53 protein-coding genes and 1 pseudogene (1 of these 54 running past the window's edge) are annotated in these 55,866 nt (G+C 70.2%); 20 read left to right on the forward strand and 34 right to left on the reverse strand.

Features of this window, described 5'->3' with window-relative positions; all coding sequences use genetic code 11:
• The 5 genes from ACFWJW_RS08520 to ACFWJW_RS08540 form a co-directional block, all read left to right on the forward strand.
• A protein-coding gene (locus ACFWJW_RS08520) for a SpoIIE family protein phosphatase (protein WP_387236738.1) crosses the window boundary here: on the forward strand, positions 1-1,194 show its end. Its footprint begins 1,647 nt before the window's first position; 1,194 of the gene's 2,841 nt are visible here — the last part of the coding sequence; the start codon falls outside the window, past its left edge; its stop codon occupies positions 1,192-1,194.
• A gap of 214 nt (positions 1,195-1,408) precedes the next feature.
• The gene (locus tag ACFWJW_RS08525) at positions 1,409-2,551 is read left to right on the forward strand and encodes an ABC transporter substrate-binding protein (protein WP_387236740.1); all 1,143 of its coding nucleotides are present in this window, start codon (positions 1,409-1,411) and stop codon (positions 2,549-2,551) included.
• Between the two features lie 93 nt (positions 2,552-2,644).
• A complete protein-coding gene (locus tag ACFWJW_RS08530; protein ID WP_387236742.1) occupies positions 2,645-3,820 on the forward strand; it encodes a macrolide family glycosyltransferase in 1,176 nt (391 codons plus the stop codon).
• A 187-nt stretch (positions 3,821-4,007) separates the two neighbouring features.
• Positions 4,008-4,754, forward strand: a complete 747-nt coding sequence (locus ACFWJW_RS08535) for an SOS response-associated peptidase (protein ID WP_387236744.1) — start codon at positions 4,008-4,010, stop codon at positions 4,752-4,754.
• A gap of 111 nt (positions 4,755-4,865) precedes the next feature.
• Entirely contained in the window at positions 4,866-7,541 is a 2,676-nt protein-coding gene (locus ACFWJW_RS08540; protein WP_387236745.1) for an SCO7613 C-terminal domain-containing membrane protein, read from the forward strand.
• A 41-nt stretch (positions 7,542-7,582) separates the two neighbouring features.
• On the opposite strand, the gene ACFWJW_RS08545 is transcribed toward ACFWJW_RS08540, so the two are convergent.
• The 3 genes from ACFWJW_RS08545 to ACFWJW_RS08555 form a co-directional block, all read right to left on the reverse strand.
• Positions 7,583-7,849 carry a DUF4190 domain-containing protein gene (locus ACFWJW_RS08545; RefSeq protein ID WP_387236747.1) on the reverse strand — a complete coding sequence of 89 codons (267 nt, stop codon included), beginning with the start codon at positions 7,847-7,849 and terminating at the stop codon, positions 7,583-7,585.
• The gene (locus tag ACFWJW_RS08550) at positions 7,846-8,019 is read right to left on the reverse strand and encodes a hypothetical protein (protein WP_387236749.1); all 174 of its coding nucleotides are present in this window, start codon (positions 8,017-8,019) and stop codon (positions 7,846-7,848) included. Before ACFWJW_RS08550 ends, ACFWJW_RS08545 begins: the two co-directional genes overlap by 4 nt.
• Before the next feature lie 131 nt (positions 8,020-8,150).
• Positions 8,151-9,356, reverse strand: a complete 1,206-nt coding sequence (locus ACFWJW_RS08555; RefSeq protein ID WP_387236751.1) for a PP2C family protein-serine/threonine phosphatase — start codon at positions 9,354-9,356, stop codon at positions 8,151-8,153.
• 623 nt (positions 9,357-9,979) lie between these two features.
• Here ACFWJW_RS08555 and ACFWJW_RS08560 point away from each other — a divergent pair.
• On the forward strand, positions 9,980-10,327 hold the full coding sequence (locus tag ACFWJW_RS08560; RefSeq protein ID WP_387236753.1) for an STAS domain-containing protein: 348 nt from the start codon (positions 9,980-9,982) through the stop codon (positions 10,325-10,327).
• 16 nt (positions 10,328-10,343) lie between these two features.
• Here ACFWJW_RS08560 and ACFWJW_RS08565 read toward each other — a convergent pair whose 3' ends face one another.
• From ACFWJW_RS08565 to ACFWJW_RS08595, 7 genes are all read right to left on the reverse strand, one after another.
• A complete protein-coding gene (locus tag ACFWJW_RS08565; protein WP_387236755.1) occupies positions 10,344-10,754 on the reverse strand; it encodes an ATP-binding protein in 411 nt (136 codons plus the stop codon).
• A 111-nt stretch (positions 10,755-10,865) separates the two neighbouring features.
• Positions 10,866-12,179: a PP2C family protein-serine/threonine phosphatase gene (locus ACFWJW_RS08570; protein WP_387236757.1), complete on the reverse strand. Its 1,314-nt coding sequence runs from the start codon at positions 12,177-12,179 to the stop codon at positions 10,866-10,868.
• Positions 12,176-13,189, reverse strand: coding sequence for a SpoIIE family protein phosphatase (locus tag ACFWJW_RS08575; protein WP_387236759.1), 1,014 nt, complete (start codon positions 13,187-13,189; stop codon positions 12,176-12,178). Before ACFWJW_RS08575 ends, ACFWJW_RS08570 begins: the two co-directional genes overlap by 4 nt.
• On the reverse strand, positions 13,186-13,638 hold the full coding sequence (locus ACFWJW_RS08580) for an ATP-binding protein (RefSeq protein WP_387236761.1): 453 nt from the start codon (positions 13,636-13,638) through the stop codon (positions 13,186-13,188). Before ACFWJW_RS08580 ends, ACFWJW_RS08575 begins: the two co-directional genes overlap by 4 nt.
• A 4-nt stretch (positions 13,639-13,642) precedes the next feature.
• Positions 13,643-14,059, reverse strand: a complete 417-nt coding sequence (locus ACFWJW_RS08585) for an STAS domain-containing protein (protein WP_387236763.1) — start codon at positions 14,057-14,059, stop codon at positions 13,643-13,645.
• On the reverse strand, positions 14,056-14,934 hold the full coding sequence (locus ACFWJW_RS08590; RefSeq protein WP_387236765.1) for an STAS domain-containing protein: 879 nt from the start codon (positions 14,932-14,934) through the stop codon (positions 14,056-14,058). The genes ACFWJW_RS08585 and ACFWJW_RS08590 overlap by 4 nt, the downstream gene beginning before the upstream one ends.
• Before the next feature lie 451 nt (positions 14,935-15,385).
• Positions 15,386-16,567, reverse strand: coding sequence for a PP2C family protein-serine/threonine phosphatase (locus tag ACFWJW_RS08595; protein ID WP_387236767.1), 1,182 nt, complete (start codon positions 16,565-16,567; stop codon positions 15,386-15,388).
• A gap of 80 nt (positions 16,568-16,647) precedes the next feature.
• On the opposite strand from ACFWJW_RS08595, the gene ACFWJW_RS08600 reads away from it, so the two are divergent.
• A complete protein-coding gene (locus ACFWJW_RS08600; protein ID WP_387236769.1) occupies positions 16,648-17,157 on the forward strand; it encodes a MarR family winged helix-turn-helix transcriptional regulator in 510 nt (169 codons plus the stop codon).
• A 253-nt stretch (positions 17,158-17,410) separates the two neighbouring features.
• Here ACFWJW_RS08600 and ACFWJW_RS08605 read toward each other — a convergent pair whose 3' ends face one another.
• Positions 17,411-17,851 carry a MarR family winged helix-turn-helix transcriptional regulator gene (locus ACFWJW_RS08605; RefSeq protein WP_387236771.1) on the reverse strand — a complete coding sequence of 147 codons (441 nt, stop codon included), beginning with the start codon at positions 17,849-17,851 and terminating at the stop codon, positions 17,411-17,413.
• 71 nt (positions 17,852-17,922) lie between these two features.
• Here ACFWJW_RS08605 and ACFWJW_RS08610 point away from each other — a divergent pair, with 71 nt between their 5' ends.
• Positions 17,923-18,297, forward strand: a complete 375-nt coding sequence (locus ACFWJW_RS08610; RefSeq protein WP_387236773.1) for a cupin domain-containing protein — start codon at positions 17,923-17,925, stop codon at positions 18,295-18,297.
• A 46-nt stretch (positions 18,298-18,343) separates the two neighbouring features.
• Here the strand turns inward: ACFWJW_RS08610 and ACFWJW_RS08615 are convergent, their stop codons facing one another.
• Positions 18,344-19,297 carry a hypothetical protein gene (locus ACFWJW_RS08615; RefSeq protein ID WP_387236775.1) on the reverse strand — a complete coding sequence of 318 codons (954 nt, stop codon included), beginning with the start codon at positions 19,295-19,297 and terminating at the stop codon, positions 18,344-18,346.
• 467 nt (positions 19,298-19,764) lie between these two features.
• Positions 19,765-20,523 carry a PIG-L family deacetylase gene (locus ACFWJW_RS08620; protein ID WP_387236777.1) on the reverse strand — a complete coding sequence of 253 codons (759 nt, stop codon included), beginning with the start codon at positions 20,521-20,523 and terminating at the stop codon, positions 19,765-19,767.
• 295 nt (positions 20,524-20,818) lie between these two features.
• Between ACFWJW_RS08620 and ACFWJW_RS08625 the strand changes: the two genes are divergently transcribed.
• Positions 20,819-21,670: a YqjF family protein gene (locus ACFWJW_RS08625; RefSeq protein WP_387236779.1), complete on the forward strand. Its 852-nt coding sequence runs from the start codon at positions 20,819-20,821 to the stop codon at positions 21,668-21,670.
• On the forward strand, positions 21,654-21,860 hold the full coding sequence (locus ACFWJW_RS08630) for a hypothetical protein (RefSeq protein WP_387236781.1): 207 nt from the start codon (positions 21,654-21,656) through the stop codon (positions 21,858-21,860). Before ACFWJW_RS08625 ends, ACFWJW_RS08630 begins: the two co-directional genes overlap by 17 nt.
• A gap of 33 nt (positions 21,861-21,893) precedes the next feature.
• Here ACFWJW_RS08630 and ACFWJW_RS08635 read toward each other — a convergent pair whose 3' ends face one another.
• Positions 21,894-23,744 carry a beta-galactosidase family protein gene (locus ACFWJW_RS08635; protein ID WP_387236783.1) on the reverse strand — a complete coding sequence of 617 codons (1,851 nt, stop codon included), beginning with the start codon at positions 23,742-23,744 and terminating at the stop codon, positions 21,894-21,896.
• Between the two features lie 254 nt (positions 23,745-23,998).
• On the opposite strand from ACFWJW_RS08635, the gene ACFWJW_RS08640 reads away from it, so the two are divergent.
• The gene (locus ACFWJW_RS08640; protein WP_387236785.1) at positions 23,999-25,441 is read left to right on the forward strand and encodes a hypothetical protein; all 1,443 of its coding nucleotides are present in this window, start codon (positions 23,999-24,001) and stop codon (positions 25,439-25,441) included.
• Between the two features lie 31 nt (positions 25,442-25,472).
• Here ACFWJW_RS08640 and ACFWJW_RS08645 read toward each other — a convergent pair whose 3' ends face one another.
• From ACFWJW_RS08645 to ACFWJW_RS08690, 10 genes are all read right to left on the reverse strand, one after another.
• Positions 25,473-27,563 carry a serine/threonine-protein kinase gene (locus tag ACFWJW_RS08645; RefSeq protein ID WP_387236787.1) on the reverse strand — a complete coding sequence of 697 codons (2,091 nt, stop codon included), beginning with the start codon at positions 27,561-27,563 and terminating at the stop codon, positions 25,473-25,475.
• 57 nt (positions 27,564-27,620) lie between these two features.
• Positions 27,621-29,804: a protein kinase gene (locus ACFWJW_RS08650; protein ID WP_387236789.1), complete on the reverse strand. Its 2,184-nt coding sequence runs from the start codon at positions 29,802-29,804 to the stop codon at positions 27,621-27,623.
• Between the two features lie 4 nt (positions 29,805-29,808).
• Positions 29,809-30,681 (reverse strand): serine/threonine protein kinase, encoded by an 873-nt coding sequence (locus ACFWJW_RS08655; protein WP_387236791.1) that lies wholly within the window; start codon positions 30,679-30,681, stop codon positions 29,809-29,811.
• A gap of 259 nt (positions 30,682-30,940) precedes the next feature.
• Positions 30,941-31,759 carry an ABC transporter permease gene (locus ACFWJW_RS08660; protein WP_387236793.1) on the reverse strand — a complete coding sequence of 273 codons (819 nt, stop codon included), beginning with the start codon at positions 31,757-31,759 and terminating at the stop codon, positions 30,941-30,943.
• Positions 31,756-32,775, reverse strand: coding sequence for an ATP-binding cassette domain-containing protein (locus ACFWJW_RS08665; RefSeq protein ID WP_387236794.1), 1,020 nt, complete (start codon positions 32,773-32,775; stop codon positions 31,756-31,758). Before ACFWJW_RS08665 ends, ACFWJW_RS08660 begins: the two co-directional genes overlap by 4 nt.
• 314 nt (positions 32,776-33,089) lie before the next feature.
• Entirely contained in the window at positions 33,090-33,482 is a 393-nt protein-coding gene (locus tag ACFWJW_RS08670) for a hypothetical protein (protein ID WP_387236796.1), read from the reverse strand.
• A gap of 41 nt (positions 33,483-33,523) precedes the next feature.
• The gene (locus ACFWJW_RS08675; RefSeq protein ID WP_387236798.1) at positions 33,524-33,907 is read right to left on the reverse strand and encodes a hypothetical protein; all 384 of its coding nucleotides are present in this window, start codon (positions 33,905-33,907) and stop codon (positions 33,524-33,526) included.
• 28 nt (positions 33,908-33,935) lie between these two features.
• Positions 33,936-34,628, reverse strand: a complete 693-nt coding sequence (locus ACFWJW_RS08680) for a hypothetical protein (protein ID WP_387236800.1) — start codon at positions 34,626-34,628, stop codon at positions 33,936-33,938.
• 92 nt (positions 34,629-34,720) lie between these two features.
• On the reverse strand, positions 34,721-35,095 hold the full coding sequence (locus tag ACFWJW_RS08685; protein ID WP_387236802.1) for a hypothetical protein: 375 nt from the start codon (positions 35,093-35,095) through the stop codon (positions 34,721-34,723).
• Between the two features lie 262 nt (positions 35,096-35,357).
• Positions 35,358-36,248 (reverse strand): LysR family transcriptional regulator, encoded by an 891-nt coding sequence (locus tag ACFWJW_RS08690; protein ID WP_387236804.1) that lies wholly within the window; start codon positions 36,246-36,248, stop codon positions 35,358-35,360.
• A gap of 1,095 nt (positions 36,249-37,343) precedes the next feature.
• Between ACFWJW_RS08690 and ACFWJW_RS08695 the strand changes: the two genes are divergently transcribed.
• From ACFWJW_RS08695 to ACFWJW_RS08710, 4 genes are all read left to right on the forward strand, one after another.
• On the forward strand, positions 37,344-39,251 hold the full coding sequence (locus tag ACFWJW_RS08695) for an ABC transporter ATP-binding protein (RefSeq protein WP_387236806.1): 1,908 nt from the start codon (positions 37,344-37,346) through the stop codon (positions 39,249-39,251).
• Positions 39,252-39,382: 131 nt separating this feature from the next.
• Entirely contained in the window at positions 39,383-39,751 is a 369-nt protein-coding gene (locus ACFWJW_RS08700; RefSeq protein WP_387236808.1) for a MazG-like family protein, read from the forward strand.
• 181 nt (positions 39,752-39,932) lie between these two features.
• Positions 39,933-40,430, forward strand: coding sequence for a DUF2975 domain-containing protein (locus tag ACFWJW_RS08705; RefSeq protein WP_387236810.1), 498 nt, complete (start codon positions 39,933-39,935; stop codon positions 40,428-40,430).
• Positions 40,430-40,654 (forward strand): helix-turn-helix domain-containing protein, encoded by a 225-nt coding sequence (locus ACFWJW_RS08710; protein ID WP_387236812.1) that lies wholly within the window; start codon positions 40,430-40,432, stop codon positions 40,652-40,654. Before ACFWJW_RS08705 ends, ACFWJW_RS08710 begins: the two co-directional genes overlap by 1 nt.
• 120 nt (positions 40,655-40,774) lie before the next feature.
• Here ACFWJW_RS08710 and ACFWJW_RS08715 read toward each other — a convergent pair whose 3' ends face one another.
• Positions 40,775-41,260 (reverse strand): DUF1877 family protein, encoded by a 486-nt coding sequence (locus ACFWJW_RS08715; protein ID WP_387236814.1) that lies wholly within the window; start codon positions 41,258-41,260, stop codon positions 40,775-40,777.
• A gap of 296 nt (positions 41,261-41,556) precedes the next feature.
• Here ACFWJW_RS08715 and ACFWJW_RS08720 point away from each other — a divergent pair, with 296 nt between their 5' ends.
• The 4 genes from ACFWJW_RS08720 to ACFWJW_RS08735 all read left to right on the forward strand — a co-directional run bounded on the left by ACFWJW_RS08720 (position 41,557) and on the right by ACFWJW_RS08735 (position 47,288).
• Complete coding sequence (locus ACFWJW_RS08720) at positions 41,557-42,909, forward strand: erythromycin esterase family protein (RefSeq protein ID WP_387236816.1); 1,353 nt, start codon at positions 41,557-41,559, stop codon at positions 42,907-42,909.
• Between the two features lie 342 nt (positions 42,910-43,251).
• The gene (locus ACFWJW_RS08725; RefSeq protein WP_387236818.1) at positions 43,252-44,598 is read left to right on the forward strand and encodes a diacylglycerol/lipid kinase family protein; all 1,347 of its coding nucleotides are present in this window, start codon (positions 43,252-43,254) and stop codon (positions 44,596-44,598) included.
• 202 nt (positions 44,599-44,800) lie between these two features.
• Entirely contained in the window at positions 44,801-46,006 is a 1,206-nt protein-coding gene (locus ACFWJW_RS08730) for a hypothetical protein (protein WP_387236820.1), read from the forward strand.
• Between the two features lie 274 nt (positions 46,007-46,280).
• A complete protein-coding gene (locus tag ACFWJW_RS08735; RefSeq protein WP_387236822.1) occupies positions 46,281-47,288 on the forward strand; it encodes a serine hydrolase in 1,008 nt (335 codons plus the stop codon).
• Between the two features lie 25 nt (positions 47,289-47,313).
• On the opposite strand, the gene ACFWJW_RS08740 is transcribed toward ACFWJW_RS08735, so the two are convergent.
• The 7 genes and pseudogenes from ACFWJW_RS08740 to ACFWJW_RS08770 all read right to left on the reverse strand — a co-directional run bounded on the left by ACFWJW_RS08740 (position 47,314) and on the right by ACFWJW_RS08770 (position 52,430).
• Positions 47,314-47,550 carry a hypothetical protein gene (locus ACFWJW_RS08740; protein WP_387236824.1) on the reverse strand — a complete coding sequence of 79 codons (237 nt, stop codon included), beginning with the start codon at positions 47,548-47,550 and terminating at the stop codon, positions 47,314-47,316.
• Between the two features lie 86 nt (positions 47,551-47,636).
• Positions 47,637-48,254 (reverse strand): hypothetical protein, encoded by a 618-nt coding sequence (locus ACFWJW_RS08745; protein WP_387236826.1) that lies wholly within the window; start codon positions 48,252-48,254, stop codon positions 47,637-47,639.
• A gap of 129 nt (positions 48,255-48,383) precedes the next feature.
• Positions 48,384-49,262, reverse strand: coding sequence for a hypothetical protein (locus tag ACFWJW_RS08750; protein ID WP_387236828.1), 879 nt, complete (start codon positions 49,260-49,262; stop codon positions 48,384-48,386).
• A gap of 67 nt (positions 49,263-49,329) precedes the next feature.
• On the reverse strand, positions 49,330-49,779 hold the full coding sequence (locus ACFWJW_RS08755; RefSeq protein ID WP_387236829.1) for a hypothetical protein: 450 nt from the start codon (positions 49,777-49,779) through the stop codon (positions 49,330-49,332).
• Positions 49,780-50,097: 318 nt separating this feature from the next.
• On the reverse strand, positions 50,098-50,559 hold the full coding sequence (locus tag ACFWJW_RS08760; RefSeq protein ID WP_387236997.1) for a nucleotidyltransferase domain-containing protein: 462 nt from the start codon (positions 50,557-50,559) through the stop codon (positions 50,098-50,100).
• Positions 50,560-50,734: 175 nt separating this feature from the next.
• Positions 50,735-50,842 (reverse strand): annotated as a pseudogene (locus ACFWJW_RS08765) (nucleotidyltransferase domain-containing protein); the annotation flags it as partial.
• A 73-nt stretch (positions 50,843-50,915) separates the two neighbouring features.
• Complete coding sequence (locus ACFWJW_RS08770; RefSeq protein WP_387236831.1) at positions 50,916-52,430, reverse strand: hypothetical protein; 1,515 nt, start codon at positions 52,428-52,430, stop codon at positions 50,916-50,918.
• A gap of 138 nt (positions 52,431-52,568) precedes the next feature.
• Between ACFWJW_RS08770 and ACFWJW_RS08775 the strand changes: the two genes are divergently transcribed.
• A complete protein-coding gene (locus ACFWJW_RS08775) occupies positions 52,569-53,612 on the forward strand; it encodes an NUDIX domain-containing protein (RefSeq protein WP_387236833.1) in 1,044 nt (347 codons plus the stop codon).
• Positions 53,613-53,736: 124 nt separating this feature from the next.
• Here the strand turns inward: ACFWJW_RS08775 and ACFWJW_RS08780 are convergent, their stop codons facing one another.
• Both ACFWJW_RS08780 and ACFWJW_RS08785 read right to left on the reverse strand, forming a co-directional pair.
• On the reverse strand, positions 53,737-55,140 hold the full coding sequence (locus tag ACFWJW_RS08780) for an MFS transporter (RefSeq protein ID WP_387236835.1): 1,404 nt from the start codon (positions 55,138-55,140) through the stop codon (positions 53,737-53,739).
• Between the two features lie 11 nt (positions 55,141-55,151).
• Positions 55,152-55,571: a MarR family transcriptional regulator gene (locus ACFWJW_RS08785; protein ID WP_387236837.1), complete on the reverse strand. Its 420-nt coding sequence runs from the start codon at positions 55,569-55,571 to the stop codon at positions 55,152-55,154.
• Positions 55,572-55,866: the final 295 nt, after the last annotated feature.

Here is a 55,866-nt window from a genome sequence, read left to right on the forward strand (position 1 = left end):
CGGCGCTTCACCCGCGAGCGCACGATGGCGATGACGCTCCAGCGCAGCCTGATGCCCCGCGGCCTGCCGGACCAGGACGCCCTGGAGGTGGCGCACCGCTATCTTCCGGCCCGGGCGGGAGTGGGCGGGGACTGGTTCGACGTCATCCCGCTGCCCGGCGCACGGGTGGCGCTGGTCGTCGGTGACGTGGTCGGACATGGTCTGCATGCGGCGGCCACCATGGGCCGGCTGCGGATCGCCGTGCACAATTTCTCGGCCCTGGACCTCGCCCCCGACGAACTGCTGGGCCATTTGGACGAGCTGGTGACCCATATCGACGTCCAGGACGAGGACGGCGAGGAAGTGCCGGCGATCACCGGCGCCACCTGTCTCTATGTCATTTATGACTCCGTCTCCGGGCGGGTCAGCGCGGCCACCGCCGGCCATCTGCCGCCGGCCGTGGCCCACCCCGACGGGAGCGTGGAGTTCCTGCACTCACCGGTCTCCCCGCCGCTGGGGCTGGGCACCGGTCTGCCCTTCGAGACGGCTGAACTGTCGCTGCCGGAGGGCTCCCGGCTGGTGCTCTACACGGACGGGCTGGTCGAGAACCGCAGCCGCGACCTGGACGCGGGGCTGGAGGCACTGCGTGCGGCCCTCGCCGGGCCGGACCGTACGCCGGAGGACACCTGCGCCACCGTCATGGAGTCGCTGCTGCCCGCCAGATCCACCGATGACGTCGCGCTGCTGGTGGCCCGGACCAGGCGGCTGGACCCCGCACATGTCGCTGAGTGGGACGTGCCCAGCGACCCCGCGGCGGTGGCCCCGGTCCGTAATGCGTGTGTCCGCCAGTTGGTGGACTGGGGTCTGGAGAGCATCGCCTTCGGTACCGAGCTCATCCTCAGCGAACTCATCACCAACGCCATTCGGCACGGCGCCGAGCCCATCCACGTGCGGCTTCTGCACACCCGCACGCTGATCTGCGAGGTCTCCGACGGCAGCAGCACCTCCCCGCACATCCGCCAGGCGAAGGACACCGACGAAGAGGGCCGCGGGCTCTTCCTGGTGGCGCAGTTCGCCGAACACTGGGGCACCCGCTACTCCCCCAGGGGCAAGACGATCTGGGCCGCTCAGGTGATCGGCCCCGAGACTCTGCCGTCGGCGGAGGAGCCGTCCGAGGACCTCCTCAACCATTGGGAGCAGCGCGGACAGTGGTGAGGCCGTGGCCGCGGCACCCGTCCGGGGACGGGCCTGGGCCCCGTACGGGCGTGGACTCCGTACGGGCGTGGGCCCCGTACGGGCGTGACGCCTGTCGGCCGCCATGACCCGGCCGGGTGACCGTCCTGGCGGAGGGCTGCGCGGGGGCGGAGTACGCTGGTCCGGACCATTGCTGTAGCGGACCGCTCCCCCACCCGGCCCTGCTGGAGGCGTTGTGGCTACACCTCATCGGGTCCGCGCAGGCGCCTTCCTGTGCTGTCTCGGTCTTGCGGCGCTCGGTCTCGGTGCCTGCCAGGAAGAGGGACCCAAGCGGCCGGTCGCGCCCTCCCGGGCCGAGTCCGCTGCCGACGTGGGCGGGCCGGCGGCGCTGGTCAAGGCGGCGAAGCGGGAGGGCAGGCTCAACACGATCGCGCTGCCGCGCCAGTGGGCCGGCTACGGCAGGCTGATCGACGGTTTCGAGAAGAAGTACGGCATCAAGGTCGTCATCGATAACCCGTCCGGCCACAGCCAGCAGGAGATCGAGGCCGTCAAGCGCTACCGGGGCCAGGAGCGCGCCCCGGACGTGCTCGACGTCGGGGATTCCTTCGCCCAGTCCGCGGCGCGGCAGAATCTGCTGGCCCCCTACCGGGTCGCCCAGTTCGACCAGATCCCTCCGGAGCAGAAGGACGCCGAGGCCCGCTGGTACAACAACTACGGCGGCTATGTCTCCATCGGCTGCGACGCCGCCCGCGTCAAGACCTGCCCGGATTCCTTCGCGAATCTGCTCCGGCCGGAGTACAAGGGCCTGGTCTCGATGTACGGCCAACCCACGGACGCGGGCTCGGCCTTCGCCGCCGTGTACGCGGCGGCGCTCGCCAACGGCGGGTCATTCGACAACATCCGGCCGGGCATCGACTTCTTCGCCCGGCTCGACGAAGTCGGCAACTACAACCGAACCGACCCCGACCCGGCGTCCATCGCCAAGGGCAAGACACCGATCAGCATCGAATGGGACTACCTCAACCTGGCGCTCATCGACCAACTCCGCGGTACGGGCGTGGACTGGAAGGTCTCCATTCCCTTCGACGGCAGCTTCTCGCAGTACTACGCACAGGCGATCAACAGGGACGCCCCGCACCCGGCCGCGGCGCGACTGTGGGAGGAGTACCTGTTCAGCCCGGAAGGCCAGAACCTCCGCCTGGTGGACTACGCCCGCCCGGTGCTGCTGGCCGCCATGGCGAAGAACGGCACCCTCGACAAGGCCCTGGCCGCGCGGCTGCCGACGGTCGAGGGCACGCCGCAGTTCCCGGATGAGGCCCAACTGGCCAAGGCTCTGCGTACCGTCCGGAAGAACTGGGCCACGGCCGTCGGCGGCTGATCCGTCAGCGGGGAGGCGGACCTCCGCCCTCCTTTGACCGAAAGAGCACAAAAACCCGGGGAATCAAAATCCCGGCTCGCTACGATCGACGGCATGGCAAAACACCTGTTATTTGTAGCCCTTTTCGGGCACGGACATGTCAATCCCACCCTGCCGCTGGTCGAGGAGCTCGTACGCCGGGGCCACCGAGTGGACTACGCGACCACCGCGGAGCACTCCGAGGCGGTCACCAACGCCGGCGCGCGCTGGGTGGAGCTGAAGCTCCAGTCGCCTGAAATCCTGGTTCCGCCCCGCCGGTTCGGCCTCGAAGAGATCCTCGTCTGGATGCGCGGCATGTTCGCGGAGATGAGTGCGCAGTACCCCGTGCTGCGCGACTACTGCGCCACGGAGTCGCCGGACGCGATCTGTTACGACGCCATGAACTGGCCTGCCAAGGTCGTCGCGGAAAAGCTCGGGCTGCCCGCCGTGCGGTTGGTTCCCAACTTGGCCTCGAACGAGTCGTTCTCGCTGTTCGAGGATGTCTTTGCGGATGCCGACCACGGAAATCCCCTGCTGGGTCTGCTCACCGACTGTGCGGACTTCTCCGCCGAACACGGTGTCACGCTCGCCCCGGAGAGCGTCATGAACGGCACCGAAAATCTGAACCTTGTGTTCATACCCAGGGAATTCCAGCCCGCCGGTGACACCTTCGACGAGCGTTTCCACTTCATCGGCCCCTCCTTGGGCAGCCGGGAGCACGCCGAGCCCTGGTCGCCGGCCGATCCCGAGTCCCCCGTACTGTTCATTTCGCTGGGCACGGTCTTCAACGACCGGCCCGAGTTCTACCGCACCTGCATCGAAGCCTTCCGCGACGGGCCCTACCAAGTGGCCATGACCATCGGCGATCTGGACCGGTCCGCGCTGGGAGACATTCCGCCCACCTTCGACGTCAGGCCGTACTTCCCGCAGCCGGCGGTGCTACGGCATGCCGACGTCTTCGTCTCGCACGCCGGGATGAACTCCACCATGGAGGCCCTGTATTACGGGGTGGGCCTGGTCACCCTTCCGCAGATGACCGAGCAGGCCGCCAATGCCGGGCGCGCGCAGGAACTGGGGCTCGGAGTGCGGCTGGACCCCGCGACGGTCACCGCCGAGTCGTTGCGTGCCGCGGTCACCCGAGTCGCCTCCGACCCGGCTGTGCGCAGCAATCTCGACCGGATGCGCACGGTGGTCAAGAACAGCGGCGGAGCCGCCCGCGGCGCCGAGGTGATCGAGGACTATCTTCGCTGAGGTCCGCCGCATGACGCCGGGGTGCGAGAGCCGCGCTCCGCACCCCGGCGTCCGGGTCTCCCACGGCCTCGGAAGCCTCGCCGGATGCGCCGCCCGGTCACTCCTGCCGCGGTCCGGCAGGGCCGGGGCGGCCCTGCTCAGCGGACCAATGGGGGCTGTCCGGCGGAGCGCCTGGCAAGGTAGAGGTATGTGCGGCCGATTCGTCTCCACCCGCAGCCCGCAAGACCTGGCGGGCGTCTTCGATGTCCCCCGCTGGGATCCCGACCGGGCTCTGGAGCCGAGCTGGAACGTGGCGCCGACGGACGATGTGTGGTCGGTGCTGGAACGGGTCGAGCGGGAGACCGGGGAGATCACGCGACAGCTGCGGCCGCTGCGCTGGGGCCTGGTGCCGTCCTGGGCGAAGAGCCTGAAGACCGGCGCGAAGATGATCAACGCCAGGGTGGAGACCGTCGCGGAGAAGCCGGCCTACCGCCGGGCGTTCGCCAAGCGGCGCTGTCTGCTGCCCGCGGACGGCTTCTACGAGTGGCAGACCGTCGCCGCCACCGAGACCGCCAAGGCCCACAAGCAGCCGTACTTCATCAGCCCCGAAGACAGCCAGGTCATGGCGCTGGCCGGCCTGTACGAGTTCTGGCGTGACCCGGCCGTCGAGGACGACGCCCCGGGGGCATGGTGGGCCACCTGCACGATCATCACCACCGAAGCCACCGACGCCGCCGGCCGCGTCCACCCCCGTATGCCGCTCGCCATCGCCCCCGCCGACTGGAGCGCCTGGCTCGACCCCGCCCACGAAGACCCCGGCGAGCTGCGCGCCCTGCTGACCGCCCCCGCCGCCGGACACCTGGCCGCCCGCGCGGTATCGACCGCGGTCAACGACGTGCGCAACAACGGCCCGCACCTCCTGGCCGAGCCGGCCGACGGCACCGGCAACGCTTGAGCCGGAGCGGTATCCGGGCCGAGCGCGGCGAGTAGTCAGCCTCGGACACCAGGCCGGCACTGAGTACGGGTACTCAGGCCCGTGGCCGACAGGGCTGCGCATACTCACGCCATGCACATGCAATCGCCGGGGTGCCCGGACTGCGGAATACCGCTGGGGGCGCCGCCGCCCGCTCGGTGCACCCGTTGCCGACTGCCCCTGACCGGGCCGGATGCCTTCGCGTTGTGGCAGGTCAGCGGAGAGTTGAGCGCGCTGGACGCACGCCGGCAGTGGCTGGCGCAGCGGCACACCGCGTTGCTGGCCGCGCTGCGGGCACGCCGGGACGCGCCCACGGAGATATGCGTGGCCGCGTCCGCGGGAGCGCCTGGGATCGCTCCCGTGGGCGGGAGCGGCGCGGCGGCGGGCGCCTCGGGGCGGGAGCTCTCCGCGCCGTCCGCCCGGACCGCGCTGCTGATCGTCGGCGGAGTGCTGGTGGTGGTGGCCGCGTTGGTGTTCACCGTGGTGAGCTGGGGCCGGCTGGGTATCGGCGGGCGGGCCGCCGTGCTGCTCGCGCTGACCGCGTGCGCGCTCGCCCTGCCCCGTCCGCTGCGGCGGCGGCAGCTCACGGCCACCGCCGAGGCGTCCGCCGCGGTGGGCCTCGCCCTCGTGCTCCTGGACGGATATGCCGCCCGGCAGGCCGGACTCGGCGGTCTGGACCGCGTCGGGACGGCGTGCTACTGGGCGGTGCTGACCGCGCTGACGGCGGTGGGTGCGGCGCTCTACGGCTGGTGGCAGCGGCTCCGGCTCCCGCTGCCCCTGGGATTCCTGCTGGCACGACTGCCCGGCCTGCTGTGCGCCGCCGCCTTGGGCGGAACGACCGAGGACTACGCGACCGCGGTGATCGCCACGGCCGCGGTGGACTTCGCGGTCCTGTACGCGCTCACCGCACGCGACGCCGCCGGGCAGGCCGGGTTCCGCGAGCGGATGGGTGGCGAACGGGCGGCCACCCTCCTGGTCACGGTGGCCCGGGCGGTCGGCGGCGGATGGGCGTTGCTGGGCGGGGTGCTCGCGGTGGGGTACGCGGTGAGCGCTCCGTCGCCGGCCGAGGTGATGCGGGCCTGGGTACCGCTGGGGCTGCTGATGCTGCTGGGCACGGCGGTGTGCCGCGGCTTCCGCACTCTGCCGTTCGCACTGCGGGCCGGCGGCGAGGGTGCGGCCGTCGTGGCCGTGATCGTGGCCGTCGGCGCGGGCTCGCGGTACGTCACTCCCCCGGGGTGGGCCGTGGCCGGATACGCGGCACCGGCGGCGCTCCTCGCCGCATGGGCCGCGGTGTCCTGCGCGCGGAGCGGCCGGTGGGCGAAGCCTGCGACGGGTGGGCCGTTCGCACCGCCGTCCCGAGCCGCGGCGGCGGTGGGAGAGCTGGCCACCTCCTCAACTGCGCTGCTGCTGACTGGTGTTGTGGTGCTGCCGGAACTCGCGCACGCGGTCGTCCGGCCCGTCGTCCACGGCGTGGCGCTCTGGGGCGGCGGTCACCCGCCGCAGTGGAGCTGGCGGCTCGCGACCGCGCCGCTGGTCGTGCTCTGGTTGTCCGCCGCCGTCCTGGCTGTCATGGCCGGGGTGCGGGCCCGTGCCGTCGATGACGGTGACCGGCGCACGGACCGACTGGCGAACGCGCTGCGCAACGCCCGGGCGCTGACCGCCGTTCCCGCGGTGCTCCTGCTGCCGGTGGCGCTCGGGGTGCCGTACGGGTGGGTGCCGGCGGCCGCCGTCGTCGCGTCCGTCGCCGTCGCCGTGGACCTCGTGCGCCGGCCGGACGCCGCACTCATATCGCGGCTCCTGGTACTGGCCGCCACCGGCGGGCTCGCGCTGCTGTGGTCGTCGGCCGACCGGGCCGCCGTGCTCGCGGTGTGGGGAACCTTCGCCGCGTCGGCCGCCGTCCTCGCCCACGTCCTCTCGGCCACGGCCTCCCCGCCCGCCGTGCGCGCGACGGCGCGGGTCGCGGGTGCCTTCGCCGTCCTCGCCCTGGGGGTCGAGGCGGTCGCGTCCGGGGCCACCGCCGGTCTGCCCGGGCACATCACCGCGTTCGCGGTACTCGCGGTCGCCGGCGCCGCCGCCGGTGCCGCAACGGCCTGGCACCGTGTCCCGGGGCGCGATCAGGTCTCCACGGCCGTCGAAGGCGCCGGGTACGTCCTGGCGGCAATCGCCCTCGCCCTGACGGCACTTCACCCCGACGCGCTGAGTCTCGCTCTCGCCGTGAGCGGGGTCGGGGGCCTGGCCGTCGCGCTGCGGCCGGACCGCCGCCGCGCCGCACTCGCCGGGACCGCCCTGCTCATCGCCTCCTCCTGGGTGCGCCTGGCCCTGGCGGATGTCTCCGCCCCCGAGGCGTACACGCTCCCGGTCACGGCGGCCGCGCTGGTCATCGGCCACCGTCGCCGTACGGGCACGCCGGGCACCGGCTCCTGGGCCGCGTACGGGGCGGGGCTGAGTGCGACCATGCTTCCCGGCGTCGCGGCCATGTGGAGCGATGAGAACTGGGTGCGTCCACTACTACTGGGGGCGGCGGCCCTGCTCGCCACCGTCGTCGGGGTCCGCACGCGTCTCCAGGCACCGCTGGTCGTCGGTGGCGGCGTACTCCTGCTGGTGGGGCTGCACGAACTCGCCCCGACCGTGGTGCAGGTCTTCGGCCTGCTGCCCCGCTGGGTTCCGGTGGCCGCGGCCGGCCTGCTCCTGCTGCTGCTCGGGGCCACCTACGAGAAGCGGATGGACGAGGCCCGGCGGCTGCGTGACACGGTGCGCGGCATGACGTGACGGGCTGCCCGGCCGGGAGGCGGCGCGCTGCCGCCCGGCTCTCAGAGGTGCCAGCTGATCGTCCCGTTCTGGGCGGACAGCACCACCAGCAGCACGAGGTCCACGGTGCCGAACAGCAGGCCCAGGTAGGCGCGCAGGCGCCGGATGGTCCCGCGGTGGAGTGCCGCGGCGCCGAAGAGAAGGGCGCACGGGCCGAAGAAGATGTTGAACACCAGGATGCCCAGCAGGCCGCAGACGAACGCGGCGACCGCCATGCGGTCGGCCTGAGGGTGCGGTCCGGTCTTCAGGGGGATCCGGGCGGAGGTCATCGGCCGGCTCCCTTCGTCGTGCGGGCGGCCTTCCGGCGCTCCTTGGTGAAGAAGAACACCAGCCAGGCCGCGATGGCGATTCCGGCGGCGACGGTGACGGGCACCGGGACATGCGCCGCGGTCCCCAGCAGTGCGCCGAACAGGAACAGGGCTACGACCAAGAAAAGCATGCTCCGCCTTTCCGTATCGGGTACGGCAGGGAGCCGGCACGTCGGGTTGCCGACGCGTTCGAGGCTCCGGTGACGGCACCAACTGCGCCCTTGAAGCGGTGCTTTGCCCCGCGTACCCGGATCGCCGGCTTCTAACAGGGGCCGCCCTTGGCGCTCTCCCGCCCGGGCGGCCGGTCTCCGGGTCTGCCGAACCAGTCGACGCAGAGCACCAGCGAGTCGTCCAGCGGTTCCGCGGTACGGAAGTCGGCCAGGTCACGCAGTACGGCGCGGGGCACGGCGGCGGCCGGGAGCAGTCGGCCGGCGTGGATGGCCCGGGCCAGGGCGCGCTCCGCGTACGCCTCCCCCTGCGGCGACCGCGCCGCGTACACCCCGTCGCTGACGACGACCAGCCGGTCCCCGGACAGCACCTCGAATTCCTGCGCCTTGTAGTGCGTCTCCTCGAACATGCCGAGCGGCATCTGCGGATCGAGTTCTATGCGCTCGATCGCTCTGCCCCGCATCCGCCACAGCTGGGGCGAGCCGGCGTCCACGGCCTGGACCCGGCCCGTCGCGAAGTCGAAGCGCAGCAGCAGGGTGCTGACGTAGGCGGCTCCCCGGTATTGGGCGTAGAGGGCCTGGTCGGCCAGTGCGGCCTGGTCCTCGATGCTGATACCGGCCCGGCGGGCGTTGCGCAGCGCGTTGACGGCGAGGTGGGTGAGCATCGAGGCATTGACGCCGGTGCCCATGCCGTCGGTGACGGTGAGGGTCAGCTCGTCGGCGTCCGAGGCCCAGTCGTAGTTGTCGCCGTGGGTGTCGTGGGCGGGTTCGAGCTGGGCGCCGAGGGCGTACTCGTCGGCCGAACAGGCCCGGGCCGGGAGGAGGTGCCACTGCATCTCGGCGGCCAGGGTGAACCGGCCGATGCGTCGCGCCCGCTGGTAGACGTCGGTGTCCCGCTCGGCCACCAGGAGTTCGTGGCCGAGCAGACCGGCCGCGTGGACCAGGTCGTGGACGGCGTCCGGAACGGACCGCTCGGCGGGCAGCCGTACCGTGAGCAGGCCGGTGCGCTCCCCGCGGACGGTCACCGGGAGATGGTGCTCGACGATGTCTCCGTGCCGGGTCTGCTGGTGGGGCTGCCGGCCGTCGAACGCTCTGCCCTGGGCGCTGTTGGCGACCGGGACCGGCGCGGCCGCCGCCCCCACCGCGCCGAAGGGAGTGAGGACCGTGGCCCCGTGGTCCGCGAGCAGCAACTCCACGGAGAGCGCTCCGTAGCGTTCGGCGAGCACGTCACGAAGCGTGTCCACCAGAGCGTGCGGGGCCGACGCCCGCACCGCTCGTTCTACCTCACGACGCTGAGTCACGGTCTCTCAAACATTCTTCGTCCGTGGACGAGGGCAAAGGAAGGCGGGGCTGACGGGACCGCGCCGCAGGAGGGAACAGAGTGATCGGGTGTGTCCCGTTACCGTGGCCGGCCGGGCCGCCGCGAACGCGGAAGGGTGGTTGTCCCCTGCACCGTTGAACCGGTGGCGGCGCATACGGCGACACGCCCCAGGGGTGCGTAAGGAGTTCCCCCGCCAGGAGGGGGCCTCGTCGTCACGGCCGCGTTCCCTTCCGGTGCGCGGCGGGCGTGGGGTGGTGGCGGGGCTCGGTGCGATTCACGCGGCGGCCTCCTCCCCTCACATATGAGGGTGACCGCCCACGCATCGTCGGCGGCCACGCTCATGTTCTGACAGCGTGCAGCGGATCTCAGGCCGCTTTCGTCCCAAGCCACGCCAGGCGCAGCCGCCTTGTTCTGTGACGAGAACAGATTGTTGCCTTATGGCGAATGTTGTCAAACGGCAACTATCGCTTCTATCCTGGTCCGAGCTGGTTCCTTGGTCGTGTGACACGCCCGGGCCGCTGCATGCGCCAACCGTCAGCCCCTACAGCGAGGTTCACCGTGCCCCAGCCCAGCGGAGGCCGACCGATAGCGGGAGAGACGACCGTGCGGCAGGAGCGTGGCGCTCTTGTCGTCGCCGTCACGGGACCCCTCGATCTCGACAGCGTCGCGCCGCTGGAAGAGATCCTGCGGAAGGCGGCCGAGGACGGCGTCGCCCGGGTCGTCGTCGACCTGTCAGCGGCCACCTTCGCCGACTCCACCACCGTCAATGTCCTGCTCCAGGCGCACAGCGCACTGGGCCCGGCGCTGCGCCTCGCGGCCCCCTCCGCCGCTCTGGAGCGGCTGTTCACCCTCACCGGGCTCGACACCGTACTGCCGCTCCACGCGTCCGTGGCGACGGCCCTCGACGCCGGGCCGGCCGCTCCCCTCGGAGCCGACGGCGGCGACCGCTAGCCCTTCAGCGGTGTGTTCAGCGCGCCAGCGCGGCCTGTACCGTCTTGCCGCCGCCGGAGCCCGGGAGGATCGCGACGTCGAGGGCCAGCGCGTGCACCATGGGCCAGCCGAAGCCGCCGTGGTTGCCGGAGAGGTCGGGGTCGCGCTGCTGCGGATGTGTGGGGCTGGGGTCCTCGACGCACACCTCGATCCGCTCGTGGTCCGCGCGAAGGTGCAGGGCCGTGACGGCGCCGGCGTGCCGGAGCGCGTTGGCGACCAGCTCGGACACCAGGAGCAGCAGGTTCTCGGTGGTCAGTGCGGATGGCTCGGGGCGGAGCCGGGCGGCGAAGCTCCGGGCGAAATCGCGGGCGTCCGCCGCGGAGCCCGGCCGACAGACACACTGCCTCGGCTGTATCGGATGATCCTCAATCACTAGCCGGCGTTGCATGGCGTTCTCCCCCCGCTCGTAGGGTCCCGTTCGCGGCGGCTGTCCGAGACGCGTCTACCCAGACAGTTGGTCGCGAAAAGGGCCTCTTCGGCCCGCGGTGGAGTGCGGTGCTCACGGCTGCCCTGCCAACGGGCGCCTGGCCTGCGGGATTTGTGTCCGGCGGACGGCCAGGGCGAGCGTGTCGTCCGGGTGCAGGATGACGGTGTGCATGTCCTCCGCGACGGCGCCGGGGATCTCCCGCACCGGGCGTCCGGCATGGGCCTGGGCGGTCTTGACGAGGCGCGCCTCGCCCTCGATGGGGTCCCGCCGGCTCTCGGTCAGGCCGTCGGTGTAGAGCATGAGGAGATCGCCCTCGTGCAAAGTGTCCGCCAGCACGGACTCGCTCCCGGGAAGCGGGAACCCGATGCCCCGGCCGCGGACCTCCAGGTAGTCGGCGCTCCCGTCGGCGCGGACGACCAGAGCCGGCGGGTGGCTGCCGTTGGCCAGACGCAGTGCGCCGGTCCCGGGGTGGATCCGGGCCAGCAGGACGGTGGCCATGATGTCGGGGTCGAACGGCGCGAGGATGTCATGGGTACGGGCCACGATGGATTCCAGCGGATGGCCTTCGAGGGCCAGGGTGCGCACGGCGTGCGTGACGTTGAGCGCGCTGCGGGTACTGCGCACGCCGTGGCCCAGCGCGTCCACGACCGTGATGTGCACCGTGCCGTCGGGAAGCAGCAGCCAGTCGTAGAAGTCACCCCCGGTGGGTGCGTCCGTATCGGCCGGCGCGTAGTGCACGGCGAGCTCCATCCCGTCGACGGCGATCGGCGGGGGCCGTAGCGCGTCCTCCAGTTCGCGCAGGATCTGGCCGTGCGCCCGGCGCAACTGCTCGTCCCGCTCCTCCAGTTGGACGTAGAGGGCGAGCACGCCGCTGTTGGTCTCGGCGAGTTCGTCCTTGAGCCGGTGCAGTTCGGTGCTGAGGGTCTCGGCGCGGGAGAGCGCGACAGCGAGATCACTTTCGAGCGCCGCGATCTCCGCCTCGTACGCCTCGGCGGCCGCCACCTCGCGGGTACGGGCCGGCGCGGCTCCCCGGGGCGCGGGCGGCACGGCGGAGGGCGGCGGGCCCTCCCCTTCGGTGAGCGGGAGGTGCCAGGCAACGGTGCCCTCCGGCGTGGTCCGCCCGGGCAGCGGCAGGTCGGCCGGGCTCGGTGACGCCGCGGTCGGTCCGGCGTGCAGCGTGACGGCCAGCAGGGTTTGTCCGCCGGGCGCGGTGCGCTCAACGGCCTCCAGGCGGACGGGGCCGCCGGCGTCGAGGGCGGCCGTGGCCATCCGGGCAACGGAGAGCAGCAGCCGCGCCCCGTTGTGGGACGGAAGCCGGTGCGCCTCGCAGATTCCCCGGACGGCGCGGCGCAGGCTCGGCAGGGTATGGAAGGTGTGGGGGCTCACGGGAGTCTCTGGCTCGGTCGGGCGGCGATCACGGTCGCATCGTCGCGGCTGAGGCGGTGGCTGTGGGCGAGGGACGCGGCGAGGAGGAGCGGCGGCAGCCGGTGCACGAAGGCCGAGGGCGACCGGGCCCATCGCTGGTCGATGCCGTCGGAGTGCAGCACCGCGGTGGCACCGGGCGGTACGGGAAAGGCCCGCACTTGCGGCGTCGCCATGTTCAGACCGGCTATACCGGGCTGGCCGGTCAGGCGGTGGCCCACGTCGAGCGGAGTCAGCGTCAGGACCCGTACGTTGCCGATGCCGCTGTACTCCGCCCGGCCGGGGTGCAGGCGCAACAGCCCCACCGCCGCGCCCCGGGTGCGGCGCAGCGCCCGGTGCAGGGCGGTGAGGAGTTCGGGCAGGGGAAGGTCCGGGGCCCGGTGGAAGGCCCGTATGGCCGTCTGCGCGGCCTCGGCCGCCTGTGGGCCGTGCCCGAGGCCGTCGACCACGAGCGCGGTGCGGGCGGTGCCCTGATCGACCACGGCGCAGGCATCGCCGCTGAGTTGCTCGCGGTCCGCGGGCAGGCAGATGGCTCCCACCTCCTGGTCGGCCGGGTGGGTGGCCTCGGGCTCGGTGAGGCGGGCGCAGACGAGGGTGCCGGCCCCGGGCTGCGTACGGATGGTGAGGCCGGTCGCTATCCGCCTCACGGCGCCCAGCCCGGCCCCGAGGGTGTTGCTGGTGGTGTAGCCGTCGGCGAGGCACTGCTGGAGTGCGCCGATGCCCGGGCCACGGTCCGCGGCGAGGATCTCCATCCCGCCGCCCAGCGGCAGGGGCTGGATGAACAGCGAGCCGCTGCTGGCGTGTTTGGCCAGGTTGCTGGCGAGTTCCGAGGCGATGACGGCGGCCTGGTCGGGCAGGGCGCCCGGCAGGCCGCAGCGCCCGGCCACCGCACGGGCGGTCTCGGCGGCCAGATGGACGGCGCTGTAGTGGTCCACGGCGATATGTGCCGTCGGCGAGGTCTCGGGGGAAGTCACCGCCCCGCCCATCGCGTGGCGATCACGGTCGTGCCCTGTCCGGGCACGGTGTGCAGTTCGAAGTCGTTCATCAGACGTCGGGCGCCCCCCAGGCCGTGACCGAGTCCCGCGCCGGTGGTGAAGCCGTCGGCCAGCGCCGCGTCGGTGTCCACGATGCCGGGGCCCTCGTCCTTGACCGTCAGACGCAACCCCGCGTTTCCCGCCAGCGTCAGCTGATCGATGGTCACGGAGCCCCCTCCGCCGTGGATGTAGGCGTTGCGGGCCAGTTCGCTGGCGGCGGTGACCACCCGGGTCTGGTCGACGATGCTGAATCCGGCACGTAGGGTGGCCGCCCGTACGGCGTGGCGGACGGTCAGCAGGTCTTCTTCGGTGCGCACGTGGTGGACCGTCCGCTCCGTGTGCGCGGCACGGCCGGCGGCGTCGGGCGACGTGGGGGCGAGGGCCACCACGCGGTCAGTGTTCCGGGCGGAACTCACCCAGGCCCCCTCCGGACGGTTTCGGGCTCTGGTGCCAGCCCATCGCAGCCATCGCTTGCTCGGCGTTGAGTGCCGTCTCCACACCGGTGAGCTGGAGTCCCAGCTCGACGAGGGTGATGGCTACCGGCGGCCGCATGCCGGCGACGATCACCCGGGCGCCCAGCAGCCGCGCCATGGTGGTCAGCTCCATCAACGTACGGGCCACGAAGGAATCGACGATCTCCAGCCGGGAGATGTCGATGAGGACACCACTGGCTCCGTCGCTGCTGATCCGGTTGGTGAGCTCCTCGGTGAACGCCACGGCGGTCTTGTCGTCGAGTTCGTTGAGGAGGCCGGTGACCAGCACGTCCCCCAGACGCAGGATCGGGACTCCGCCCGAGGCCGGCGTGCTCATCGCTTGTCCAGCGACGCGTGGTCCGATACGGCGGCGTCGGTGAGCTTCACGGCCTCTCCGAGGGCGTCGGCAAGGGTGGCGCGGGTCAGGATCGTCGACAAGTCGATCCCGAGCTGCGCGATGGTCTGGGCGATGGGCGGCCGGATGCCGCTGATGACGCAGTCCGCGCCCATCAGGCGCACCGCGTTGACGGTGTGCATCAGGTGCTGGGCGACGGCGGTGTCGACGGTGGGCACACCGGTGATGTCGATGATGGCGACCAGCGCCTCGTGCTCCTGAATGGCCTGGAGGAGGTTCTCCATCACCACCTGGGTGCGCGCGGTGTCGAGGGTGCCGATGAGCGGGACGGCCAGGACCTGGCGCCACAGTCTGACGACCGGCGTGGACACCTCCAGCAGCTGCTGGCTCTGCCGGCGGATGATCTCCTCGCGGCCCTCGACGAAGGTCTCGAACGAGAGCGCACCGGCGCTGTCCAGCAGGCGGTTGATCAGCACCGCGCTGGGGAAGAGGTCGTCCCCCTCGCGGGTCCGCCGCTGGACGGCCTCCAGCAGAGCCTCCTTGAGCGACAGCACCGCCAGGGAGGTCGCGGTGGGCGAGACGCCCCTGCGGGCACGGCGCATGGAGATCTCGGACACCGTCCGGTGCATCTCCTCGTGCGAGGTGACCACGCGCTCGACCGGGAGCCCGAGATCCAGGCCCGACAGCAGGGCGCCGACCAGGGCGTCGGCCTCCTCACCGAGCTCGGCCTCGCTCACCTCCCCGTCCAGCGACGGCTGTGCCAGCTGCAACTGCACCCAACGGTCCGAGATCTCATCGGCCTCTTCGCGCAGCACGCTCGTGACACGCTCGCGTGCGGCAGCCTCAGCGGAACCCAACTCTTTGTCCTTTCGGTCCGGCCGACCCGTGGTGACCGTCGGACTGCTCGCCCGACGGGGCGGCCGGGCCGAGCCGCGCTCGTCGATAGTTGCCTTCCGGCAAATGTTATCGAGCGCGATCAAGCCCGGTAACCCACGGGCCCCCTCTTCACCCGCCGAGGCGGGGAATGGCCGGACGGCCGAATCGGTGCGGTGGTTTTGCGGCCGAAGAGCGGATATGAGACCCCTGCCCCTTCCGGCGTCCGGCGGTCCGCCGACCCTGGGAGCGGGCAGCGGGCCGCACTTCGCCGTTGACCCCCCAGCGGCTACCGGCGACAAGAGCCGTAGCAGGTCGGCGGTGACGGACCCGGGCTACGGGCCGGAGGCCGCCGCCCGCCGAGTGCCCCGGCGACGGATCTCACAATGGCGGCGAACTCAAGGACGCCGACCACGGCCGCACAACGATCGGCACTCAGTCGAGCCCCTCACCGAACCAGTCAAAACACAGCACCAAGGCATCATCCAGCGTCTCCGCCGCACGGTATTCGGCCACATCACGCAGCAGCGCACCCGGCACCAGCGCGGCCGGCAGCAGCCGCGTGGCGTGCAGCGACCGCGCGAGCGCCGCCTCGACATACTTTCCGCCGCGCGGCGAGGGCGCCTCGTACACCCCGTCACTCACGAAGACCAGCCGGTCCCCCGGCTCGACCGCGAAGCTCTCGGCCGCGTAGTGCGACTCCTCGAACATGCCCAGGGGCAGCTGCCGGTCCGGCTCGATGCGCTCGACGGTCCTGCCCCGCAGCCGCCACATCTGCGGCGACCCCGCGTCGATGAGCTCCATCCGCCCCGTCGCGAGGTCGACGCGCGTGAGCAGCGTCGAGACGTGGGACGCGCCCTGGTAGTGGTCGTACACCGCCTGGTCGGCCAAGGCCGCCTGGTCGGCGAGGTCGACGCCGGCCCGCCGGGCGTTGCGCAGCGCGCTGACGGCGAGGTGGGTCAGGAGCGCCGCGTCGATGCCCTGCCCCATGCCGTTGGTGACGGCGAGGGTCAGTTCGTCGCCGTCCGAGGCCCAGTCGAAGTTGTCGCCGTGCACGGCGTAGGCGGGCTCCAGCTGGGCGCCGACGGCGTACTGCGCGGCGATGCAGGCCCGGGCAGGCAGCAGCTGCCACTGCATCTCGGCCGCCAGGGTGAGGCGGCTGATACGGCGCACCCGCTGATAGACATCGGTGTCCCGCTCGGCGACCAGGATCTCGTGCCCCAGCTGGTCGACGACCTGCCTGAGCTCATCCAGGACCGCGGGGGTGGAACGGTCACCGGGAAGCCTGACCGTCAGAATGCCGATCCGGTCTCCACGCACCGTCATCGGGAGATGGTGGTCCACGGCGTCACCGTGCGGCACCTGCTGCGCCCGGCGCTCCTGGCTCCCCAGCGCACGCCCTTCCGGACTGCTGGAGATGGGCAGCGGTCCGCCCTCGTCCCCCGAGGAGTCGCACGGGCTGAGGACCGTGCCGCCGTAGTCCGTCAGATACAGGCGCACCGAAGTGGCCCCATAGGCGGTGGCGAGATGGTCACGCACGGTGTCGAGCAGGGCGTGCGGTGCCGACGCGCGCAACGCCCGGCCCACATCGATGTCGTCCGTCATGCCGTCCGTCATGCCTTCACTGCCCCCCTTCGTGCCGCGCCAAGGGCAGGGTCGGTCTGACAACAGGACGCACAGGGTGACAGAGTGTTCGTGTGTCCCGTTTCACCAGTCGGTCCCCTTCCCGCGAGCAGGCGAGCGCGGCGGCTCTCGCCGCCTCCGAGCTGCTCGAGGTTCTGTGGGGACGTGGACAGGAGGCGGCGCGCTCGGCGGAGGTCTCCCCTTCGCAGCTCCGCGCACTCCTCGTACTGGAAAAGCGGGAAGGCACGAACCTGCGCACCCTCGCCGAAGCGCTCGCCTCGCGGCCGCCGGCGGTCAGCAGACTCTGCGACCGCCTGGAGGCGATGGGCCTGGCCGAACGGGGCCCCAGCGCGACCAGCCGGCGCGAGGTCGAGCTGAGGCTGAGCCTGCGCGGCAGAGTGCTGCTGGAGGAGTACCGCGCGGCACGGAGCCGGGACGTCACGGCCACCCTGGAGCAGATGGAACCCGCCGATGTCGCCAAGCTCGCGGCCGGCCTGGAAGCCTTCCACGCGGCGTTCGCCCGGCGCGCGGCCGACGAGGGCGGCCCTTCCGTCCGGGACGACAGCGTCGCGGACAGTGCCTAGCCTCACCTGAACTCCGCCTCTCGAGCCGACATCCCCCACCGGAAACGCGCTGCGCGGACGGAGCAAAAGGATCTTCGCCGCACGAGGGACGCTATCAAACCGGCCTTTCGCCACCGGCCGTTCGGACGAACGGGCTGGGGGCGTGCCTTCGAGAGCAAAGTCGGCAAGTGCCCCTCGCCGGTCGAGCCACATCGCCCCCAAGGGGGGTGAGGGTGCTTTGAGCTCAAGTGCGTGCCGTCGGCGGCCGGTTCGGTTACCAGGACGGACGGATCGGGCCACGGGGGGCGATCCGGTTGAGGCCGCTGACGAGTGCGGCGAAGCGGGCTTCGCCCAGGGCCTCCCGCCAGGGTGCGACGGCGGTCCGGGCGGCCTCATCGGCGGCGCGGGTGGCGGCCCGGCCCTTCTCGGTGAGTTCGAGGAGCTTGGCGCGGGCGTCCCGGGGGTGCGGATGGCGGGCCACGTAGCCCTTGCGGACCAACTCCTCGACGAGTTGGGCGGCGGCCTGCTTGGTCACCCCCAGGTGCTCGGCGAGGTCGGCCGTGGTGGCGCCGCCGGCAGAAATGCGGGCGAAGGCGAAGCCGTGGGCCGGGCGCAGGTCCTCGAACCCCCGGCGGGACACCTGCTCGTGAATCTCCTGCACCAACTGGCCGGAGAGGGCGAGCACGAGGGCGGAGAGGGCCATGGCGTCATCCATGGGTTGACTATAACTGGTCAGGCTGCTTGTCTATATGGACAAGTAGCCTGACTAAATGAAGGCGGTCCAGCATGCCTTTTCTTCGCGGTGACGAGGCCGCCGTGTACGAGATACACGGCACCCGTTTCACGTCCTACGTGCGTACGGACACCGGCAGCCGGGACCTCGCGGCGTGGCGCGGTGAGGTCCCGGCCGGAACCGTGGCTCCGGCACACGAGATCAGCCAGGAGGAAGTGTTCTATGTCCTGACCGGCCGACTGCGGCTCAGCATCGACGGCGATACCGCCGATCTCGGTGCCGGCGACGCGGCGGTGGCCCCCGCGGGGTCCGTCCTGGCGGTGGCCAACCCGGGCGACGAGCCGGCGCAGATGTGGGTCACCACCCGCATCGGCCTCAGCGCCAAGCTGGCCGATGGCAGCACCCTCACGCCACCCTGGGCCACTTGAGCCGGGGGTGGCGTCCGGGCCGGGCTTCCGCCCGCGGGTCAGCGCCCTAGATCACGCGCTTGAACCAGGTGATCGGGCTGGTGGTGTCGCGGGCCTGGACATAGACGCGGGCCGGCACGGCCACCATCCGCTGCTCGGTGTCGTTGTTCTGCCGATAGACGAGGTAGCCGGTGTAGTACGCACCATTTCCCCGGGGTTCCAGCCAGCCCTTCTTCTTGCCGTCGGGCACATTGATCTCGACGTCGGTTTCCAGGGTGTTCTGGAGCTTCTTGGTGGAGGTGGCCGCGTAGCTGTAGGTGAAACTCGCCTCTACCGGAATCTCACTCTTTCCGTCGCCGATCTTGGGCGTGATCTTTCCACCTATTGACCAGCCCTCCGTCTCGCTCTTTTCGTCAGCCACCGAGCTGGAGATCTTGTAGGTCAGTTTCCCGCCGCCGGCCAGGCCGTCTCCGGCCGACCCCTTGACCGGGTATTTCTCGGAGAGCTTGCCCACGAACGCGCACGGTGGCTTCTGCCCCACCCGCGACGCATCGTGGTTCTGCCGATTGCAGAGCTGATCGAGGTTCTCCTGGGTCCACTCGTCCTTGTAGGCGCCCTTGCCGGTGAAGACGGGTGCCGTGTAGTTGGCCGACTCCTTGAGCCCTGAGATGGGCTGGTAAAGCCTCTTGGCGCTCTCGCGGGCAGGTTCCTTGGTATTGGGGTCCTCGGCGAATGTCTGGGCCGCGGCCTGGGCGTCCTTGATGGCCTGATCGGGGTCGTAGTTGACCTGCCCGCCCTTCACATCCGAAAGGTTGACCTGCTTGTCATCGAGCCCGGTGGGCAGCCCCATCACGCTCTCGGAGTCCTTGACCGGCGTCCACTTGGCCATGTCCGCCATGACCTCGTCATCGGATTCATAGAGGCGGTCGGGTACTGCGGGCTTTTCGTCGGCGAAGGCCGGCGCCTGCGAACCGAGTACCGACACTCCGGCGAGAAACGCAGTCGTGACAGCGATTGCCATGCGTCTGCTTCCGCGCCGGCGCCGGGCGGCGGCTGAGGTAGGTATGGACATGAGACTCTCCCTTTCACCTGGAACGGAACACCCCTCGGTCACGCACGTACGCACAGCTGAAGCGCGACGGAGAAGGAAGAAGAAGACGGCGCTGCCTGACGCCTGGAGCTCTTGCCAAGGGCACGGACTTCGAGCGTGTGAAATCCTGGTGCCGTGGCCGGCTTCAGAGCCTTGTAGGTCTCTGTCGATTAAGGAGACGGAAGTCATTCACGCCCGGTTGCGTTGAACCGACCGGTAGCTTCCGGCGAATACGGCACACGCTGTGGCCGCACTACGTACCAACAAGCGCAGCGCCGCCGAGGGGGAGCGGTTTCGTCGCCACGACGCCTTCGGGAATCGCTCCGCGGGCCATTCGCGAAATCAATGCCGATGAGTTCGGGAGCCGCTGCCGCCTTCGTCGCGGACTGGACCGCGCGTCAGACGGTGAGCCCCGTCCGGGGTGCCGCCGGAGTGATGAGGGTGTGGCGGATGTACCACTCGGTAGCGAAGAGCCGCTCCCGTGCATCCGGCGGCAGGCCGGCGATCAGGCCCGGCAGAGCGCCCCGCTCCACCTCGGAGCGATGGGCCAGTACGGCGGCGATCTTCTGCTCGATCCACGGGCTGACGTCGACGGTTGCGGAGACCTGTTCGTCCGGAACGCTGTACACCGCCTTGCGCGTACCGATCACCTCTCGCAGCGCCGGCACGGCCGAGTGCGGGTGCGTGGCCAAGTAGAGCGCATGTGGCTGCCAGGGGGCACCGGCATCCGGATAGAGCTGAGCGAGTCCGGCAGCCTGGGCGGCCAGCATGGTCACCCGGTGGGTGTGTACGTGATCCGGATGGCCGGGCAGCCCGCCATAGGCGTCGTGAGTGACCATGATGTCCGGGCGGAATGCGCGGATGTGCGTCACCACCCGCCCCACCGCCTCGTCGAGCGGCGCCTCGCAGAACCGCACACAGCGCGGGGCCGAGTCCGGTACCCGCGCATCGGCGTAGCCGAGCATCCGCGGCTTGCCCGCACCGAGGATCCGCAGGGCCTCGGCCAACTCCTCAGCGCGATGCGTGCCGTGGGCCCAGGTCGCCGTGACGACCGCGGTACGCGCGCCCTCAGCCGCATGACGGGCGAGCACTCCGCCCGCCGACAACGATTCGTCGTCCGGGTGCGCGAAGACGGCGAGCAAGCTCGGGGCGGGCATGGGAAGACACCTTCCGTGCTGGCCACGACGGATACCGACGGCCCTCCTGGTCCAAGCATCGAGCGTACAGCCGAGCTCGCCACGATTGTCGTGGCGAGTGGCTGCGGCGGGGCCGAGTTGAAGGTGTCAGGTGGCGGTCGGACCGGTCGAACCGGTTGAACCGGTTGAACCGGTCGAACCGGTCGAACCGGTCGAACCGGTCGGGCCAGTCGGACCGGTCGGGCCAGTCGGACCGGTCGGACCTTGGTGCGTAGCCCGGGACCGGCCTCGGGGAACCGTCTGCCACGATGGCGCCGTGCTGCCCGAACTCGCCGCGCCGGAGCCCGTCACCGTCGAGCCGCCCCACGCCCTCGCGCCGGTCCTGCTCACCCAGAGCTGGCTCGATCTGGCGTTCCTCCACTGGGCCGTTGATCCGGCGGAGGTGGCTCCCCTGCTGCCGGCCGGGACGGTTCCGGACACCTTCGACGGAGCCACCTACGTCGGGCTGGTGGCGTTCCGGATGCATCGGGTCGGTTGGTTCAAGCTTCCGGGCATCCCCTATCTCGGCTCCTTCCCGGAGACGAATGTCCGTCTCTACTCGGTGGACGGCAACGGACGGCGCGGGGTGGTCTTCCGGTCCCTGGACGCCTCCCGCCTGATACCGGTGGCCTTCGCGCGAGCCGTGGTCCGGCTGCCGTACCTGTGGTCCCGGATGTCCGTCCGGCACGACGGCGACACCGTCAGCTACACCAGCACCCGGCGCTGGCCCGGTCCACGCGGGGCACATTGCCGGATCACCCTGCGGAAGGGCGCTCCCGTGGCAGCGCCCACCGCACTCGAACACTTTCTGACCGCGCGCTGGGGCCTGCACCGTACGTTTCACGGGCGGCCGTCGTATCTGCACAACGCCCATCCGCGCTGGCCACTGCACCGGGCAGAGTTGCTGCACCTCGACGAGAACCTGATCGCGGCGGCGGGCCTGTCCACGCCGATGGGGCAGCCTCTCAGTGTGCTGTACTCCCCCGGTGTCCCGGTGACGTTCGGCCGCCCGACCCCGGGCGTCCGAGCCCTGCGGTCTGGGCGCGCTTGCCGTGCTGCCTGCGCTGCCTGCGCTGCCTGCGCTGCCTGCGCTGCCTGCGACGGTGATCAGCATGACCAGCACAAGTAGCCCTGCGGCTCAGGCCGCGGAGACAGCGGCAGCCCTCTTCAACTCTCCTGACGGCGGTGTCGGCTCCGAGCCCGTACCCGTCCTGACCTACTCCGCCGGAGCGGATCGTCTCGCCCGCCCTGAGGCGCTGCGTCCGGTGTACGAGGCGATGGCGGAACGTGCCCCGGACCATCAAGTTGCAGGTGGTTAGCGCACCCACACCGGCCGGCCAATGAAGCAGCGCCTAACCGATGTCAGGCTCGCCCCGTACCTCGATCCGGTCCCCCGGCCGCTCCATCTCCAGAACGACGAGCTCGTTCCGCCCCCGCCGCCACAGATGGCTCGGCGCGTACAGGGTGGCCTGCGGTCCGAGGGACCAGTACCGGCCGAGCGCGAACCCGTTGAGCCACACCATGCCCTTGTCCCAGCCCGGAAAGGCGAGGAAGCCGTCCGCAGGGGTGTCGACATGGATGCGGGCCCGGTGGAACGCGGGGCCGGTCGGCGCGTCTCCGGTGCCGAACTTCAGGGCCGAGAGGTCGTCGAGGGGCAGCCGGCGGATCTCCCAGTCGGTCAGTTCGTCCTCGCCGAGGAGGACCTTGCCGCTGATTCCCTTGGGGTCATTCAGTCCCTGACCGAAGTTGATCCGCCCGGTGGGATCGACCAGGAGGTCGAGGGTGCCGGACGCGCCGGCCACGGTGAAGTCGACGGTGTGCTCCGGCTGGTTGCGGTCAAAGGTGCCGATCCGCTTGCCGTCGCCGAACACCAGCGCACGGTCGCCCAGGCCCGTGAGCTTCAGGCTCTTGGTTCCCTGCGGCCCCCGCACCCGAGTGCGGTAGTGGATCAGGCCGTACGACTGCCCGACCGCCTCCATGTGATCGGGAGTTCTCCGCCGTACCGGAGTGCTCAGCGTGTCGAGGGCGTCCATCAGCGGCACGGACGCGCGGACGGCGACCCGCTGGGCCGGCAGGCGGCGTGGTGTGGCCGGCAGGGGTGTGCTCGGCAAGGTGGTGTACTTGGCCAGTACGTCACGCACCTGGTGGAATTTCTCGGTGAGTTCGCCGGATTCGCTGATCGGCGAGTCATAGTCGTAGCTGGTGACGGTGGGCTGGTAGTGGCTGCCGCTCAGGTTGGCGCCCGCGTACCAGCCGAAGTTGGTTCCGCCCACCGCCATATAGAAGTTGATCGACGCTCCCGCCTCAAGGAGCTTCGCCACGTCGGCAGCGGTCTGCGCCGGATCCGTGGTGTGGTGCGGTTCTCCCCAGTGGTCGAACCAGCCGTCCCAGAACTCCGTGCAGAACAGGGGCTTGTCCGGCTGGAATTTACGCAGCTCGGCGAACGGACCCGTCGGATCCCCGGCGAAGTTGACGGTGGAGAGGAGGTCGGGGAGGCTGCCGTTCCTCAGCATGTCCTGGCTGGCCCCGTTGGAGCAGAACAGCAGGCTGTCCACGCCCTGCGCCCGCATGGTGTCCCGCAGATGTTCCAGATGCGCATGGTCGTCGCCGTAGCTGCCGTACTCGTTCTCGACCTGCATGGCGATGATGGGTCCGCCGCGCGTGGCCTGTAGATCGACGAACCGGGGCAGCAGTTCCGCGAACCAGGCGTCCACCGCCCGCTCGTAGGCGGGGTCGGAGCGGCGCAGCGGCGCGTCCTTGTCCTTGAGGAGCCAGGCCGGCAGGCCGCCGAAGTCCCATTCCGCGCAGATGTAGGGTCCCGGTCGCACGATCACCTTGAGCCCGACCTCGTCCGCGATCCGTACGAAGGACCGGACGTCGCGCCATCCGGTGAAGTCGGCCTTCCCCTCGTGCGGTTGGTGGAAGTTCCAGGCGACGTAGGTCTCCATCGTGTTGAGGCCCATGGCCCGCATCCGCAGCAACCGGTCACGCCAGTCCTTGGGATGTGTCCGGAAGTAGTGGAAGGCACCCGAGAGGATCCGGAACGGCTCGCCGTCCAGCAGAAATTCGTTCCCGCGCACGGTCAGCCCCCGCGGACTGTCGGCCTGCGCCAGGGTCGTACGGCCACCGCCCAGGGCCACACCCATGGACGCGGCGCCCACCATGGCCGCACTCACGAATCTACGCCGGCTGAACTGCGTCATCTCTGCTCTCCTCGACTCGACCGACCGTCATGCAAGGTTCGAACATGTTCAGTGGTGCGCGGTTCTGTGCCTTGAGAGTGTCATGTAGAACAGAAACGAGCACAAGGGTTCGTGACCGGGCTCGGCTCGGCAAGGGGCACCAGCGCCTCGTCGCGGACCAGGAAGCGCCCTCGCTGAGGTGGTGAGCACCGGCTGAGAGGAGCATCACAGGGCAACGGGTCATTGCCCACGCCCAGTTCGAGGAGACTTCCTGAATGCTCGAAACGTTGTGGTCCGTCATCATGCTCGCCATGGTGCTGACGGGGGGCGCCTTGGTGCTGACGGGACTCGTCTGGATGCTCATTACTCTGCGGAGGATGGATCCCGAGGACCGTTGGCGGGACCCGGCCCTCGTGCGCCCCCGGGTACGAGCCCTCGCGGACCGGACGTACCACTTGGTGCTACGGGTGCATGCCCGCACGGTGGGCACGGTAGCGCGCTGGTATGTGCGGTGGGGCGCCCGGTGCACTACGCATCATCTGCGCTGGGCCCGGAGTGGGTTCGGTCCGAACGCGGAGCGGTTGCTCCCTCGTTCCCATGCGGTGCGCACCGCGGTGTACGACTGGTACTGCACCATGCCGCTGGCGGGCATCGCCTACGTCATCAAGGCATGCGTACTGCTCCTGGTGACGGTCAACATAGGCGTCATCGTGACCACACTGGTGACCGGCGTGACGCACCTGTGGGAGAAGAGCAAGCAGGCGAACGCGCCGTGGTGGGCTCCCGGAGGCTCGCCTGCGGACCCGGTCGTCAAGGGCGGTGGGAGCGACCGGTCGGAGCCGCTCCTCGCGCTGATGGCGGCACTGCGCAGGGTGGGCGCGGTGGTCGCGGAGAAGGTGGGCGCCCAACTCTCGGCACTCACCGATCCGTTGGGCAGGCCCATGGAGGCGATCATCGCGGCCGCTGCGCTCGTTCTGGTCGCGATGATGCTGCTGGCGTCGCGCGTCGCCTGGCTCGCGCTCCGGCAGGTGGCGCGACCTTCCTACCAGGATCTCGGTCCGCATTACGCCGAGCCCCGCACCCGGTTCACATGGGCCCGGAGGCTGCTGAGTCTGCGGGTGGAGACGAACAAGGAGAACCGGCCGGTAGTGGTGTTGGTGAACTGTCTCGCCAGGGTGGGGGCCGCCCGGTCGTATCACCGCTGGACACTCCGCAGCCGCAGCCCGCTGGCGGCACCACGGGTACAGCTGGCGGACGCGGAACGGGTGGTGTGGTCGGCCTGGCGGACCCGGCACGCGACGATCCGCGGTGTGCTGCGGGCCCAGCACAAAGAGCACGCGGCAGAGGTGGTGGGGGCGTTGCGCATGCTGGAGACCCGGCAGGACACGGATGCCGACAGGGGGCGGGTATTCGAGGACATGGCGCGGATGCTGGCGAAGATCGCCGAGCGTTACGCGCAGGGCCGCACCCTTGCGCTGTTGGACCCCGACGACCTCAACGGCGCCTCCCGGGCGGTCAATCGGGAGTGGGTACGCATGGTCATCCTCGGCGTCGTCGTCACCGGTTCGGCGGTGGGAGCCTCCGCACTGGGCGTGTCGGATGCCGCGATCGCCCAGGTCGTGGGCATCGTCAGCCTGGTCATGGTCGGTCTGCTGTACGGCGCCCGGCTCACGCCGACGGACCTCCTCGACGTGGTCCGTGGGCAGAGCCGTAAGTGAGCGGGAGCGGGAGGTCGGGAAAAAGCAGGCCCTAGTAGACCGGCAGCGCCAGCAGTGTCGCGCGGTTGAGGACGAAGAGGCGATTGCCGGCGGCGGCCAGGGAGCGGCTCTGGCCGCCGGTGAGCGCGAATGTCTGGGGCCGGCCCTCTCCGGCACGCGGCAGGCCGCTCACGCCGGTGTCGGCGCTCTCCACGATCCAGACGCTGTTCCCCTGGACGACCGGTGGCCGCCATGGCGGGACGACGCCGGCGACCATCATCGGGTCCGCGGCCTGGCTGCCGTCGGCGTGCAGGGACCGCAGCGCCTCGCAGTCCAGCGCATGGATCACTCCGCCGGCCACGGTGGGCGGGCCCCATCCGCCGGTGCCCCGCCTGGGCGGTCGCAGCGGGCTCTGGGCCCACAGCTCGCGGCCGTCGGTGGCCCGCACCGCCGCCAGGCTGTTGCCGCCGAGGTAGACGGTTCCGCCGTCGATGGCGGGACGCAGCCGTCCCGCGGCCTGCCCCTTGCGGACCCAGGCGCGGGAACCGTCGTCGGCACGGACCGCGGCCACGTCCCCCGACTCCGTGCAGAACACCAGATGGCCGGCGCCGAGGGCCGCGGCCGGGTGACCGCCCGACAGCGTCAGCGGTGGCCGCCGGGTCCAGCGCACCTTCCCGTCCGTCCCGACGCAGCGCAGCCGGCCGTCGGCGGTCAGCAGGTAGACCGCGTCGGCGTCCGCGGCCAGCAGGGCGCCGACCTCCGCGTCCACCGTCCAGCGGGGGGATCCGGTGGCGGCCACCCAGGTGCGCAGCGTCCCCTCGCCGTCGGCGGTGGCCACCAGCCGGTCGCCGATCGACAGGTAGCCGGCGTCCGCCTTCGCCTCGTCGATCCGCCACTTCTCCCGGCCGTCGGTGACCCGGCGGGCCGCGATGCCGCCGCCGGAGGCCGCGAACACCACCACGTCGCGCACCGGCAGCGGGGCCGGCGACGCGGCGTCGGCCACGTCCTGGACCGGTCCCCACAGCGGTTCCGGGGAGCCCTCGGCGGAGCCGAGCGGGGCGGCCCGCACCGTTGCGGCCGGCGGGATGTCGAAGGGGTCGGACGGGGCGTCGCCCCGGCTGAGCCACCAGGCGGTGCCGCCGCCCGCCGCGGCCAGCAGCGCCCCACCGCCGGCGGCCGCCACCAGCAGCCGCCGGCGGGTGAGTCTGGGCGCGCCCCCGGCCGCGCCGCCGTCGAGGGAGGCCGAGGATCCGGCCGGACGGGCCGTCAGGCGACGGGCAGTCACTTCCCGTTGGCGGATCTCCTGCCCCAATGGGCCGGACTTCCAGAGCCGTTCGGGCTGGCGCGGGGCCGCCGCGGCGTCGGCGACATGGGTGGGCTGCGGGCGGGCCGCCGGGTCCTTGGCGAAGCAGGGTGTGACGAGGAACCGCAAGCCCTCCGGAACGGCCGCCAGGTCGGGGCTGCCGTGCACGACCTCGTACAGGACGGCGGTGACCTCGGCGCCGGTATACGGGGGCCGGCCGCCCGCGGCGAAGGCGAGGACCGCGCCGAGGGAGAAGACGTCGGCCGCCGGTCCGACGCGCTGCCCGAGGACCTGTTCCGGCGCGCCGTAGCCCGGTGTGACCGGGATCTGCCCGGTACGGGTGAGGGTCAGACCGTGCTCGGGGCGGGCGATACCGAAGTCGATCAGCCGGGGGCCGCGCGAGGTCAGTACGACGTTGGGCGGCTTCACGTCCCGGTGGACCAGCCCCGTGGCGTGCACATCCTGGAGCGTACGGGCCAGTGACCGCGCCAGCTCCCGTACGGCGGCGTCGTCGAGCGGCCCGAAGCGTGCGACGGCATCGTCCAGCGTCGGGCCGGCCAGGAACTCCGTGGCGATCCACGGCCTGCCGCCCTCCAGTTCGGCGGCCAGGACGCGCGCCACGCCCTCGCTGGTCACCGCCTGCGCGGTCCGCGCCTCCCGGAGGAAACGCTCGGCCAGGTGCCCGTCATGGGCGAGTTCCGGGAGCAGGACCTTCACCGCGGCGGGGCTTCCGGAGGCGTCCGCTCCGAAGTAGACCTTGCCCATACCGCCCTCGCCGAGGACGCCGTGGAGTCGGTAGGGGCCCAGGCGCAGCGGATCTCCCTGGCCGAGGGGTTTCACAGTCGGTCGTCTCCTGGATCGTGGAACGGGGCGGGCCGGGCCGGGCCGGGCTGGACGTCAGGCGAGCGGGAGCGCGATGCTCCGCTTCTCCTGACGGACGTAGAGCCGGCCGCCCTCGGGGTCGGTGGTCAGGACCATCGGCTCGGACTCGTACGTCCAGACGGCCTGACGGGCGCGCAGGTCGATGGCGCGCAGGCCCCGGTCGTCGGCGCAGTAGGCGTACCGTTTGCCGACCGCCGGGGCCACATCGCGCTTGTTCTTCCTGCCGGACAGCCCCTTCTCCTGCCAGTTGAGCGTGCCGGAGGTGGCGTCGACGGCGATCAGCCCGCGGTCCGCCTCGGTGCAGTAGACGACTCCGTCGTGGACGGTGGGCACGCCGTAGCTCCGCTCCTCGCCCGCGCTGTCGCCGACGTCGCGCCCGGTCCCGAAGAGCCACGCCAGCTCACCGTCGGACAGCCGGCGGGCGGTCAGGTGCTCGGCGCCCAGGTAGAGGTTCCGGTCGTCGAGGACCAACCGGGAGGGCGCGGTGCCCGCGAACGTCTCGGAGAGCCTCCACAGTTCGCGGCCGTGGCGCTTGTCGTGCACGGAGAGGCGGATGAACTTCGAGCCGAACCTCGGGCTTCCGCACAGCACCACCCGGGAGCCCGCCACGGCGCCGCAGAGCGCGGGCGGAGTGCCCGCGGCCTGCGGTGCTTCCACCGGGCTGCGCCAGCGCTCCTTGCCCGAGTCCAGGTCGGCCGCGACCAAATACCAGCGTCCGCCGGAGGCGGCCCGGGCCACCAGGTACGCGATCCCGTCGGCCACGCACAGCAGCTGGTTGTACTGCTCCTTGCCGGTGAACGCGGAGAGCTCCACCAGGGGTTTGCCCAGTTCGCCGTTGGTCTGCGAGACCTCGCACAACGCCAGTGCCGCACCCGCCTCCTTGTACCCCCGCAGGGCGTACACCCGGCTGCCTTGGGTGGCCGAGCGCCAGGGCTCGGCGACGTTCGCCTGCCAGGTCGACTCGCCCGACTCGGCGTTGATGCCGCACAGCACGATCCCCGCGCGCATGGCCAGGTTGCGGCCCACCCGCAGCACCTCGCCCCCGGAGTCCGGGCAGCGCAGACCGGCGCTCCACAACGGTGCCGGCGGCTTCGGCCGGTCCACGGCGTCCTTCTTCGTGGCGCCGCCCCCGCCCTCGCCGGAGCCCGCGAGCAGGGCCCAGCCCCCGCCGCCGAGGACGCCGCCGCCCAGCAGGGCACCCCCGGCCACGGTCAGCAGCCGCCGCCGGGAGAGACCCGGTACGGGGGCGGCCTCGGCCGGCGGTGCCGCGGCGGGCACCGGCGGCGGCAGGCGGTGCGGCGGCTCGCGCCACACCTCGTCGCTGCGCCGGGCGATCTCCCGCAGCACCGCGTCGGGCAGCAGCTCCGCGAAGCCGCCGCGGTCTGCCGGGGCGCCCCCGGTGGCGTCCAGCGCGGTACGCAGCTCAGTAGTGGACGGGCGGTGCGCGGGGTCCTTGGCCAGACAGCGCACGAGCAGGGGGCGCAGCGGCTCGGGCACCCCGCCGAGGTCCGGCTCGCCGAACCGGACGCGGTACAGCAGATCGGTGGGGGCCCCGCCGCCGAACGGGCCGCGACCGGTGGCGGCGAAGACCAGCACCCCGGCCAGGGCGAACACATCGCCCGCCACCGCGTGTTCCTGGCCCGCCGCCTGTTCGGGCGACATGAACGCCGGCGTCCCCACGGCACTGCCGACGCTCGTCAGATGCTCGTCGCCGAAGGCCCGGGCGATACCGAAGTCGATGATCCGCGGACCCTGCGCGGTCACCAGGACGTTTGACGGCTTCAGGTCGCGGTGCACCACCTCCGACCGGTGCAGCTGCTCCAGCCCCGCGGCGAGTGCCGCGCCGAGGGCACGCACGGCCGCCTCCGGCAGCGGCCCGCCGGCTTCGACGGCGGCGTCCAGCGGCGGTCCCAGGACGTACTCCGTCGCCAGCCACGGGGTCGGTGCCTGGGGGTCGGCGTCGACGACCACCGCCCCGTGCGCGGAGCCGATGACGCGTGCCGCGTCCGCCTCCAGCCGGAAACGGGTGCGCAGTGTGGCGTCCGCGGCGAGACGGGTGTGCAGCGTCTTCACCGCGACCGTGCGTCCGCCCGCCGAACGGGCCAGGTAGACGGTGCCCATCCCGCCTCCGCCGAGGCGGGCGAGGATCCGGAACGGCCCGACGTCGTGCGGGTCGTCGTGCAGAAGTGGGGAGATCATGACCTCAGCGCTCTTGGGTGGGGAGTGCGGCGGCCAGGACCTCCGCGGACTGACGGGACAACGCCTCGACGACCCGGCCGGGAAGCGACACCGGTTCCGTGGCGCCGGCCAGCGCGCCGTATGCCGCGCCCGGCAGCAACTCCCCCAATACTGCTGCCGGTTCGGGACGGTCCTCCGGGGCGCGCGAGCGGCACGCCGTGACGATGTCCCGCAAGCCGGCGGGGATCTCCTGCCGCTCGGGCACGGTGTGCCCGGTCGCCGCGTACGCCAGCACGGCGCCCAGGGCGTAGACATCGGCGGCCCGGTCCGGCGCGGCGCCCGCCGCGATTTCGGGAGCGAGGCAGCCGGTCTCCAGCCCGGTCGCCCGCACGGGGGAAGCCGCCGCCACCGGATGCGCACGGGTCGCACCGAAGCAGCCCAGCAGCGGCCCACAGGCGGTCAGCAACACGCCCGCCGGGCAGACGCCACCGTGCACGAGGCCCAGGACATGGGCCGAGGCCAGGGCTTCGGCGAGCGTGCCGCCGAGCGTACGGACCAACGGTTCGGGCAGTGGGCGGCCGTACGCGGCGAGGACGGCGGGCAGCGGCAGCACAGGCCGGTAGGGCGCGGCGTACCAGGGGAAGGCCGGCGTCCCCCCGACCTGCGCAACCGGCCAGAACCCCGGCTGGGTCAGCCGGGCCGCCTGCCGCACCTCATCCGCCCACCGCGCCGGGTCAGCGCCGGGCGACGGCAGGCAGGCCAGGACGGTGTGCCCGCCGTCGGCACTGCGGGCCAGATAACGGCGCTCGGGAACGCCCCGACTCCCCTCGGCGTCAAGGCGCGCCAACGCCACGAAATCCCCGATCCGCGCAGGATCGTCCTGCCGCAGCCTCTCCACTCGGCTTCTCCCCCGTCAGGCTCGTTAGGGACGTGAGCCTATATACGGCGGGGCGGCAGCTCGGCAGGGGGGCCGCGTGCGGGGCGGCAGCTCGGCAGGGGCCGCGTGCAGGCGCCGGCTGCCCTGGAGGGGCCGCCGCTTCTGAGGCCGCCCGCGCCGGAGCCGGCGATCCGGCCCCAGCAGGCAGCTGGGGCCGGAACCAGGAGTCGGGGCCCTTAGGGGACCGGCCGACCCGCCGCTCCTACGTCTCCTGCCTCTCCTACGCCGACTTCCGATAGGCCCGGAACGCCCGGGTGGCCAGGAAGCCCATGATCAGGACCGCCACCGCGAGCAGTCCCAGCCGCGTCCAGACCGTGCTCCACTCGACGGGTACGAGCATCGCCCGCCGCGCCGCCACCACCGCCCATTCCACGGGGTTGTACGCGGCCACCTGCCGCACCCAGCTCGGAGCGAGGTGAAGGTCCATCACGGCCGAGCTCAGGAACATCAGCGGCAGCGTGGTGAACTGGGAAATCGCGATCAGCGTGGCCTGCTGACGGGTCAGCAGCGCGACGGCGTTGGACAGCGCCGAAAAAATCAGCGCCAGCAGCACCGCGGCCAGGACCGTGACGCCGATCCCGACGACGCCACCCGGGAAGCGGGCGCCGGCGATCAGCGCGAGGACCACGATGACCAGGCTTTGGATGACCGTCTGCATCGCCTGGTAGGCCATGGTCGCGCACATCATGGCGCCCCGGCTGGCAGGAGAGGTCAGCAGCCGGTCCATCACACCGCGGTCGATGTCCTGCAAAGAGGTCGTCCCCGCCCACGCGCTCGCGAACAGCGCGGTCATCATCACCACACCAGGCGTGAGGAACTGGAGGAAACCGCCGCTGCCGAGCGCGAATCCGGGCAGGTTCACGACCGAGCGGAACAGCTGCCCGAACAACAGCAGCCAGATCACCGGCTGCACGAGCCCGATGACGAGGAAGGTGGGCATCCGCCACAGCGTGCGCAGCAGACGGCTGGTGAGGAGGGCGGAGTGTGTGAGCACGGTCAGCGGACGCGTACCGGCGAACTCCCTCTGCACTGTGCTCACTTCGCCACCTCCAGGGCCTTGCGGTCCTCGTCGCCCGCGCCCGCGGCCGTCAGACTCCGGCCGGTGTGCCGGAGGTAGACGTCATCGAGCGAAGGGCGGGACAGCGTCGCGGAGGTCACGCCGATTCCGGCCTCTTCCAGTGCGGCCAGCACCGGCGGCAGCGCCCGCGCACCGTCATCGGTCCGGCCCCGGACCGTGCACCCGTCCACGGTGATCTCGCGTAGCTCCGGCACCCGTTCCAGCACCGCCCGTGCTCTGTCGTCGCCCTCGACCAGCTCGACCTGCACGGCGTCACCGCGCAGCGCACTCTTGAGTTCCTCCGGGGTGCCCGCAGCGACCACGGTGCCGTGGTCGACGATCGCGAGCCGATCGGCGAGGTGGTCGGCCTCGTCGAGGTAGTGCGTGGTGAGCAGGACCGTCATCTGCTCGTCATCGGCCATCCTGGCGATCTCGTGCCACATCTCGCTCCGGGCCTGGGGATCGAGACCCGTCGTCGGCTCGTCGAGGAAGAGCACCTGCGGGCGGTGCATCAGCCCCAGTGCGACATCCAGCTTGCGCGCCATGCCACCGGAGTACGTGCCGACCCGCCGGTTCGCGGCGTCGCTCAGACCGAACCTGTCGATGAGCTCACCGGCCCGCGCCGTGGCGTCGGCCCGGGACATCCCGTGGAGGCGGCCCGCGAGCAGCAGATTTTCGGTCGCGGTCGCCATCGGATCCGTCCCGGGCTGCTGCGCCACGAACCCGATCGCCTGGCGCACCTGATCCGGCCGCGCCGCAACGTCGATACCGGCTACTCGCGCTGATCCCGAGTCAGCGACCGAGAGCGTGGAGAGAATCTTCACCGTGGTGGACTTGCCTGCCCCGTTCGGGCCGAGCAGCCCGAAGACGGTTCCCTTCGCGGCAGCGAAACTCAGTCCCTGCAACGCGGTGACCGGCGGTTTGTTCCTGCCGGCCGAGTAGGTCTTGACTAGATCAACAGCTTCCAGAGCCGTTTTTGCTCGCCGAAGCGCAGCCATCGCCGCACACCCTTGTCAGAATCTGGTGTGACTCCCACCTTCCTGGTGTCATCGGACACGAGGAGGCTGAATGGCGAGGGCGGGACCCTACGGTGAGATGTCGCGTGCGACGTTAGCAAGGGCGCACGAGGGGCTGCAAACGAAATCTCAGCCGGGGAGCCGAGGTCCGGGACAGCCCTGGCCACCATCGTCGCGCTGCTCTTTACCGGGCCTACCGGGCGCGGCACGCGCGGACGCGCCGGCGTCGGCACTCACCGCTACAGGTGCCAAATGGGGCCTGCCCACAGGGTGTCGGCAGGCCCCGGGCGCGGCACTCAGCAGGTGGTGCTGAGAACCTCACCGCCGTTCGGCCAGAGGCCGGTGGTCTGGTAGCAGTGGTTCTTGTCGGAGCTGAGGTCGTACAGGTACTCCTTGGCGCCCCCGTTGCCCATGGCGAAGGTCACGGTTGCCGTGGCTCCCGTCGCCTCTTCGGGGAAGTACGCCTTCCACGTCTGTCCGACCGGCTTGGACGTGTGGCAGTAGTTCTTGCTCTCGATGCCGTCCGGGCCCTTCCACTGGTAGCAGGTGTCGACCAGGAAGCCCGAATTGTTCGAGAACTGAATGTAGTTGCCGGAGCTGGCAGAGGCGGTGGGTGCCGCGGCGACCGTACCCATGAGGGTCAGGCAGGCCATGGCAGCAATCGTCATCGACTTCTTGACAGCGCGCACGCTGGAATTCCTTTCCTGTCCTGCATCGTCTCCGAGGAGGGTCAGCAGCTCTTCTCGGTGATGGACGGGCCCCACGTGTAACCGCTCAGCTCGTAGCAGTGGTTGCTCTTCAAGTCGGTGATCTGCGGAGCTTCGAGATCGCCGATCGCCTGCCCGTGGACGAGCACCGTGACCTCGACGCCCGTGGCATCGGCGGGAATGTCCACGCCCCAGTCCGTGCCGATGGCCTTGTTGTCGTCGCAGCTGTCCGGAGTTGCCGAACCCTGCCACTTGTAGCAGGTCTTGGCGAGGAACCAGCCCTTGTTGGAGAACGCGATGTGACCCGAGTCCTGGGCAGCGGCGGGCGACGCCGTGACGGCCGTGCCGCCGAGGGCGAGCATCAGCGTGGCGACGCCGTAGGCCATGGATCGCTTTGACTTTGACACAGGATTACCTTTCTGAGAGGGAGAGAACTCAGCGACCGTTCAACAGCTGCTGGTCGCACGTGACAATGTCCTGGCCCACCCGCTTCCCTCCCGGGAGGGGAGTCTCGGTACGGAGGCCGGTGATCTGTGCGCCGCCAAACTTTCCGCCCTGGATCGACACGTTGGTGACCTTGCGGTCCATGTCGTAACCCATCTTGAGCATTCCCTTTTGGCCGGGCTTCACAGTGATTCCCACAGCACCTGAGCTGGTTTCGGTGTGGGACTGGGTGAATCCCGCACTGGCGCCGATGCCCAGCCGGTCCTTGACCAGCGTGACGTCGACACTGGCGCCGATATTCCACCCCCAGGAGAAGGTGTGCAGTGCGGTGATCGTCTGGGTGATGTCATTGCCGTTCGGACTACAGTTTTCGATCGGTCCGGTACCCAGGTCCTGGTTCTCCGCGTCATACCATTTGGTGACCTGGCCGGCGTCCTCAGTCGTCGTGGAGGCACACGAAACGGAGAGGCTGCCGCACTGCTGGAGTGCCTCCAGCACGTCGGCCTGCCGGGTCAGCGTGGTGCCGTTGTCGTACTTGACGGTCGCGCTTCCCTCGTTGAGCCAGTTGTCGGTGTGGCCATTGATCTCTTGCAAGGGCGCAGCCGCGGACGCCGCGGGCGCAGCCACGGCAAGTGCCATCGCAGACGCGGCGGCGGCGATTCCTGCCCGGTATCGGAAGGTCATGGGACGTTCTCGCTTTCTCGGCAACGGGAGCCTTACGGCTCAGGGGTTGTATGAGGTACTGACACCGGCCGGATCTGCCGGATCAGCCGGATTCAGCAACCGACTTCCAGAAGCTTCGAGTTGAAGGCGGTCCCGCTCACCTCGACACAGCGGTTCTTGCTGGGGTCCACGGCGATGCTGTCCGAGGGGGATTCCCAGGGGAAGTTCTTGAGGTCGATCACCACTTGGGTGGTGTTCGGCGGGACCCCCACCGTGTACGAATCGCCCATCGGGCGGGAGATGTTGCAGTAGTTCTTGTCCTCCGCGCCCACGAACGTGTAGCAGGTGGTGGCGGCTATCGCGGCGTTCTGCTTGATCTGGACGTGCGTGCCCTCCGCCGCAGACGCGGTGGTGGCGAACGCCCCCAGCGGCAGACATGCACCAGCTACGGTGGCCAGGCCGAGCAGAACCTTGCTACGCCTCTTCATACGACTCGATCCTTTCTCGAGAATTCACGAAGGCGACACCGTCCGCTGCACAACCCGTTCCGGGGCGCCCATCGTGTTCGCGTCATCAGTGATGGTGTGACAGTTCCCATTGTTGGTAGCCAATCCCGGACCGAGAACCCCTGTTTTGGCTATGGGCCCATAGCCAGGGCCATGAGCCATCCGACGGCATTCCCCTGCCCCTCGCCAGGGGGCGCCGCATAGGCACTTCCACCTCAACCCCCTTGACGGGAAGGATATTCAGCTATTCCTTGAGGTCGAAGAGAAGCTGCGCGAAGGACTCTTCCACGCAGGAGAATTTCCGGCCGAGGAGGTGCGCCATCACGATGGGGTGACTCGGCGGCGGGGGTGCGAGGTCGACCAGTGCAAGCCGTCCCTCACGCACTTCTTGCGCCACGCAGTGCCAGGACATGAGAGTTGCTCCCAGACCGGCGGACACCGCGAGCTTGAGTGCTTCGTTCCCCCACACCTCCCCCTTGTCGACGGGCTGAATGTTCCAGCGTCGCAGGGCGGCGTTCTGTAGGTGACGGGTTGCGGAACCACTTTCCCGCAGCAGCAACCGCTCCGTTGCCATGTCCTCGGCCATCGCCTGACGGTCAGCCAGCGGATGTCCGTTGCCCACGACGAGGACGAGCCGTTCGGACAGAATGGGCTCGGTGACAAGTCCCGGTGCGTTCGGCTCGCCATCGAGCAGCGCCATGCCGACCACCCCGTCGATAAGCTGCTGCGTCACCTGCTCCATTCCGCCCGTGTGGAGGTCCCACCGCAGTCCGGGAATCCGGGCGGTGAGACGGGCGAGTACGGCCGGCACCAGAATGGAGGCCGCGTCGTTGGTGGTGGCCACCCGCAGACGGGGTTCAGAGGAAGGCACCGTCAGCTGTACGGCGGTCAGTGCTTCTTCGGCGAGGGGCAGGAGGCGTTGGGCATACGACATGAAGGTCTCGCCCTTGGCGGTCAGCCGGATACGCGGCCCCGACCGGTCTATGAGGGTGGTTTGCAGAGAGGATTCCAAGCGTCGCACCTGGTTGGAGACCGAGGGCTGACTCATGTACAACTTCCGTGCGGCAGCGGAGAATCCCCCGCACTCCACCACCGCGACGAAGATCTGAAGTCGACGTAGGCACAGTGGGTTCACGTATCGGCCTTCCGTCGGCCCTTGTTCACCATGGGTATGAAACTGGTCCGCTGTTCACCTGTCTCCGTTAACCGGCCCTTGCGGTGGAGTTCATCGAGCATCGTGCCCAAATCCCCCTCGCTCGGGACCACACGATCCTTGGACCGGACGGAGCGCGGAGCACGGAAAATGAAGGCGGAGCTTGAGCCCCGCACACCACCATTGCCGTCGCCACACAGAAAGACGGGCACCAGCACGCGGACATCGGTTAACGACGCGAGGGGAACGCGGAACGCAGAGGTGGAGGGAAAGGGGCCACGGGTGGGGGGTTGCGTGGTCATGAGGTCATGCTTGGAACCGCACTTCATGGTTTTTCTGTCGTTACATGATGAGAACGTAACAATGCATCGGAAAACGCGACGCGGTGGCGGGAAATGTCGTCGCAGCGGTCGGCGCGACCAACTCCCCCTAAGGAAGTCGAATTCCGCACGTGCGGTTTGCAGTTGACGCCGCACCAGCCCGAATCTTGGCCTCGCCCGCCCCCGGTGCCCGCCGCCTCTGATACACCGCCCCCGTCAGCGCACCGGGGAACCCCGGCGCCACCACCCTGCACCCCTTGCCACAACCCACCCGGGCCGACCGGCCACCAGGCCGACGCAACCCCACGAACGGGTGACGCCCACCGTTCGAGTCGCCGCCCGGGCCCGCCATCAAGGCCGCGCCCGGCCTCCAGCACCCAATAGAACATGCATCCACGATCTGCCCCCTCGTCACCCGTTACGGGGAGCCAAACCGACCGTTCTTTAGAGCACCTGTACCCACGACTCGCCCTCCTGGAGATGTCATGGATCCTGTGCCCGTCCTCGTGAAGCGTCCCGCCGGGTTCGAACGGCGGCAGCCTGGGCTCTTGCCGGCCGTTCGCCCCAGGCGCGTGCTTGACGCTTTGGCATGGCCCGTTGACCGCCCGTCCCGTATGGCAACGAGGTGGTGGGCATGAGTGCGGCGAACGGGGCCGCGTCCCCGTCACCGAATGAGCGAGCCGGCGTGCCGGGCCCCCGCCGTGAACCACTGGGACTGCCACCGACCGCGGTGCCCACGGGGCCGGGTGACGGCGATATGGCCGATGAGTTGGAAGAGGCGTACTGGTCGGTCTACGACGGCGCCGCGGCCCAGTCGACGGTCCGCGAAGTACTGGTGCGACTGCCGCGCATCGTCCGGCAGATCGGCCGGCTGGCGTGGCAGGCCGACCGCCGGGCCACGCTGGCCGTCGTGGTGCTACAGCTGGTGTCCGCGGCGATGTCGGCCTTCGGGCTGGTGGCCTCGGTCGGCGTGCTGCGTGAGCTGTTCGGCCACGGGCCGACACCCGACAAGGTCCGCAACGCGGTGCCGCAGATCCTGCTCGTGGTGGGCTTCCTGTCCGCACGGGCACTTCTTGAGGCCGGGGTCGCCGTCGCACAGGCGCGGGTGACACCAAAGATCCGCACCGCGCTGGAATGTGACTTCTTACGGCTGACCGCGCACGTCCGGCTGGAGGTCGTCGATGACGCCGACTGGCACGACGACGCCTATCGTGCTTCCGACCGCGGCCTGTTCTACGCCCGGCAGATCGTCGGCCAGGTCATCTCGCTGGCCTCCACTCTCCTCGGCCTGATCGGCACGGCCGGCGTCCTCACCTCTCTGCACCCCGCTCTCCTCCCCCTGCTCCTGCTGTCCGTCCTGCCCGTGGGTGCCGCGGCCGTCCGCACGGCACGGGCCCGGTTCCACAGCTTCAAGCGCTGGAACGCACTCCAGCGCCGGGTGCGGGTCTTCTCCTGGCTGCTGCTGGAGCGGGACGCCGCCGCCGAACTGCGCTCCGACACCGCCCAGAACGCCATCCTGGACGAGCACCGCCGGCTGACTGCCCGGATCGCGGAGGAGGACACCCACCTCGGGGTGAGTTCCGCGCTGCTGACGCTGGCCGGCCGGGCCGTGGGAGGCGTCGGGACCGGCGTCACCTACGTCGCGCTGGGAGCCATGCTGATCGCCGGGTGGCTTCCCCTCGCGGCCGGTGCCGGCGCCGTGCTGGCGATCCAAACCGGACAGACCGCGTTGACGCGCTTCGTGGACGTCGCGCATCTGGTCTACGAACACGCCATGTGGGTCGATGACCTCCTGGCCTTCCAGGAGCGCTGCCGTGGGCTACAGCCCCGTCGGCGTACGGTGACCGCGCCCGCCACCGTCGCCACCCTCACCCTCGACGACGTCAGCTTCACCTACCCCGGAAAGGAGACCCCCGCGCTGAGCAGCGTCTCGATGACGCTGCGGGCCGGGGAGACCGTCGCCTTCGTGGGCGTCAACGGCTCGGGAAAGAGCACCTGTTCACGGCTGATCGCCGGGCTGTACGAGGCGGACGAAGGTGCGGTGCGCTGGGACGGGGTGGACGTGCGGGACATGGATTCCGAGTCGCTCCAGGCGCGCGTCTCCACCGTGTTGCAGGACCCGGTGCACTTTCCCTTCAGCGCGCTGGCGAACCTCACGGTCTCGCGCGGCACGCTCACGGAGGCCGATCCTCAACGGGCGTGGGACGCCGCACGGGCCTCCGGTGCCGAGCAGGTCATCGCCGGACTGCCGGGAACCTGGCAGGCGGTGCTGTCCAAACGGTTCCGGGGCGGTCAGGAGCTGTCGGCCGGACAGTGGGCCAAGATCGCCGTCGCGCGGGGGCTGTACAAGAACGCTCCCGTGCTGCTGCTCGACGAACCGACCGCGAGCATGGACCCCAAGGCCGAACACGCCGTGTATCAGGCGGTGTTGAGGAACAACAATCGGGCGGACCGGATCACCGTACTGATCTCACACCGGCTGGCGAGCGTCGTGGAGTGCGACCGGATCTTCGTCTTCGACGGCGGCCGGATCACCGAAGCCGGCTCACACCAGCAGCTCATGGCCCTCGGCGGCGACTACGCCCAGATGTTCACCCTCCAGGCAGCCGGCTACCAGGCGGTGCCCGCCACCCCCGACCCCGAACCGAGGACGGCACACCCGTGAACGACCAGACGTCACAGACCGATTCGGTCCCATCGCCCCACCCCCTGCCCCAGAGGGCGAACGCATCAGCCCTGAATGCGTACCCTCAACGCCGCTCCCGCTGAACCCCGCCCAGGTAAGGAGACACCACCATGCAGAGCGACACTTGGGACACCGTCGCCCGTCTGGCCCGACGCTTCAACGCCCACGACGACGAACGCGGTCTGGACGCCGCGCAGCAGTGGACCCTCCAGGTGCTGAAAATCGCCGAGGAGACCGGCGAAGCCTCTCAAGCCGTCATCGGTGTCCGCGGCACCAACCCCCGCAAGGGTGACAGCCACACCTGGCAGGACGTGCACGCCGAGGTCGCCGACGTCATCATCACCGGCCTGGTCACTCTCGCCCGCATGCGTCCCGACGACGCCGCGCCCTACCTCCGCCGGCAACTCGCCGCCAAGGCAGCCAAGTTCCTTCCTTCTGAGCCCGGCACGGGTGTCACTCCCGGCGTGAAGACGCAATGAGCGGCATCTGACTGCCGCCGGGGCTCGGGCGCCCGCCCTCGCTCGCTGGAACACGCCGAGCCGTCGCACAGACGGACGGGAGCGGGAGCGAGGGCGGGGCGCCGGCGGGGCGCAACGCAGTGCACACAGCCCAGGCCCACCATCGATTGATTTTCAATCGAAACCAATCGATAATCGATACATGCATCGCTTCTACATCGACGCGCTCCGGGTCGGCATCGCCGCAGTGATCCTGTTCGGCCTCTTCGGCCAGATCGTGGTCATCCCGACGACGGCAGCCGATGAGGTCGACCGCTTCCCTCCCTACGCCCCGTTCGCCGCGCCCTACGTGACCGTGGCGATCGTCGGTATCGTCTGCGTCCAAGTGGCGCTTGTCGCCGTGTGGATGCTGCTCACCATGGTCCAACGCGACGCGATCTTCACGCCGCGGGCCTTCCGATGGGTCGACACCATCATCGGGTGCTCCCTCGTGGCAACGCTGCTGGCAATGGGTGTCACCGGACATCTGGCCCTCACCGACATCCCCTCCCCCAACGACGGCATGGAGGTCCTCGGTGCACTGGCCGCAGCGATCGCAAGCGTCGGCGTGGGGGCGGGGTTCGCGATGCTCATCGTCATCATGCGCAACCTCTTGCACAAGGCGACGGAGCTACAGACCGAGATCGCCGAGGTGGTCTGATGGCGATCATCGTCGACCTCGACCTCCAGCTCGCCAAACGCGGCCTGTCAGTGGGCGAGTTCGCCGATGCCGTCGGCATCACCCCCGCCAACATCGCCGTACTGAAAAACGGCCGCGCGAAGGCGGTGCGCTTCACGACACTCGACGCGATCTGCCGCACCCTCGACTGCCAGCCCGGCGATGTGCTGCGCTGGGTACCCGACGAGAGCACGGATGAGACCTAGCGTCTGGCTGGGACGGGGCTTGTCACAGCCACTCCCCTCAGGGCTGTGACAAGCACCGTCACCGACAGGGGCGCCGGGCCCCGTGGAGGCCGCGGGCTTGCCCTTCCCGCTCCCCGCGCCCTAGAAGCTGAAGCTCATGAATGCCCCATATCCGCGCTCGGCGGCGTTCGTGAAGAATGCGACGAGTTCCTCGTAGGCGCGCTCGAGCCAGTCCAGTTCACCCTCGGGGTCGAACCTCCACGTGTTGGGGTACACGTCCTCCTTCGTCATCTGCTCCGGGTCATAGTGGACCGCCAATTGCTCCCACGGGGTCGCCCCTAGTTGCCGGGCCACGCTCTCGATCTGCTCCGCGGTCCAGCCGAACAGGGTGCCGTCCTCCAGGATCGGGAAGCCGTCCATCAGGAAATCGAGCTGCACATCCGTCTCGTCGAGCAGGAACTGAAGACCGGCGAACGCCTTGTCCGGGCCACCGTGGGGGCGATCCGACAGCGGGAAGGTGTCGCTGTCGTACAGCTCGTAGTGGTATTCACCGGCCCAACTCGGCTCCTTCTCAGCCCTGTTCAGTTCTTCCGTGGTCACGCTGATGTACCCGATGCTCACACCCATGAAAGCCAATCCCCCTTGGTCTGCCGCTTGGCCGAGCCTTGCCCGGACAGCGATCTCGAACAGTGCCGGCGAGTGTTCCACACGGGTCTGACAACAGGCTGCGACGTGGGCGGCGAGCACCGCATCGGTGGCCAATACGTGCCCGCCGCGCAGACGAACCGTATTCGTCGGCGGGCAACTGTCGGGACCAGTACGGCGGGTGGGCCCCTCCATACCTGGTTGGTGGGGACAGCTCCACCCATGATTCGGGGGTGGGGCGCATGGTCGCCGTCACGGCCGGCGGCAACCCTTAGGGGATGAGAAGACACACGTCCGCTTTCCTCGCCTTGCTCCTTTCGCTCGGCGCGGTGGCCGCCGCGACGGCCCCGTCCCCGGCGCAGTCGCCGGTACCCGCCCTGGAACGCAAGGCGCATCCGCTGCGCACCACCGAGCCCCACGGGCCCCTGGACGATCTGCGCCCGCTCGGCCGCATGGTGAAGGACGCACGGGTGGTGGGTCTGGGCGAGGCCACCCACAGTTCGCATGAATTCTTCGCCATGAAGCACCGGGTCTTCCGCTTCCTCGTCGAGGAAAAGGGCTTTCGCAGCTTCGCCCTGGAGGGAAGCTGGAGCACCGGACTACGGCTCAACGACTATGTGCTGCACGGCAAGGGCGATCCACGGCAGATCATGCGCGAGGAGTTCCAGAGCGACTACTCCTGGTGGAACAACACCGACTACCTGAACCTGCTGACGTGGATGCGCGGTTACAACAGCCGGCATCCGCACGACCCGGTCCAGTTCATGGGCGATGACTTCGGGTACGCCGGCCCGGAGCTCTACGACCGGGTGACCGGCTATGTGGCAAAGACCCACCCGGCGCTGCTGCCGCGCTTTAGGGAGCTCTACCGCGGTCTGCGTCCCACGACCACCGTCGACGCCCATATCAACGGATATCTGAAGCGGCCGCCGGCCGAGCGGAAAGCGATAGCCCACCGGACCGGGCGCGCGCTGAGTCTGCTCAAGCGGCAGCAGCCCGGCGCGGGTTCCGCCGGTGGGGAGGCGCACGCCTGGGCCGTACAGCATGCCACCGCCATCGACCAGACGGCCCGGGGCTACGCCTTCGACTTCGACGACCCCCGGCAGGTGGCGGCGGCCATGCGCTACCGCGATGCGATCATGGCGGACAACGTGGCCTGGTGGCAGAAGCACACCGGGGACAAGACGATGCTGTCGGCTCACGACGGGCATGTCGCTCTGCGGACCCACGACCCGCAGCACTACCCCAAGGTGCAAGGGAGCTTTCTGCGCGACACGTTGGGCACCGGATATGTGAGCATCGGCATGACCTTCGACCGGGGTTCGTTCAACGCCACCGGAGCCGACGGGCAGGTCCGGGCCTTCACCGTGGGTCCCGCGAAACCGGGCAGCAATGAGTACACCCTGGACCGGGTGCGCCACCGCGACTACGTCCTGGACCTGCGCACCGCCCCGCCCGCGGCGCGCACCTGGCTGGCCACGGCCCGTGCGACCAAGAGCATCGGCACGGAGTATCCCGGGCCCGGGGCGGAGTACCGGATCGCGCTCGCGCGGTCGCACGACATCGTCGTCCATCTGCACCGCGTCCGGGCCGCCCGGCGGCTGGCCACTACGGCTCCGGCCGGGAAGTGAGCCGGCGGCATCCTCCGCGGCGGGCCTGGTCCGCCGCGGAGGCGGCGGGCCTGGTCTGCCGTTGGTCACCAGGCCGGTGAGCAGGGCGGAGCAGGCAGGTGAGCAGGACAGGGACCTCGCCTTGGTGAAGTAGCTCGGATCCCACGCGCCGACGGCCCGACCTCCACCACGCGTACTCCCCGCGCCCCGATGCGCTTGAGCACCGCACACGTCCTGGGACAGGCTGCCCGTCCCGGCCGCCTGTCCCAGTTGCCCGCCCCGGCGCCCGTCCCAGATGATGCGCTTCGCCGCCGGCGACCGTGCAATGGAGAGGGGGCAGGCTGCGGAGTCGGCAGGAGGCGAATGCGGGTGGACAGGCGTTGGGCCGCACGTCTGGCGCTGGCGGCGGGGGCGGCGGCGCTGCTGGTCCTGCTGGTGTTTGCCGGGATCCGGAGCATCGCGCTGGTGGGCGTGGGGGTGGCCGGGCTGGCTGCCACGGCGGCCGGGCTGTGGTGGGTGCTGGCGCACACAGGGGTGATCAGGGTGCTCGCGCTCATACTGGCGACCGCCACACCGGTCGTCGTCCTGGTGCTCTACGCGGTCGCCGGGCTGCTGTGGGTGGTGCTGGTCTCGCTCGCCCTGTGGGCGCTCGCCGTCTTCACGGGCAGAACGGCACTGGCACCGCACACCGAGCCGGCGCGCACACAGGAACGCCCGGTCGCCCCGCCGAGACGCCCGTTCCTCATCATGAACCCGCGCTCGGGCGGCGGTAAGGTCGGCAGATTTCACCTGGCGGAGCGGGCCAGGGCGCTCGGCGCCGAGGTCGTCGAGCTGGATCCCGCGCAGCCGCAGGATGTGGCCGAGCTGGCGCGACGGGCCGTCGACGAGGGCGCCGATCTGCTCGGTGTCGCGGGCGGCGACGGGACGCAGGCGCTGGTCGCGGGCGTGGCGGCGGCACGCGATGTGCCGTTCGTCGTCATCTGCGCCGGCACCCGCAACCATCTCGCCATGGACCTCGGCCTCGACCGTGAGGATCCCTCGGCCTGCCTTCAGGCGCTCACCGACGGTGTCGAGCTGCGCATGGACCTGGGCTTCATAGATGTCGGGCAGCCCACGGCAGAAGGCCCGGGGCGCGTCTTCGTCAACAACGCCTCCTTCGGCGCGTACGCGAGCGTGGTGCAGAGCCCGGCCTATCGCGACGACAAGGCCCGGACGATCCTCCAGGTGCTGCCGGACCTGCTGACCCACCACAGCGGCCCGCGCCTGACGGTGCGTACGGGCGCCCTGACCGTCGACGGCCCCCAAGCCGTCCTGGTGAGCAACAACCCCTACCGGATGGGCGATCCCGCGGGGCTGGGACGGCGGGAACGGCTGGATACCGGCGTCCTCGGAGTGCTCGGTGTCACGGTCGACAATGCCGTCCAGGCGGCCGCGATGCTGCGCGGACGGCGTGGGACCGGTCTGGCCTCGACCACCACCCGCGAGGTGGTCATCGAGGCCGATGCGCCCGCCGTCCCGGCCGGTGTCGACGGCGAGGCCCTCACCGTGCCCACCCCCGTACGCTGCTGGATCGCGCCCGGCGCGCTGCGCGTACGGCTGCCCCGCCACCGCCCCGGCACACCGCGCGGCAAGCCGCCGATGGATTGGCGCAGGGTGCGCCGGCTGGCCCTGACGGTGGGACGGACCGCGGCGGGGCGGGAATCCGGCTGATCAGCACCGCACGCTCCGCAGTCCAGCGGAAGCGCGACAGCGTGCCGAATCTCGCCCATCGGTGACCGGATAACAACCCTCCGTGGCATCGTGGTCCACTTCTTGAGTTTCGCCGCCGTAACGGAACCCCGGCATCCACCAGCCCCTCTCTCTGGGCGCCCACCGGGGCACTTCAGGGCGAAAAAATGCGATGAGGACCGTTATGCGTGATTACAGTCGGCGAGGGATGCTCGGACTCGGGGCGGGGGCGGCGGCGGCCCTGTCCGTAGCGGGGTGCTCCCCCTCCGATACGTCGGAATCCGGCAAGGTGGCGGCCAAGCCCGGCCAGCGGAAGCCCCGGTCGAAGCCGATCGGCGACGGCTCGACCGCGTACACCGGCAAGCAGCCCCACCAGCCGCCCACGCCGGAGCGGCTGGCGCCGGGCCAGAAGCCGCCCCAGTTCGTGGTCTTCTCCTGGGACGGGGCGGGCGAGGTGGGCAACGGCCTTTTCCCCCGGTTCCGCAAGCTCGCCCGCGACCACAACGCCTCGATGACGTTCTTCCTCTCGGGGCTGTATCTGCTGCCCGAGTCGAAGAAGCGCCTGTACCACCCGCCGAACAACCCCGTCGGTGCCTCCGACATCCCCTATCTCACCGATGACCACATCAAGTTGACGCTGAAGAACCTGCGGGCGGCGTGGCTGGAGGGCCATGAGATAGGCACCCACTTCAACGGCCATTTCTGCGGCACCGGCAGCGGCTCGGTCGCCCACTGGACCCCCGCCCAGTGGGACTCCGAAATACAGCAGGCCATGGACTTCGTCACCAAGTGGCGCACGAACACCGGCTTCACCGATCTCGACCCGCTGCCGTTCGACTACGGCAAGGAACTCGTCGGCGCCCGCACGCCGTGTCTGCTCGGCCAGGAGAACCTGCTGCCGACGGCGAAGAGGCGGGGCTGGCGGTACGACGCCAGCTCGCCCGGCGGCCTCCAGGTCTGGCCCACCAAGAAGCAGGGCATCTGGGACTTCCCGCTCCAGTCGATACCGTTCGGCAGCCTCCCCGCCGGGGTCCTCTCGATGGACTACAACATCCTGTACAACCAGTCCCAGAACTCCACCAAGGGCCCGCCGGCCAAATACCCGGGCTGGCGCAAGCAGGCCGCCCAGGCATATATCGACGGCTTCCAGCGGGCTTACGAGACGAACCGGGCTCCCTTCTTCGTCGGGAACCACTTCGAGCAGTGGAACGGCGGCATCTACATGGACGCCGTCGAGGATGCGATCAAGCACATCGCCGACGAGAAGCACCAGGACGTCCGCTTGGTCTCCTTCCGTCAGCTGTGCGACTGGCTCGACGCTCAGGACCCCAAGGTCCTCGCCGACCTGCGCCGACTCGACGTCGGGCAGAAGTTCACCGCCCGCGGCTGACGAGTGCCGGAGGGGTGCGGATCCCCACCCCTCTCCCTCCGCGGCAACGAGGGTGGGGATATGAGCGGGCGCGGCGGTAAATCGCCTGCCGGTTGTCCGAGTTGATCCCGCTATCCGAGTCGATGTGGCATCTGCCGTCCGGAAACGCTCCCCAGTGCCGTGCCCGGCGCCCTGCTCTGTTCTTCCCCGGCTCTGCCCCGCGAGCCGGAGCAGCGGCGATTCCCGCATTCCACCCGCCGATAGTTCAGGCACCCAGATAGGACAGTGAGCAGACATGAAATGGGCTTCCACCCTCACCGCCGCCGCTCTTGGAGCCGGCGCGGTCGCCGGACCCGTCGCCGCGGCTACGCCTTCTGTCGCAGCACCCCAGCGGGCCACGGCAGTTACCTCGACGGTGCACTGCACGTCCAGTAATCACCGGCTGGCCAAGAAGCTGGCGGCGGATATCGCCGAGGCGCTGGCGAGCCGGAAGAGCATGGCGTCACTCTCCTTCTTCGACCGGCCCACCGGGACCAGTTGCACCTCCGACGCTGCCAAGAAGTACGACGGGGCCAGCGTGACGAAGACGGTCATTCTCGGGGCCCTGCTGTATCAGAAGGGCGGCACCCTCACCGAGGCGGAAGACGCCCTCGCACGCAAGATGATCATTGATTCGGACAACGCCTCCGCGACCACGCTGTGGAAGCAACTGTCCGATCTGAAGGATCCCAAGAAGCCGGACCCGGTCAAGATCCAGGAATTCCTCGACAAGGCCGGGATGAGCCACACCGTCCTCGACAAGGAAGGCTCCTGGGGCCTCACCCAGGTCACCGCGGACGACCAGGCCAAGCTCCTGCGCCTCTTCACGGGTGACGACGACTCGGTCCTCGGAAACAAGAGCCGCTCGTATGCGCTTGAGCTCATGAATCAGGTGCAGAGCGTCCAGCGCTGGGGAGCCACCGCCGGCGCTCCGCTCGACGCCGTCATCCATGTGAAGAACGGCTGGCTCCAGCGCAGCCAGAACCCTGATGTCGATACTTTCGACAGGGGTGACTGGAAGGTGAACAGCATGGCCGCCCTCACGGAGAACGGGTACGACTCCGGGCTGGTCGTCCTCACCGAAAACAACAGGGTCCCCGAAGGGCACCCCACGAACGAAGGGTGGGACTACGGGATCGAAACGATAGAGACCGTCTCCCGCGCCATATACCGGGACGTCTATCCGGACGCTGACGGCTACGACCCGAGCCGGCCGACTTCTCCGGCCGCCGTGTCCGCAGCCGAGCCCGGGAAGGCTCACTGAGCACTCCCCGGGCTCGTCAGGACGATCAGGCCGGCCGGTGTTCGTGAGCCGGAGCGGAATTGATGTCCAGAATCTCGCGGAAAGCGGTCATGCACGGCGAGCAATAGCGTGCGGTGGGGTCGTCATCCTGGTCCGATGGCCTGGGGCCATGGGAAGCCAGCTTGCGGCCGCACAAGGTGGCACGGGCATCGTGCTTGGCCATGACGTGCCACACCTGTCCTGAGCTGCCGGTCGTCGAGGGGCCGGCGCGCATCTCGTACATGGGCCTCTCCCTGGTGCTGGTGGGGGGACTGGACGGCAGGGAACAACTAGCCGCCGCCAGTGCCGTGGGTCCGTTCCATCCGTTGCTCATGGAACACGAGGGCACTCGCCTGGGCCATCGCGGAAGGGCTGGTCGGGTGAACCGGCATCGTGCCGAGTTCGAGCGTCCGCGGCCGGGGGAAAGGATGCCGGCCGCGAGCGCGGGCCGTCGCGGACCGAGCGGTCCGCGACGGCTTCGGAATCCCCACAGGTGTCCCCACAGGTATCCCCATGGGCTTCCTCATAGGTTTCCCCGCAGGTATCCCCACGGGCCTCCTCGCGGGCCTTCTCGCGTCGCTGGCGGTGCAGGGCCGTATTGATGGCCGATACCGTCTGTGACCCCGGTGGACAGGACACCGCGATCCGCGCGTACGGGGCCTCGGTACGGAGGTCCACCACGACCGTCGGCGACCGGCGCGGGCGGCGCAAGGCGAGGAAGTCCTGGCCTTCACCGTGCCGCCACACTCCCACGCACAGTGCGCCCGGAACCGCCAGTGCACGGGTGCGGACGCGGATGCCCCGCAGCGCCCGCCACCAGTCCGGCTGGATGCTCACCTGCTCCACGGCAGCCAGCGGCACCCGTACGTCTCCGTGCCTGGCGATGAGCTTCTCCCACCACGCGAGCCCCATCACCAGGTCGTCACCGTCCACCAACAGCCGTGCCACGGCCACGCTCCTGCTCGGGTCGCTGGTCAGCCCTGTCCTGGGACTGACCTCTGCCCGCTGCCGGAATGCGGCTACCGCACCGCCCGGCAATCGGGTGACGCGCTGGCTGCGCGCTCGCGGCGGCGCACTTCAGGTGCCGCTACGAATGGCTTTGCGGGCGGCCTTGAGCCAGCCGGCCTTCTGGGCAGCGAGCTGCTGGAATTCCGCGGCATGGCTGCGCACCGCACCGTGCTGCAACCGGGTTTCCGCCGTGCTCCAGACCGACACGAGACGGGTCTCCCGCTTGCACCGCACATCCGCCTGTGCCACCGCGACCTCGTGTCGGGAAGGCCGGGGCGATTTCGCCCAGCGGTTGTCACCGGCGGCGGCGAGCGGATCCGGATAGCGATATCCGTCCCGCTTCATACAAGCGCTCCAGGAGCGGACGACGGAGCTCACCGCGCGATCCTTCCGGGAGGCCGTGAACTCCTCGCGTATGCGGCGGTTGAACAGCGTCGTGCTGCCCTTGGGAACACCTCGGAGCAGGCGGACATGGGCCTTTTTCCAGCACCCACTGACGCCGTCCTTCCCATACGCGGCGAGCTGCGCGGCGCGTGGCATCTTCTCCCGGGCGCGCCAGATCGCGTCCCGTCGGGCGGTTTCCGGCGGGGCCGGCGGCTGGTGGTAGCCGAACCGGCGGGCGACCTCCGGCTCGATGACCCCGTAACGGCGTCGTTGCGGCGGGTCCGGGTCGACGGCGCTCGGTCGGGGAAGCGCGGTCCATCCCTTTCCCTCGGCGCGCATACAGCCGCGGATCAGGACGTCTTCGGCCGATTCGATGGTGTGGACATCGGGGCCGGAGAGCGCGTAGGCGTCGAACGGCAGGACCAGCCGGCGTACTTCCTTCGAAGCGGGTGGCACGGCCGGGGGCGGGGCACTGTGGTGCGGCGGGGAGGGCACTACCCCGGAAGAACACCCGGTGACCAGCGCCAGCAGAGCCAGAGCGGCGGCGATATGACGGAATTGCATGGTGGCCTCACTACGCACTGCGGCGCGGTGGGACGCCCGCTGCCGGACGCCCCACTGCTCTGCTCTGCTACCGGAACGTTACGCAGCTGGCCTTGTTGTCGAACCCGTTGTTGGACAGGTCGTTGTCGGAGCTGTGCGCGTTGGAGTAGTAGTGCGGCCCGACGCAGCTGCCGGGGTGGTCGCTGAGCACCACGAAGTGGGACGTGGTGTTGTTGACCGAGCTGGTGCCGTTGTCGATCTTGCGGCCCTTGTGCGGTCCGCTCAGCCAGCGGTTGTTCCGCAGGTCGCGGTCGGAACCCGTGACATAGGCATAGCCGCCGCGCCGGTTGTCGTCCTTGAAGAAATAGAACTTGGCGGCAGCGAGGCCCACCTCGGCCCGGGCCGCGGAGTCACCTGCCGCTGCGTGCGGCGCGGCCGGAGTGGCGGTGGTGGCGTCCGCGGTGGCCGCACCGATCCCGATGAGTCCCACCGTGCTCAGCGCCGCCGCGCCCACCGTCCGCATCATGTTGCGCTTCATGTGCTCTTCTCCCCCTTGAATCAACGGTGTTACCGACATGGGGGGCCTTCCCGGTCATGGAATGCCCCCTCCCCCGGGCAGCTGCCCGGTGTCGGAGCCGGATCGATTCAAGCACTTGTCGCACAGCAGGTACACCGGATTCGATCAGATTCGAAAGCGCGGGGAGGGGGACGCGCATCGGCAGGGGGTGGATGGAGGCCCCGGGCCTGCGGGTCTGTGCCCCTGCCGGCGCGCAGGGCGGTTACGAGCCATGTGGAGATTCGACGGAACGCGGTGGGGCCGTGGTCGAGTGGGGAGCCCAGAAGACGCCGCTGCGCGTCATTCACCCCATCGTTGTGTGTACCCCTCTCGCAGCGGGCCGCCGAGCAGGTCGAGCAGCTCCCCGGCCGCGGCTGCCAACGGGGCGGGGTCGCCGTGTTCGGCCACTGCTTTATGGCCGTCCAGCAGAGCTCTGCCTCGTACCGGGTCGGCGCCGAGCAGCCTTCGGGGCAGCCATTTGCCGATGCCGGTCCAGGCGCGGTGGTGGGCGGTGAGCAGATGTGCGGCCTCGCGAAGGGTGAAGTCGGCGAGGGAGAGCTGTTCGTACCGTTCGCCGCGGCCGGCTCGTCGACCTGGCCGAGTGTCGCTCAGATCGTCCATGAAGCAGGTGAGGACGTAGCAGCCGCGTTCCCACTCGGTGGGTGTGAGGGGTGGCGGGCCGGAGGCGAGAACCGCGCGGGCCTGGGCGCGCGCACGGGCCACATGGCCGTGCGGATCCATCAAGGGGCAGACCCTGGTCATAGAGGAAGAGAACGGTGCCCCGGCGGCGCGCTCGGTCCCATTCGAAGAACCCGGGGAGGTCCGCAAGGGTGTGCAGGAACAGTTCGGCCGGGCGGCCGTCGTGGCGGATCACTTCGCGGCGGCTGGTGTCCGAGTCCGGGAGCAGGATGGCCACGTCCAGGTCGCTGGTCGGAGTGGCGCGGCCTTGAGCGGCCGAGCCGCCGAGTATCGCGCCCAGGGCCTGCGGGTAACGGCTCGCGACCAGGTGAAGAGCTTGGGCTGTCGGGGCTGCTTGATCATCCACGGGTGCTCCACTCGGTCTGGTCAGTCCACTCGTTCCACTGGTCCGCTCCGTCCACTGGGCCCACTCCGTCCACTCAGCGCAGATCCAGGCCGAGTTCCTTCTCCAGCACGGTGGCCTGTTCCGGTGTGGCGAAGACGTAGTAGCTGTCGTAAGTGGCCTCCCGGAGGTGCACGAAGTCGGCCAGGTAGAACCGGCGGGTGTCGTCGCCGGGGTCGGGATCGACGTGGCCGATGAACTCCGAGATCGCCAGATGGTCGAGGTAGTCGAACGAATGGTGCTCGGTGTCCTGGGTCAGCGGGACGCCGTTGCGGGTGAACTCCAGGATTTCGCCGTACTCGCCGCCGTGCAGCCTGACATCGGTGATGGTGACCGCGCCGTCGGTGAGTGCCGCGGCCTCCGTCAGCAGGCTCGTATAGCTCCCCTCCAGGTCGTCGACATCGTCCGCGTGGGCCGATATCGCCACACCGAACGATTCGAGCGCGCCCGGCACTTCATGGGGTGTCAGCTCGCTGTGTGCGAAGCGCCAGAACTCCGTGAGCACGCTGTCGGCCTTCTCCTGGGACACCATCCCCAGCCGCGTCAGGAGCGCCCCCACGTGTGCGTACGAGGACGCCCGGAACCAGAACAGCTCGTCCTTCAGCCCGCGCCGCCGCTCGTTCGGCTCCCCCTCCCCCTCTAGGAGCAGCTCACGCAGGCACTCCAGCGGAATCGCCGCGCCCCCGATCCGCTTGTCCGGCTGGTCCACGAACGGCACCGCGGTCCACAGGTTCTCCCGCGAGCCCGGGGCCCCGGGCTCGGTGTCGGGATCGAACGGTATGTACTGCCACACCGCCCCCTTGTTGCGCCGGATCACCTCGCCCAGATACCAGCAGGCGCCCTGCACGAACGGCTCGTCCCGCGCCGCGTCGAACTCCACCGCCGTCGCGAACCGCTGCTTCACGACGCCTTCCAGCCAGTCCAGGGTGCCGGGGTGGAAATTCCACCGCCACGCTCCGTCGAAGGCGTCCTTGACCCAGTCCGGGTGTCCTTCACTCCGCTCGGCCAGCCACGCCGACAGCACCGGATCCTCCGGCCGCGCCACCCTGGGGTCCACGAGCGGTGTGTGCTCCTTGACCGGCTGCCATGCCGGTATCGCCTGCTGCCGCTCCGTCACGGCCTGCCGCAGTCGCGCCAGCTCCTCGGCGAACGCGGTCCCCGTACGGACCCGGAGCGCGTACGAGAGCAGCAACATCGGTGCGACGGGCGAGAGGTGCAGTTCCGGGTCGGGACAGATGACGGGCTGCCCGGGGCGACCGTCGACCGGCCGGGTGTTCCAGCCCCACCCGCCACCCGCGACGCCGAGCAGGACCTCACCGAGATAGGCCGCCGCACTCTCCGTGAACTCGGCCCGCTGCTCGCTCTCCTGGCCGGAGTCGTCCCGCTCCAGCAGGTGCGCCTCCAGCGCGTCCAGCGACCGGAGACCGTAGTCCAAGGGGAAGTCCTCGGGAAGGAGCACTCTCTCCAGGAGCAGTAGCTGATACGGCAGTTCGTCGAGCCACTTCTGGAGGAGATGCGGCGGGGAGTTCTCCGGCTGTGTCTCAGCGGTCATGCGGACACTGTAGGGGCGGGCACTGACACCGGACTGGCCGAAGACCCGCGGCCCGGCGGTGCCTCACGGTGTGAGGTGGGAGCATCCGCTGAACCCGGCCGTATGTCCGGTTCCACCTCCGCTGAAAGGCAGTTCGCGATGGGATACGTCACGCAGGACTCATGGGACGCCCACTACGGAGAAGGCCGTTCCTTCCGGCCGCTCGACGACATCGAAGTCACCCTGCTCCATGACCTGGTCCCGGCCCCGTCCGGCGGCGGTCATGCCCTGGATGTGGGCTGTGGCCTGGGCGAACTCGCCCGGCACCTCGCGGCCGCCGGCTACACCGTCGATGCCCTCGACCACTCCGACTCCGCTCTCAGCGTCGCCGAGCAGACGCCACCGGCATCCGGCACGGTGCGGTTCGTACGGTGCGACGTCGAGCGGGACTCGCTCGACGGCCTGCACTCCTCGTACGACCTCATCGCCTTCCGGCTGAGCTACGCCTTCATCGGCGACCGCACCCGTGTCCTGCGCCGGCTGCGCGCACGGCTGAGCCCCGGCGGCGCGGTCGTCGTCATCACGCCGGTCGCGGCGGCGGTGCCCGCCGACCGCCGCGGTATCGCGCTCGACGAGGAGGAGATCGCCCTGCTGTCCGCCGGATGGCACACGGTCGAACGACATGACGCGGCAGGGCTGGCGTTCCTCGTGCTGCGCGACCCGGCCTCGGGCCCGGTGACCTACGGGGCCAAGGGGCGCCCGTCCCCGCACGCGTTGACCGGTGCGGGCGTCGTGGTGACCGATGAAGCGGGTCATGTGCTGCTGGGCAGGTCCCGGAGGGGGCTGTGGGAGCTGCCCGGCGGCAAGAACGACGGCGGCGAATCGTTCGTCGAGGCCGCCGTGCGCGAGCTGGAAGAGGAGACCGGCCTGACGGCCAGGGCAGCCGATGCGCGGGTGCCGGCGATCCTGATGGACGCCGTACACGGCATGCCGCGGGTGACCGCCGCGGTGCGTGTCCTCGCCTTCCGCGGCGAACCGGCCGTACGGGAACCGGATCTCATCAGCCGCTGGGAGTGGCACGACCGCGCCGACCTCCCCACTCTCGCCGACGGGCTGTTCACGCCCAGCGCCCATGTCCTGGATGTCATCTGGCCCGGACTGCTGCCCGGCCTGCCGCCCGTCCATCGGTACCCCGTGGCGTAGCGAACGCGGGCCGGGGGCCGGGGCCGGGTCGCGAAGCCCTGGTTCCGGCCCGGCCAAAGGGCGGCGCGTCGCGGGCGATACGTCGTCGGCAATACGTCACGGGCAATCCGTCACGGGCGATCCGTCACACCCGGGCGCGTGCCATGACCGTACGGTCGGTGACCACGACAAGCAGTCCCAGAACGCTGACCGTGACCATGATCAGGGCGATCAGGTGCAGACGGTGGTCGTTGACCCGAGTGTGGAACACGACGGAGATCAGCGCGGACGAGGCGATCGAGCCGAGGAAGCCGAACGTCCGGAACAGGCCCGCGGCGGTGCCGATCTCACCGGCTCCGACCTGGGTGTACAGGGTGGTCTGATTGGCGCTGATGGTGGTGCCCAGGGTGATCCCGAAGACCAGGGTGATGGCCACGATCCAGACGATCGGGGTGCTCGCCGTGAGCGCGAGCACCCCGGCCGAGGCGGCCAGACAGGACACCGCCGCGACGATGAGCGGCATCCGGACCAGGTTCCGTTGCGAGACCGGCCGGGCGATCAGGGCGGAGAGCGCACTCATGGGCAGCAGGAGCAGGCCGGCCTCCTGGGAGGACATGCTGCGTCCGGCCTGGAGCCACTGGGTGAGGCCGTAGAGAACGGTGTAGACGCACAGCCCCGCCAGGGCGAAGCGCAGATAGGTGCGGGTGAGCGCCGGATTCCTGGTCAGCAGGCGCACGTCGAAGAAGGGCCGGCGCGCCCGTAGCTCCCACCACACGAGCCCCGCGCCGATGACGACGGCCAGACCGAGAACGGACCAGTCGGCCTGCGGAAGTTCCGTCAAGAACACCAACAGCGCGGCGATGGCCCCGCCGAAGCCGACGATGCCCACCACGTCGAGACGCGCCGCGAGCTGCCGAAGTGACCTCGGCCCCGCGACCGGCGGATCGGCGACCGGCGGGTCGGTGGGAATCCAGCAGAAGGCCATGGCGAGGGCCAAGAGCGCGAAGGGGAGATTGATGAGGAACGTGGTCCGCCACCCCCAGGCGTCGACCAGCACACCGCCGATCGGAAGACCGAGGGCGGAGGTGGCCGCACCGGCGATCATCAGGCCGCCGAGGACGCCGCCGGGCGGTGCGTCCAGCCCGGCCGCCGCCGCCCGGCGGCGGATGAGCAGCATCGCGGAGGGATAGACGGCGGAGCTGCCCACCCCGATCAGCGCCCGGGCCACGACCAAGGCGGTGAGGTCCTCTCCCAGCCCGCCCACGGCCCCGCCCGCCAGGACGATCAGGACGCCGGCCAGGAACACCCGGCGCGGCCCGAACTCCTCCGCCAGCTTTCCGCCCACCGGCTGGGCGATCGCGCAGGCCAGGTAGAGCGCCGACACCAGCACCGCGGTCCGCCCCACCGAGACATGGACGGCAGCCGCGATCGGCACCAGCGCGGTCGCGATGAGCGAGGTATTGATCGCGTTGATCGCCGATCCCGTGAACAGCGGCGTCACGAACCGCCACGAGAACGCGGGTGCGGCGCGGGAGGTGACGGGCGGCACCGGCGCCGCCGTCACAGGTGCTCGCCCAGCCGCTCGATCAGCGGCGTCACCGCCCTCAGCGTCTCCAGTTCGGCACGGGTGAACCCGCCCGCGGCGAGCGCCGCCGCCAGCTGCTCGGCCCGGACGCCGCGCCGCTCCCGCAGCGCCCGCCGCCCGGCCTCGGTCACCGATATGACCACCCGTCGGCGGTCAACGGGATCGGGACGGCGCTCCACCAGCCCGCGCCGTCCCAGCCCGGCGAGCGTCATCCCCATCGCCTGCGGGGTGATCTGCTCGGCCCTGGCCAGCTCACTCGTCGTGGCCGCCTCGGCCCTCTCCAGGCGCGACAGGGCCGATACCTCGGGCAGCGTGAGCTCACCCTCGACGGGTTGGCGAAGCCGCCGTACGAGGAGCCCCAGGCTCGCCTGAAGCGCCGAACTCACCGCGCTCACTTCCGGATCCGTGAAAGGAAAGCCAGCTTTCATAGTTGAGACCTTACGCCTGCCGGCCCCCCGGGACGGGATGGCGAGGGGGCTCAGCCGTCCGAAAAGGCGCAGACCGATGCGTGGCGGCAGCAGCTTGAGAAGTGGCGAATCGAAGTGCCGCCAGAACGCGCTGAGTTGTGGGCGCGGCCTTGTGGGTCGCAGGGAGGCCCCTGCGCGCTGCCGGGCGGCCAAGGCATCAACCGTCCCGTCGACACGGTCATCCGCGACGTCCAGAACACGCGGGGAAGCGTCCCGCACGAGG

Origin of the sequence: Streptomyces sp. NPDC127097 (genome assembly GCF_042724075.1) — a bacterium.
GTDB lineage: Bacteria > Actinomycetota > Actinomycetes > Streptomycetales > Streptomycetaceae > Streptomyces.

Coding starts and splice junctions, on each gene's coding strand:
- ACFWJW_RS08530 (WP_387236742.1), top strand. CDS start 2,645: ATGGCAAAACACCTGTTATTTGTAGCCCTTTTCGGGCACGGACATGTC.
- ACFWJW_RS08535 (WP_387236744.1), top strand. CDS start 4,008: ATGTGCGGCCGATTCGTCTCCACCCGCAGCCCGCAAGACCTGGCGGGC.
- ACFWJW_RS08540 (WP_387236745.1), top strand. CDS start 4,866: ATGCACATGCAATCGCCGGGGTGCCCGGACTGCGGAATACCGCTGGGG.
- ACFWJW_RS08545 (WP_387236747.1), bottom strand. CDS start 7,849: ATGACCTCCGCCCGGATCCCCCTGAAGACCGGACCGCACCCTCAGGCC.
- ACFWJW_RS08550 (WP_387236749.1), bottom strand. CDS start 8,019: ATGCTTTTCTTGGTCGTAGCCCTGTTCCTGTTCGGCGCACTGCTGGGG.
- ACFWJW_RS08565 (WP_387236755.1), bottom strand. CDS start 10,754: ATGCAACGCCGGCTAGTGATTGAGGATCATCCGATACAGCCGAGGCAG.
- ACFWJW_RS08585 (WP_387236763.1), bottom strand. CDS start 14,059: ATGAGCACGCCGGCCTCGGGCGGAGTCCCGATCCTGCGTCTGGGGGAC.
- ACFWJW_RS08595 (WP_387236767.1), bottom strand. CDS start 16,567: ATGACGGACGGCATGACGGACGACATCGATGTGGGCCGGGCGTTGCGC.
- ACFWJW_RS08605 (WP_387236771.1), bottom strand. CDS start 17,851: ATGGATGACGCCATGGCCCTCTCCGCCCTCGTGCTCGCCCTCTCCGGC.
- ACFWJW_RS08610 (WP_387236773.1), top strand. CDS start 17,923: ATGCCTTTTCTTCGCGGTGACGAGGCCGCCGTGTACGAGATACACGGC.
- ACFWJW_RS08615 (WP_387236775.1), bottom strand. CDS start 19,297: ATGGCAATCGCTGTCACGACTGCGTTTCTCGCCGGAGTGTCGGTACTC.
- ACFWJW_RS08620 (WP_387236777.1), bottom strand. CDS start 20,523: ATGCCCGCCCCGAGCTTGCTCGCCGTCTTCGCGCACCCGGACGACGAA.
- ACFWJW_RS08630 (WP_387236781.1), top strand. CDS start 21,654: ATGACCAGCACAAGTAGCCCTGCGGCTCAGGCCGCGGAGACAGCGGCA.
- ACFWJW_RS08635 (WP_387236783.1), bottom strand. CDS start 23,744: ATGACGCAGTTCAGCCGGCGTAGATTCGTGAGTGCGGCCATGGTGGGC.
- ACFWJW_RS08640 (WP_387236785.1), top strand. CDS start 23,999: ATGCTCGAAACGTTGTGGTCCGTCATCATGCTCGCCATGGTGCTGACG.
- ACFWJW_RS08650 (WP_387236789.1), bottom strand. CDS start 29,804: ATGATCTCCCCACTTCTGCACGACGACCCGCACGACGTCGGGCCGTTC.
- ACFWJW_RS08665 (WP_387236794.1), bottom strand. CDS start 32,775: ATGGCTGCGCTTCGGCGAGCAAAAACGGCTCTGGAAGCTGTTGATCTA.
- ACFWJW_RS08680 (WP_387236800.1), bottom strand. CDS start 34,628: ATGACCTTCCGATACCGGGCAGGAATCGCCGCCGCCGCGTCTGCGATG.
- ACFWJW_RS08685 (WP_387236802.1), bottom strand. CDS start 35,095: ATGAAGAGGCGTAGCAAGGTTCTGCTCGGCCTGGCCACCGTAGCTGGT.
- ACFWJW_RS08695 (WP_387236806.1), top strand. CDS start 37,344: ATGGCCGATGAGTTGGAAGAGGCGTACTGGTCGGTCTACGACGGCGCC.
- ACFWJW_RS08700 (WP_387236808.1), top strand. CDS start 39,383: ATGCAGAGCGACACTTGGGACACCGTCGCCCGTCTGGCCCGACGCTTC.
- ACFWJW_RS08705 (WP_387236810.1), top strand. CDS start 39,933: ATGCATCGCTTCTACATCGACGCGCTCCGGGTCGGCATCGCCGCAGTG.
- ACFWJW_RS08710 (WP_387236812.1), top strand. CDS start 40,430: ATGGCGATCATCGTCGACCTCGACCTCCAGCTCGCCAAACGCGGCCTG.
- ACFWJW_RS08715 (WP_387236814.1), bottom strand. CDS start 41,260: ATGGGTGTGAGCATCGGGTACATCAGCGTGACCACGGAAGAACTGAAC.
- ACFWJW_RS08720 (WP_387236816.1), top strand. CDS start 41,557: ATGAGAAGACACACGTCCGCTTTCCTCGCCTTGCTCCTTTCGCTCGGC.
- ACFWJW_RS08725 (WP_387236818.1), top strand. CDS start 43,252: ATGCGGGTGGACAGGCGTTGGGCCGCACGTCTGGCGCTGGCGGCGGGG.
- ACFWJW_RS08730 (WP_387236820.1), top strand. CDS start 44,801: ATGCGTGATTACAGTCGGCGAGGGATGCTCGGACTCGGGGCGGGGGCG.
- ACFWJW_RS08735 (WP_387236822.1), top strand. CDS start 46,281: ATGAAATGGGCTTCCACCCTCACCGCCGCCGCTCTTGGAGCCGGCGCG.
- ACFWJW_RS08740 (WP_387236824.1), bottom strand. CDS start 47,550: ATGTACGAGATGCGCGCCGGCCCCTCGACGACCGGCAGCTCAGGACAG.
- ACFWJW_RS08750 (WP_387236828.1), bottom strand. CDS start 49,262: ATGCAATTCCGTCATATCGCCGCCGCTCTGGCTCTGCTGGCGCTGGTC.
- ACFWJW_RS08755 (WP_387236829.1), bottom strand. CDS start 49,779: ATGAAGCGCAACATGATGCGGACGGTGGGCGCGGCGGCGCTGAGCACG.
- ACFWJW_RS08760 (WP_387236997.1), bottom strand. CDS start 50,559: ATGACCAGGGTCTGCCCCTTGATGGATCCGCACGGCCATGTGGCCCGT.
- ACFWJW_RS08770 (WP_387236831.1), bottom strand. CDS start 52,430: ATGACCGCTGAGACACAGCCGGAGAACTCCCCGCCGCATCTCCTCCAG.
- ACFWJW_RS08775 (WP_387236833.1), top strand. CDS start 52,569: ATGGGATACGTCACGCAGGACTCATGGGACGCCCACTACGGAGAAGGC.